A 56,544-nucleotide genomic window follows, 5' to 3' on the forward strand; every position below is an offset into this window, starting at 1 on the left:
ACAGTCGATGCCCTGTGGAAGGCCGTCGGATCAATCTGCGAACTCTACCATCCAGACGAATGCTGGAACTACCTCAAGGCAGCAGGATACGTTGCAGATTAAACGCACGACGCTCTAGCTCAGCAGGAACATCGCCGAGACGAGGATCATCACCGCCGTTGCTGCCCAGCCGCCGAGCTTGAGCAGCGGGGGCAGGGTGAGCCGGCCCATGACCTTTGGATTGCTTGCCGCGAGCATGGTCATGATCATCAGAGGCGGGGCCAGCAGCCCGTTGATCACTGCGGTCCAGTAGAGCGCCTGCATCGGATCGATGCCGATGAGGTTGAGCGCGACGCCGCCGAGCACCGCCACCACGATTGCGGCGTAGAACGCCTTGGCCTCGTGCGGCTTGCGGTCGAGCCCCTCGGTCCAGCCGAAGGTTTCGGACAGCGCATAAGCGGCTGATCCCGCAAGCACCGGCACGGCGAGCAGGCCGATCCCGATGATGCCCACCGCGAAGAGCAGGAAGCTGAGATCGCCCGCGATGGGCCGCAAGGCGCTCGCCGCCGCATCGGCGGACGCGACTTCGTTGATCCCGTGGGCATGGAGCGTGGCCGCTGTGGCGATCACGATGAACAGCGCAGTCACGCTCGTGACCCCCATGCCCAGAACCGTATCGGTGCGCATCCGGGCGAGGCCCGGACCGGCAGCGCGCGGGAACACGCCGAGCGGATGCTTGTGCAGCCGGTGCTGCTCCTCCACTTCCTGCCCGGCCTGCCAGAAGAACAGGTAGGGGCTGATCGTGGTGCCAAGCGCGGCGATCACGGCCATCGATGTCTGCCGGTCGAAGCTGAGCTGGGGCACCAGCACACCGCGCAGCACTTCGCTGGGCGAGAGCTGCGCGACGAACGGGACGAGGATATAGGCCAGCAGCGAGAGCGCCGACCATTTGAGGATGCGGGTGTAGCGCGCGTAGCTGACAAAGACCTCGAGCAGCACCGATATGCCGCCGAACAGCGCGACATAGAGCATCGTCGGCCCCGGCAGCAGCAGGTTCAGCGCTGCCGCCATCGCGCCAAGATCGGAGCCGAGGTTGATCGTGTTCGCCACCAGCAGCAGGACCACGGCAAACCACAGCACCGGCCGGGGATAGTGCCTCTTGAGGTTGTGCGCGATGCCATGTCCGGTCACCGCGCCGATGCGCGCGCAGATCAGCTGCGTCGCCACGAGCAGCGGATAGCTGAACACCATGATCCACGCGAGGCTGAAGCCGAACTGCGCGCCGACCTGGCTGTAGGTCCCGATCCCGCTCGGATCATCGTCTGCCGCGCCGGTGATCAGCCCGGGGCCGAGCACCTCGCCCCAGCTGCGCGCATCAGCTTCGGTGTGGCGTTCTTCGACCCGGGCGTCCTCGATGCTCATGGGTTCAGCGCATTGATGGCGGCATGAACGCGCGCCTCGATATCCTCACGCGGGAGGCCCGGCGGGATTTCCGCGCCGAAGCGGTAGCGGATCGTGCCTGAGCGCTTCCACAGGCGCTGGTAGAGCGGCCCGCTATCGACGGCCACCGGCACGACCGGCAGGCCCAGCATCTTGTAGAGCCCGGCAAAGCCGGCCTGGATCGCCGGACGGGTGCCATGGGCCACGCGGGTCCCTTCGGGAAAGATGATCAGCGGCCGCCCGTCCGCCGTCCAGCGCCGCGCTTCGGCAAGCATCGCCCTGAGCGCGCTGGCGCCGCGCGCGCGGTCCACCGCGATCAGCCCGTAGCGCGCGCCGATCGCGCCCCATAGCGGGATGCGCAGCAACTGCTCTTTCGCAAAGACCACGGGGAGGGGGTACATGTGGGGCAGTTCGATCGCCTCGAAAAAGGATTCGTGCTTGATCGCGTAGAGCACGCCCGAACGCGGCGTGAAGCCTTCGGATTCCACGGTGATGCCCAGCAGCAGGCGAACGCAGGTCCGGTGCCAAGTCGACCAAACCCGCACCACGTCCTTGTAGCGATCGCGGCCCAGCGGCAGGACGGCCAGCGCCACGAATACGAGCAGCACGGTGCCGCCATAGAACGCAGCGTAGAACGCGAGGCTGCGCAGAATGTCGCGCAGGCTTGGGGCAGCCTTGCCGTGGTGCGCCATGCGCTGCCCTACCACCCCGCCAGCCAGGCCAGCACGCGGGCAATAAGCTTGTTGTATTCGATGAACAGCGTTTTCATGCTTGGCCGCGAAGGCACGGCATCGGGCAGGATTTCCACGCCGCGCGGTGCCGCCATGGCAAGATCGAACTCGGCGCGACGCATGTGCCAGTCGGTCGTGACGAGGCGCACCGAGGTGATGTGTTCCGCCGCGATCCACCGGGCGGCCTCCAGCGCGTTGGAGCGGGTGTCAACGGATTCGAAGCCCAGCGTGACGCAGCAGGCCAGCAATTGCGGCGAAACCTCGTATTCTGCGGCAAATTCACCGGGCTTCACCTCGCTGGCGACGCCGGCGATGAGCGCCTTGCGCGCCTTGCCGGCACGCAGCACGTCGATCGCGCGCGGGATGCGTCCGCCCGCGCCGGTCAGCGCGATCACGCCGTCGGTCTTCTGCCCGCCTGCCGGGCGCGGCAGGGCGAGGGCAAACCACAGGAAGCCGAGCACCCATGCCAGCAGCATGGTTGCGCCGATGCGGCGAATAAGGCCGGGCGGCTTGCGCACGCGCGCCATGTCAGAGCATCCGCCTCAAGGCTGCGAGGACCGTCATGCGTGCGGTAAGCACCGCCAGCGCGATCCCCGCAAGCGGAATCGCTGCGATCACGATCCAGTCCTGCCAGTGCAGCACCGCGCCCGCGACCATGCCCGAGCCGAGCCCCGCGAACTGGCGTGACAGCGTGACGATGGTGACGACGCCGAACAGGAGGCCGACAAGCCCGCCCGCCGCCGCATCGAAGGCCATCGAGCGCTGGAACACGCGCGCGATCTGCTTGTCGGTGCCGCCCAGCATGTGGACGATCTCGATCGTTTCGCGGTGGTTGCCCAGCGCATTGCGCGAGGCGAGCAGTACGGCTGCGATGGTAGCAAGGGCCAGCAGCGCGATGAGGCCGCCCGCCAGCCACTGCAAGGTGCCGATGGCGGCAAACACCGGCGCCAGCCAGCCAGCCTGGGCATCGACCCGCGCCGATGGGGCGACCGGCACGGCCAGCGCGCGCAAGTGCGCCACCCGGTCCGCCGTTGCCGGCCCCTTGAGCCTCACATCGATCAGCGCCGGGATCGGCAAGGCCTCGACATCGTCGCCCGGCCGCGTGCCGAGCCACGGCTCGACCAGCGTGTTGAGGTCTTCCTGCGCGACTTGCTGCACGTTCGCGACTTCGGGCGCCTGCTTGAGGGCAGCCACCACGGCCGCGGCCTGGCGCAGCCGCTCGGCAGGGGCAGCGGTGACGATCTGCACCGTCACCCCGCCTTCGAGATCGGCACTGGCGGTCTGCGCAGCATTGCGCAGGGCAAGGCCGCTGGCAGCAGCGATGACAGTCATCGCGATCATGATCGCGATGACCCACGGCATCGGGCCGGAAAGTTGCGCCTCGGGCAGCAGGCGCGGATCGCTCGCCGCACCGTTGCCGCGCCACTGCCGCATAAGGGACGAAAGCAGGCCCATGCCCTTCAGCTCAAAGCGGGGCGGGCGCGCTGGCGCCGGTCGGGGTCTGGCGGCGCGGGGGATAGCGCAAGGCGCCGGTGGGATCGCTGAGGCGCCCCTTGTCGAGCCGCATGATCAGCGATTCCGGCACCTTGCGAATGAGGTGGACATCGTGGGTGGCGACCACCACCGTCGTGCCCAACCGGTTGAGGCTTTCGAACAGGCGCAGGAGCTTCAGCGCCATATCGGGATCGACGTTGCCGGTCGGTTCGTCGGCCACGAGCATGTCGGGCCGCGCGATCACCGCCCGCGCGATGGCGACACGCTGCTGCTCCCCGCCTGAAAGCGTGGCGGGCCGGACATGCTGCCGGTCTCCCAGCCCCACCCAATCGAGCATTTCGCCGACCGGGCGCACAATATCCCTCTCGCTCACCCCCGCAACCCTGAGCGGCAGCGCCACATTATCGAAGGCGGAGAGATGATCGACCAGCCGGAAATCCTGGAACACCACGCCGATGCGGCGGCGGAAGCCGGGCAGGCGTTCACGCGGCAGGGTGATCGCATCGGTGCCGAACAGCCGGATCAGCCCGCGCGAGGGGCGCTGCGCCAGATAGAGCAGCTTGAGCAGGCTGGTTTTCCCCGCGCCGCTCGCGCCGGTGAGGAAGTAGAAGCACCCCGGGTAAAGCGTGAACGAGACGTCGGCCAGGATTTCCTTGTCTGTTCCGTAGCGCAGCCCGACGTTGTCGAACTGGACGATTTCGGCGTCAGGCTGGCTCATGTCAGGCGATGCGGTCCCGGAGGGTGGTTGGCGCGCACGGGGCCGAGCGCGCTGCTTGCGGCGGCTATACGGCGCAATCGATGTGGAAAAAAGGGCAGGTGAGCACTTCTCCCCGCTTGCACCTATTGTTTCCCCTTATCCGCCCTGCTTAACCCGCCCTATGATTATTGCGTGCCCCGCCTGCTCGACGCGCTACGTCGTCCCCGACAGCGCGATCGGTGTGGAAGGGCGAACCGTGCGCTGCGCCAAGTGCCGGCACAGCTGGTTCCAGCACGGTCCCGATCTCCCGCCAAGGGAAGAGGCGGCCCCTTCACCGGTTTCGGCATCAGCGGTTGCGGCTGCGCCGACGGTTGCTTCGGAACCGGATGCTGAGACCGCGCCTGCTTCGCCGGAGCAGGTGCCGGAAACGGGGACCGAACAGGGGATCGAGCCGGTGCCGGAGCCGCCGGTCGTGCCGCGGCCGGTCATCCGCCCCGCCGCGCGTTCGGCAGACGAGAGCTTCGAGGACACCGCCTCGAGCTTCGATCACCAGCCGCCGTTTCGCCCGCGCCGCAACATGGCCAAGCTCTGGACCATCGCCGGAATCGGCTTTGCCGTACTGGTTGCGCTGCTGGTGGTGCTGGCCACGTGGCTCGGCCTGCCGCGCTGGCTGCCGACGGCCCATGCCACGTTCGGCGCAGGCAACCCGGATCTCGTGCTGGCGTTTCCCTCCGAACGGCAGGACCGGCGTACCTTGCCCAACGGCACCGAGTATTTCGGCGCGAGCGGGACAGTCACCAATGTCAGCAAGCAACCACAGGAAGTGCCGCCGATCCTGATCGTGCTGCGCGATGCCAAGGACAAGGTGGTCTACACTTGGGATGTCACCCCCCCGCGCGAGATGCTGAAGCCTGGCGAGAGCGTGACGATCAACGAAGCAGTGACCGACGTTCCCAAAAACGCAAAGGTCGCGGAGATCGGCTGGAAGCCGGAGTAAAAAAACGCCGCTAGGTTGTTGCGCGGCGCGGGGGGCTTTGCTAGGGGCGCCCCTCTACCCCGGCGGGGCCGCCTTTTTGCAAGGCAAAGCCCCGTTTCGATGTGCGGTCGTGGCGGAACTGGTAGACGCGCAACGTTGAGGTCGTTGTGGGCGAAAGCCCGTGGAAGTTCGAGTCTTCTCGACCGCACCAATCACCCAGCAGATCAAGCCGAGATCACCCCTTTGGGGGCACGAACGATGCGTTTTCACGCGCCGGCGGCGAGGAACAGGGCGAGGGCGGAGACCTCAGCGGCGGCGCCGGTTTGTCCTGATCCGCCGCTCCACAGCCCGTCGACCGGCTGGCTGCCTTCGCCGCTGAGTGCCCAGACCGCATCGCCGTTGCGCGTGAGCCATTCGCTGAGCTCGGTGCGATCAGGGCCATCGGGCATGGCTGCGACGAGATGGCCGAGATGGAAAACGAAGACGCCCTTGAACATTGGCCCGTCGGCACCGAGCCCGTCTGACGGCTCGGTGAGCAGGCCCTGCGGCGTGACCAGCGTGCGGGTGGCGGCAAGTGCGGTGCGCACCGCGATGGCGCGGTACTGCGGATCGCCGGTGATGGCGGTAAGATCGTTCAGCCCGCCGAGCAGTACACCCTGGTTGTAGGTGTAGCGCGGGGCGCCGTTGTTGCGGCACAGCGGATCGAGCCCGTCGTTGACCAGCCCGTCCGGCCCGATCATGCCCGAGGCGGCAAACCAGTCCCAGATGTGCAAGCTCCAATCGCGATAGGCCTGCTGGCCGGTGGCGCGGTAGAGGCGGGTTGCGGCGGTGAGCAGCAGTTCGTTGGTAATCGCGTTCTTGTAGCCGTGCCTGGGATCCCACCAGATCCCGCCGCCGCAGTGATCGTCCCAGTGGTCGGAGACGAGGCGGGTGAAGTTGGTGGCCGCCCACGCGAGCAGTTCGGGATCGTGGTCACTCTCCCAGGCATCGACGCTGGCGATCACGGCCCAGAGATCATCATCATTGAGATAGCGCCCGGCGCGGTTGCGCACGGCGGCGGCGATCTTTGCGGCCAAGCGCGTGTCTCCGGTGCGGCGCTGATAGTCGAGCAGGATCTGCGCGATCGGGAAGCGCTGCCAGTTCTCGCTCGCCTTCCAGCCATCGGCAGTGCCCCAGGTCTGCTCGAGCAGGGTGGCAGCGGCGGCGGCGCGCGATGACCAGGCGGGGGCCTGCGCACGGGCGGGTAGGCCCACGGAAAGGAGCAGCAGCGCGGCAATCGAGCCGAACGCGATCCGCATTCAGGCGGCCTCCCGCCTGCGCAGCAGTAGCGAGGCTGCGACCAGCACCGTCATCAGGCCGGCGAAGATCGCCGCGAGTTCGCGGTTATTCCACGCCATGGTCATGAGCGCGAGGCTGGCCATGCCGAGCGCGAAAGCGGGCGCGAAGGGATAGAGCGGCGCGCGGAAGGGGCGCACGAGATCGGGCTCGCTGCGACGCAGGCGGAACAGCGCGGCCATCGAGACGATGTACATGAGGAGCGCGCCGAACGCTGACAGCGTCACCACGCTGGCTGTCAGCGACTGGCCGGCGATGCTGATGAAAGCGTCGCTGTATATCGCGGCCACGCCGACCACGCCGCCCGCCAGCGTCGCCAGATGGGGCGTGCGGAAACGGGGATGCAGCCGCGCGAACAGGCCCGGCAGATAGCCCTCCCGCCCCAGCGCGAAGATCTGGCGGGCATAGCCCATGATGATCCCGTGGAACGAGGCGACGAGGCCGAACAGCCCGAGCCACACCAGCATGTGCAGCCACCCCGAAGAAGCGCCGACCGCGCGCTTCATCGCTTGCGGCAGCGGATCGTTGAGGCTTGAAAGCTCGGCCCAGCTGCCCGAACCGCCGGCGAACAGCATGACCCCGAAGGCGAGCGCTGTCAGCGTGAGAATGCCTGAGACATAAGCGGTGGGGATCGTCCGGCGCGGTTCCTTCGCCTCTTCCGCGGCCATGGCGACGCCTTCGATGGCAAGGAAGAACCAGATCGCGAAGGGCAGCGCCGCGACGATCCCGCCGACCGCCGCCATGCTGAAATGGTCCTGCCCGGCCCAGCCGCCGGCGAGGAAGTTCGACCAGCGGAAGGCGGGGAGGACGACGGCCATGAACACCAGGAGCTCCCCCACCGCGAGAAGCGTGACGACCACTTCGAAGCTGGCGGCGATCTGCACGCCGACAATGTTGAGCGCGATGAACAGGGCATAGGCGCCGAGCGCCGCGTGTTTGGGCTCAAGCCCCGGAAACTGCACGTGGAGATAGGCGCCGATGGCGAGGCTGATAGCGGGCGGCGCGAAAAGGAACTCGATCAGCGTGGCAAAGCCTGCCACCGCGCCGCCCACTGGCCCGAAGGCACGCAGGCCGTAGGCAAAGGGGCCGCCCGCGTGCGGGATCGCGGTCGTCAGCTCGGTGAATGAGAAGATGAAGGCGATGTACATTGCCGCCACGGCGGTGGTGGTGACAAGGAAGCCCAAGGTGCCCGCGCTTGCCCAGCCGTAGCTCCAGCCAAAGTATTCGCCAGAGATGACGAGCCCCACGGCAATCGCCCAGAGCTGGAACGGGCCGAGGCTCTTTTGCAGCTGGGGCTTGGTCATGTGCGGCTGGGGTCCTCGGCAGGCAGAGTGGGGGTCTGGTCGTCCTTCAGCGCGACACCGGAAAGTTCGCGCCGCAGCGCTTCCCGAAGCAGCCAGCCAAGCGTGCGGGCGGCGTCCTCGGGCGAGAGGCCGCCTGCGCCGTGAATGTTGGAGATGCAGTTGCGCTCGGCATCGGTACGGCCGATGCGCGGGGCGAAGGTCATGTAGATGCCGAGGCTGTCATGCACGCTGAGGCCGGGCCGCTCGCCAATGATCGTGACGCAGACGCGCGCGCCGAGTGCTTCGCCGATGGGATCGCCGAGCGCCACTCGCGCTTGCCGGGCGATCACGATGGGGCCGATGGTGAGGTCGCCAAGTTCGGCGGTGCAGGCCTGCACCAGCTCTGCAGCGCCTGCTTGCACGCCGGTTGCGGAGAGTCCGTCCGCGATGACGAAGACGACGTCGCAGTGCCCGGCAGCCTTGGCGAGCAGGGCGGCGGACCGGGCCGAAAGGCGGCGGCCGAGGTCTGGGCGCCTGAGATAGGCCGCGCGGTCAGGGGCATCGCTTTCGGCGTGGAGGACCGGCAGCGGCGCCAGCGCGGCCTCGAGCGCTGCGGTATCGAGCGCCGCATGCACCGCATCGCGTGCGCGGGCGTGGGCGAGCTGGAAATCGAGCACTTCCGCGAGCGGCAAGGCATGCCCGACGCGGCCGAGCGCGATGCGGGCGGGTGTTGTCCGCCGCAGCCTTGCCCAGAGTTCGCCGGTTGCGACCTCGCTCAAGAAATGGTCTCCGCCAAGCGGCGCACGAGGGGCGAGGCGCCGTCTGCCAGCGCGCGCAAGCTGCCATCGGGTGCGGCGATCCCGGCCTCGGCCAGCCACACCTCGAACTCTGGCGCTGCACGCAGGCCCATCACGCTGCGCAAGTAGAGCGCGTCGTGGTTGGAAAGGCTCTGGTAGGAGAGCATCACGTCGTCGCTGCCGGGCACGCAGATCAGGAAGCTGCACCCCGCCACGGTCAGCAGGGTCATCAGGCTGTCCATGTCGTCCTGATCGGCTTCGGCATGATTGGTGTAGCAGACGTCGCAGCCCATCGGCAGGCCGAGCAGCTTGCCGCAGAAATGGTCCTCGAGGCCGGCGCGGATGATCTGCTTGCCGTCGTAGAGGTATTCCGGCCCGATGAAGCCGACGACAGTGTTGACGAGCAGCGGATCGAACGCGCGGGCGACCGCATAGGCGCGCGCCTCCATCGTCTGCTGGTCGACGCCGTGATGCGCATTGGCGGAGAGGGCGGAGCCTTGGCCGGTCTCGAAGTACATCACGTTCTGGCCGACTGTCCCGCGCCCCAGTCCCAGTGCGGCGGCGTGGGCATCGCGCAGCACGGCAAGGTCGATGCCGAAGCCCGCATTCGCAGCCTCGCTCCCCGCGACCGACTGGAACACGAGATCGACCGGCGCGCCGCGCTCCATGATCGTCAGCGCGTTGGTCACATGGGTGAGCACGCAGGTCTGCGTCGGGATGGCATAGGCCTCTCGCAGTTCGTCGAGCATGCGGATGAGGGTGGTGGCGGCGGGCACGGAGTCGGTCGCGGGGTTCACGCCGATCACCGCATCGCCCACGCCGTGGAGCAAGCCATCGAGCACGGCGGCGGCAATGCCGCGCGGATCGTCCGCCGGGTGGTTGGGCTGGAGGCGGGTGGAGAGGCGGCCGGGAAGGCCGATGGTGCTGCGAAAGGCGGTCACCACACGGATCTTCTTCGCGACCGCGATCAGGTCCTGATTGCGCATCAGCTTGGAAACCGCTGCGGCCATTTCCGGCGTCACGCCGCGCGCGACGGCGGCGAGCGCGGCTTCGTCTGCCGCTTCACTCAGCAGCCAATCGCGAAAGCCGCCAACGGTGAGGTGGGCGATGGGCGCGAAGGCGGCGGCATCATGGCTGTCGATGATCAGCCGTGTGACCTCGTCGCTTTCGTAGGGGACAAGGGCCTCATTGAGGAACGTGGCGAGCGGGAGATCGGCGAGAACCCACCGCGCGGCCACCCGCCGTGTTGCGCTCGCGGCGGCGATGCCGGCGAGCTCGTCGCCCGACCGCGCCGGGCTTGCGGCGGCCAGCACGGCCTTCAGGTCCGCGAAGCTGTGTCGTTCGCCGCCAAGATCACTGGTAAACGGCAAGATCGCGAACCCTCCATGCCCCGGAGCGATGGTAAGCCGCGATCTTGCTGCATTGCAACGAGAGTTTGGGGCAAATCCCCGCTTCGGCCTTACTCGGGAATGCGCCAGCGGATCACGCCGGAATAGCGCCCGGCGACGAGATCGCCGTGTTCGTCGCGCGCCGGGGTGAAGCGGGCGCGCTGGGTGAGCCTTGCGCAGGTGGCAGCGTCGAGATCGGCAGAACCGCTCGATTGTGCGATCCGGCAATCGCGCACGCGCCCATCGGGGCTGATGGCCAGTTCGAAGCGCGTGGCGCCCTGATCGCCGCGCCGCAGGGCCGCAGCGGGGTAGTCCGCGTCCGAGACCCACTTGCCCGGCACACCAAGCGGCTGCGCAGCGCGCGCGGTGAAGCTGGGGCTGGGCGAGGGCCGGGGAAGCGGCGGCAGCGGCGGAAGCAGGGTTTCGTTGCCGTAGTCCGAGCCGCCCGTGGGTAGCGGGCCAAGTTCGATGGTCGTGTCCGGACCAGGCAGCGGTAGCGGCGTCGGGAGCGGGGCCGGCCGGGTCAGGGTCTTCTGCGCGGGCGTCTTGGGCTGGACCGTTGGCTCCGGGCGGGGCGGCGGCGGGGGTGGCATGTAGTTCCAGGACGGGAGCCAGTTCTTCTCGCGGATCGTGATGATCCCGCCAGCAAAGCCGGTGAGCAGCGCCACGGCCATTACGCCGTGCACGGCGCCAACTGCGCCTAGCGCCACGATCCGGCGCCGGTTGGTCTGAGCGGTAGTACCATAAGCCATCGCATGCTCTCCTCGGCTGTGCCGGACAGCCCGGGTTGCGGAGGGAGAGCAACGGGAACGAAACGAACAATCCCGATGCAAGCAACACGGGCCGTACGACGTTTGTATGGTATATCATTACCACGACAGGGAAGGTCTTGCGAGAAGAATCTCAACCGCATTGGTGGAGTTTTAAGTTGCCCCCTGCAACCGATCGAGGGCAACCGATCGAGGGCAACCGATCGGTTTCAGCTGCCGCCGTTGACGTAGTCCCACACCTTCGAGATCACCACCGAGCCTTCGCCCACGGCCGAGGCCACGCGCTTGACCGAACCCGAGCGGACATCGCCGACGGCGAAGATGCCGGGGTGCGAGGTGGCATAAGGCGAAGTGGCGCCGATCGCCGCCCCGGTCTTCACGAAGCCCTTGTCGTCCAGCTCGACAAGGCCGGAGAGCCATTCGGTGTTGGGCGCCGCGCCGACCATGATGAACAGCGCGCGCGTGGGGATATCGTGCGTCTCCCCTGTTTTCGCATCGCGCAGGGTCACGCCTTCGAGATGCGCGCCGCCGTGAAGCGCGATGACTTCGGAATTGTAATCGATCTGGATGGCAGGATCGGCCTCCAGCCGCTCGGACAGATAGCTCGACATCGACAGCGCGAGCGAGGGCCCGCGCACCACGACATGCGCGCAGCGCGCGGAGCGGCTGAGGTACATCGCCGCCTGCCCGGCCGAATTGCCGCCGCCAATGATGACAGCCTGCGTCCCCTTGCAATAGCGCGCCTCGATCTCGGTCGCGGCGTAGTAGATGCCCGCACCTTCGAATTCGGCAAGGCGCGGGATCGGCAGGCGGCGATACTGCACCCCGGTTGCCACGATCACCGCCTTGGCGCGCACCCGCTGCCCATTGTCGAAGGTGGCGCAGAACATGCCGTCGTCGAGCTCTTCAAGCGCCGTGACCCGGCGCGGCAGGGCAAAGCGTGTGCCGAACTTCATCGCCTGGACTTCGCCGCGCCAGACGAGGTCGCCGCCGGAAATGCCGGTGGGGAAGCCCATGTAGTTCTCGATCCGGCTGGAGGTGCCCGCCTGTCCGCCGATGGCAAGGTCCTCGATCACCAGCGCACAGAGCCCTTCGGCCCCGGCATAGACGCCTGCCGCGACGCCTGCCGGCCCGCCGCCGACGATGATCACGTCGAAGGCTTCGTCGTATTGCAGCTCGCGGTTGATGCCGAGGAGGTGCGCGATCTTGTCCGGGGTCGGGTCGGTCACCACGGTGTCGCGTCCGAAGATCACTGCCGGGGCCGAAGCGGTGAGCGAACAGGCCTGCGCGGCGGCAAGCGCTTCCTCGCTGCCGAGCTTCAGCGAGCGATAGGGGATGCGGTTGCGGCTGGCGAACTGGGCCACGCGGCGGACGGCGGCATCTTCGTCTTCGCCGATCAGCTGCAGCGAGCTGTCGCGCTCGTCAAGCTGGCGGCGGCGCCGCGCGGCGAGCACGGTGATCACGATATCCGACATTTCCGGGATCTGCGCCATGAGCGCCAGCATCGCCTCGCGCGGGACTTCGATCACCCGCGTATCCTGTGCTGCGCGCATGGCCATCGAGACGGTGCCGCCGCTGAGAAAGGAAATCTCGCCCATGAACTGCGTGGGGCCGAGCGTAGAGGGCAGGTGCCGCTCGTCGGTGATGGGATTGACGACCTCGATCTCGCCCTCCTCGACATAGGTGAAGGTGTCGGCGGGGTCTCCGGGCCGGGCCATGATGGTGCCGGCGGGGTAGGTCTTGATCGTGCCGGCGGCGCGCAGCGCCTCGACGTGGCTGGCATGAAGCGGGGTGCGCTGCATCGCGCGAAGATCGGCGCCAATCGATTCCATCTGGGTCGGTTCCTGCAGAGCGCCGGGCGGCGGTGGACACGCGGAGTCGCGTGGCACCAGCATACCGCAACGCCGCACTGCCGCGCTACAGCCGGTTGGCTGCAGGCGGCATTGCAGTGGCGGCCGATCAATGTGCTCCGCGCTGATCCACTTCGGCAGCCATGAAGGCGCGGATTTCGCCGGCGATCACATCGGCCTTCGTTTCAAGCGCGAAGTGGCCGGCATCGATCAGCCGCAGCTTCGCCTTGGGCAGATCGGTGGCAAAGGCCTCGGCCCCGGCGACGGTGAAGATCGGATCGTTCTTTCCCCAGACGACCAGCGTCGGGAACTGATGCTTGCGGAACGCTTCGTGGAACGCGGGATAGAGCGCGACGTTGGTCTGGTAGTTGGCGAACAGCGCCATTTGGACTTCGCGGTTGCCCGGCCGATCGAGGATCGCCTGGTCGTTCTCGATCGCATCGGGGTTGACGCGGTCGGCTTGCACCCCTGCGCTGTACTGGAAAGTCGTCAGCTTGCGGGTGAGGAAGGCGGCAGCCCCCTCGCGCGTTTCGGCGGTGTCGTTGGCCCAGAGCGCCTTGATCGGACCCCATGCGGGCGAGAGGCCGACGTCATAGGCATTGCCGTTCTGCACGATGAGCGCCGTGACCCGCTCCGGCTGGCGCAGCGCAAAGCGCAGCCCGACCGGCGCGCCATAGTCCTGGATATAGACCGCAAACTTCGTGACGCCGACAGCGCGGGTGAAATGGTCGACCGTCTCGTAAAGATGATCGAACGTATAGGCATAGTCGGCCGGGGCAGGCTGGGAGGAGTGACCAAAGCCCGGGTAATCGGGCGCGACGACATGATACCGGTCGGCGAGCAGCGGAATGAGATCGCGGAACATGTGGCTCGACGAGGGGAAGCCGTGGAGCAGCAGGATCGTCGGTTTGCGGGGATCACCGGCCTCGCGGTAGAAAATGTCGAGCCCGTCGACCTTGGCCGTCCGGTAGAACACCGGCTGCGCGGGAATGACATGGCTACCGGCGGGAGCCGGAGCAGCCGTGCGGGCCAGCGCCGGGAACGAGGCGACGACATTGACGGCGAGGACCGACGCAGAAACGGCGACAGTCAGGAGACGGGCTTTGATGGACATGAGGGCGGTCCTTGAAAAAACAGGGGTGGCGGGCGCCTGCCGGGAGGGGGGAAGCGAGGCGCCCGCCGGGGACGTCAGGCCGCGACGCGGGCGCTGACGACCGGGAAGTCGATTTCGGTCTGGAAGGCCGAATTGACGTAGTTGGTCCAGGTGTTGAGCGCGACGTGCTGGACAATCTCGAGCAGCTGCGCGTCGGTGTACCCGGCGGCGCGAACCGCTTCGACGTCAGCAGCGCCGACATGGCCGCGGGTCTTCACCAGCTGCACCGCGAAGCGCACCGCGGCATCGGCCTTGGGGTCGTTCGAGGCGCCGTTGCGGTTGGCGGTGATCTCGGCGTCATCGAGCCTGGAGAGGTTCTTGCCGAGGTAGGTGTGCGCCGAGAGGCAGTAGTCGCAGCCGTTGAGCTCGGCGACGGCCAGCGCGATCCGCTCGCGGGTCTGGGCGGGCACCTTGCCCTTGGCCAGCGCGCCGTTCATCGCGAGGTAGCCTTCGAGCGCGGCCGGGCTGGTGGAAACGAGGCGGTGGAGATTGGGCACGGTGCCGAGCGCCTTGTTCACCGCTTCGAGCAGCGGCTGCGCAGCTTCGGGGGCATCGGCGACAGTGGCGGGGGTGGGGATGCGTGACATTGGAGGGGGGACCTTTCGTTGGGGGCTGGCCGGGATCGGCCGGTGACCCCCAAGTAGGCCCTTCCGCTGGATGGCAGTATCCGCTACCCTGGCAATCCTCCCTTCCGAAAAACGGAAAGAACCCGATGGACCGTTTCGAGGCCATGCGCACCCTGCTCGCCGCAGTTGACGGCGGCAGCCTGTCAGCCGCCTCGCGCGCCTTGAACACGCCGCTGCCAACCGTCAGCCGCCGCGTCTCCGATCTCGAGGCGCATCTGGGTGCGCAGCTCCTCGTACGCACCAGCCGCAAGCTGATCCTGACCGAGGCGGGCGAGGCCTTTGTCGGTGCGGCACGGCGCTTGCTCGACGACCTCAGCGATGCCGAACGCGCCGCAAGCGGGGAGTATCGCGCGCCGCGCGGCGAACTTCTGGTCACGGCGCCGATCATGTTCGGCAAGCTCCACGTGGCGCCGGTCGTCCATGCATTCCTTGCGGCCTATCCCGATGTGACGGTGCGGCTCGTGCTTTCGGATTCGAACATCGATCTGGTCGAAGCCCACGTCGATGTGGCGGTGCGCGTGGGCCAGCTGCCGGACAGCGATCTGGTCGCGCGCAGGCTGGGCGATATTCGCTGGGTGCTGGTCGCCAGCCCTGAATACCTGGCCCGCTGCGGTGAGCCCGCGGAGCCCGAAGACCTCGCCAGCCACGATTGCATCGCGTTCGAGGGCCTCCAGACCCGCCGGGTATGGCGGATCGGTGCGGGAGCGGCCGCGCGCTCGGTCACGATCAGCCCGCGATATTCGGTCAGCACCGCCGATGCGGTGGTCGAGGCCGCCACCGCCGGGCTCGGGATCGCGCGGGTCATGTCGTATCAGGTGGCGAACTGCGTCGGGGCGGGTCGGCTCGTTCCGGTGCTGACGGATCAGGGCTCCGAGCCGGTGCCGGTGCATCTCGTCCATCGCCGACAGCGCAGCCAGCCCTTGAAGCTGCGTGCGTTCCTCGATTTCGTCGCGCCGCGGCTCAAGCTGGCCATTGACACCTGTGCCAATCGCTTCGCGTCGAGCCCATGCGATGGAGCGTGAGGCGCTCGATGCGCTGCTCCAGCGGATCCGCGCCTGCAGCGTCTGCGCGCCGCATCTGCCGCTGGGGCCCCGGCCGATCGTGCAGGCGGCACCCGGCGCCGCCATCCTGATCATCGGGCAGGCACCCGGCACCGCGGTCCATGCCTCGGGCATTCCCTGGGACGATCCCAGCGGAGACCGCCTGCGCGAATGGACAGGGCTCGACCGCGCGACGTTCTATGATCCGGGCAAGATCGCGCAGATGCCGATGGGCTTCTGCTATCCCGGCAAGGTTCCGGCCAAGGGCTCCGGCAGCGGCGGCGATGCTCCGCCCCGCCGCGAATGTGCGCCGTTGTGGCACGAACCGCTCAGGGCGCAGCTTGTCGCAGTACGGCTGACATTGCTGGTCGGCCAATATGCGCAGGCGACTTATGCGCCGGGGCGCAAGACAACCCTGACCGAGCGCGTCCGCGCAGCGGGAGCGAACCCGGCCGAACCGTTCGCCCTGCCCCATCCCAGTTGGCGCAGCACCATGTGGATGCGCCGCAATCCATGGTTCGAGGCAGACGTGCTACCGCTGCTTCGCGTGCGTGTGCGCGAGGCCCTGCGCGATTAGCCTACGGCGGCGATCATGCGCTCGCCAAGCCACCGTCCGAGCAGCGTGCCGGCGGTGGTGACCGCCGCTTCTTCGCCGAGCGAGGCCGCCAGCCGTTCGCACACCGCAGCAAAGCCTTGCCCGGCGGCCGACCACGCGAGCACATCGCGTTCGTGCGCCTCGGCACGGCGGAACACCGGCTCAAGGCCTTGCCGCCAGACCAGCAGCGCTGTGCCGCGCTCGGCCATTTCGGGGCCCGGCGGGGTTTCGCCGGTCGCGAGCGCCTGCCAGATCGCATCGGCGTTGGTGGCGATCGGCAGCACAAGCAGCGAAGGCACCGCGCGGATCACGGCGGTTTCCCAGTCGGCCACAGCCAGCGCTTCGGGGGCAAGCGGCTCGGCATCCGGGCTGACGAAGACCTGGCCGACGGTCCAGTCGATCAGCGCGATCTCGGCAACTTCGGGATCATCGGGCCAGAGCGTCGCGATGAAATCGGTGAAGTCCTCGCCATAGGCATCAAGCGTCCAGCTCGAGGGCGGGCGCGCATCGATATAGCGCGCCGCGGCCGCCTCGAACGCTTCGTCACCCAGCCACAGCACAAGGCGCTGGAAGGTCTCGGCGAGGCTGGAGACCAGCGCGGTGCGGTAGTTGTTCTGATAGACCAAAGTGCCCGGCCCGCCGCCGAGCGCGGCGGCGGCGCTGTCCTCGCCGGTTACCAGCCAGTCGCGGAAATCGCGTTGCAGGTTAAGGAGGCTCATGCCGCGATCCTTTCATCGGCGGCGATACCGCGCGCGATGTCCAGTTCGGCGCAGAGCTCCTCAAGCTCGGGGATATTGTCGTCGCGCTCGATCATCGTCGGCACAGGGCCGGCCAGCGCCACTGCGGCGCGATAGAGCGCCCAGACTTCCTCCGGCACCGGCTGGTCGTGCGTGTCGATCAGGAGGTGCTCGCCTTGAACATGCCCAGCGAGATGGATCTGCCCGACCGCGTGCATCGGAATACCGGCAAGATAATCGGCGGCGGCAAAGCCGTGGTTCACCGCGCTGACATGGATGTTGTTGACATCGAGCAGCAAGCCGCAGCCGGTGCGCTTCGTCATCTCCGCGAGGAATTGCCATTCGGTCATCGCACCGGGAAAGGCGATGTAACTCGAGGGATTTTCGAGCAGCATGCGGCGGCCCAGCGCCTCTTGCGCGCGGTCGATATTGCGGCAGACCACATCCAGCGCTTCCTCGGTATAGGGCAGCGGCAACAGGTCGTGCGAATTGAAGCCGTCTATCCGGGTCCAGCACAAGTGGTCCGAGACCACTGCGGGCTCCATCATGTCGACAAGGCGGCGAAGCTCCTTGAGGTAATCGTCCCTGAGGCCATCGGCCGAGCCGATCGAAAGCGAGACGCCGTGGAGCGCGAGGGGATAGTTGCGGCGCGCCTTCATCAGCGTATCGAGCGGCTTGCCGCCCGGGATCATGAAGTTTTCCGAGATCACCTCGATGAAATCGACGGGCGCGGTGCCCTCGATATAGGACCGGTAGTGCGGCCGGCGCATGCCGAGGCCAAAGCCGGTGAGGTGTTCGCTCATCAGGTTTCCCGCGAAAGAAGGCCGGGGCTCCCGGGGGCGCCGGGGAGGGGGAACGGCGCCGCTGGGCAGTAGGGACAGGAAGCCCCGGTCAGGTCAGGCCATAATCGGCTGGGAGGGTTGCCAGCCGATCCGGCAGTGTTTCAGGCGAGGTTTACTTGGGTTCGGTCAGGCTGCCGCCCTGCGCGGCGCAGGCGGCCTTGGTCAGCGCCTTGAAGCCCTGGCCCTTGCATTCGTTCTGGCCCTTGCAGCTGTGGGTGCCGGCGGCGCAGTCCGAGGTGCCCTTGCAGGTGTTCACGCCGTAGCAGTGGACAACTTCGGCGGACTTCGCCTTGGCGATCGCCGGGGCGGGGGCGACTGCCATGGCGGCAGCGATGAGGGCGGCGTTGGCAGCGATGGCGAGGCCGGTCTTGAGGGTGCTCATGGGTTTTCTCCGAATGGTGCGCCGGGATGGCATGGCTCTATTCGGATGCACCCACAGGCCGGTTACAGCCCACACACCCTTTTTTGCGCTGACCAAGGATCGCGCTTAGGCCCGATTGCGCATCAGCCATTCGCGAAACACGGTGAGGCCCTCCGGCAGATTGCTGCGACCGAAGCCGATGCGGAAATGGTCCTGCGGCACCGGGCCAAGCTCGGAATGATAGATGCTCGAGGGGAGCAGCAGCACCCCGGTTTCCTCGACCAGCCGCTCGGTGAAGCGCTCGACGCCGTCCTCGCCCTTGTAGCGGATGAAGGCGACGCAGCTGCCATCGGGGCGGCGCCAGTCGAACAGGTGCGGGAAATCGGCGAAGAAGCTGTCGAGCAGACCGAGGTTGCGGTGCGCCAGATCGCGGTTGCGCCCGACGATCGCCTCGCGCGCCTTGAGCGCGATTTCGGCGAACAGTTCGGACGGCGCCGAATTGCAGATCGAAAGGTAGTGCTTGTAGCGCTCGCAAGTCTGCAGGAACGCGCGGTCCTGGCAGGCGAGCCAGCCGATGCGCAGGCCGGGCAAGCCATAGCTCTTCGACATGACATTGAGCGACACGCCGCGTTCGTAGACATCGGCCACCTGCGGCACGCGCGCATCGCTGCGGTGCTCGATCAGGCGGTAGACTTCATCGCTGAACAGCCAGATCCCGCGTTCGCGGCAGAGCTCGATCAGCCCGGCGAAGGTTTCCTGCGAGGGGATCGCGCCGGTGGGGTTGTTGGGGAAGTTGATCGAGATGAGCTTCGTGTTGGGCCGCAGCGCCGCGCGCACGGCATCGAGATCGAGCGCCCAGTTCGCGTTCTCGTCGAGCGCAACCCCGGTGACCGCGCAGATCGAGAGCGGGATCGTCTCGGCCGACTGATAATTGGGTGTGATCACGATGCAGTGGTCCGCAGGCGTGAGCAGGACCTGCATGGCGACATAGATGCCCTCTTGCGCGCCCGCGAAGCACAGGAGCTGGTCCTCGTGGATCGTCTCGTATGTCTTGGCGATTTCGTGCAGCAGCGGCTCCGCGCCGAAGGTCTTTGTATAGCCGAGGTGAAGGTTGTCGAACCGTTCGCGATCAGCCGGCGAGGCATGGGCGAGCAATTGCGAAACCGTCATGCTCTGCGCGTCGGATGCGGTCAGATGATACTTCGCGGCGAATTCCCACTTCGAGAAGTATACCTCCAGCGCAAAGTTCCGCACGGGCCGATTGTCCTTTCAACACGGTGATTTGTTCGGCGCCTCCCTAGGATCTGTAGCCCGCGGGGTCCAGCCGCGCGGAAAAAATGCTGCGCCCCTGTAACCGCGATTGTGCAGGCGGCGAACTGTTCAACGTGGCCGGCGCGAACACTTCCGGACACGGGCCAAAGGCGGCAAACCGCGCGCCCGGCCTCTGATGATCCTCGTTTCCAACCCTGTGATTCAACCGCTTTTGAAGGAATTCGTCATGAAGATTGCTGCAACCGCTTTCGCTGCCTCGATCGCTCTCGGCCTTGCTGCCGGTGCCGCACACGCCGCCGATGCCAAGCCCGCCATGGAAAAGTGCTACGGCGTCGCCAAGGCCGGCAAGAACGAGTGCGCCGCAGGCGCGGGCACCAGCTGCGCCGGTACCTCGAAGGTCGATTATCAGGGCAACGCCTGGACGCTGGTCAAGGCCGGCACCTGCACCTCGATCAAGACGCCCAAGGGCAACGGCTCGCTCACGCCCAAGGCGCACTGAGCACGGCGGGGCGCTTCGGCTGACCGGGGCGCCCACCGGCTTTTTCAAGGTATCCGCCCATGACCGCTCTCGTATCCGTCTATAACCGGCTGGCCGAGCTGACCGGGCGACTGCTGCCCGAATCCCTGCTGCTGCTGGCGGCGCGGCTTGGCATCGCAGCGGTGTTCTTCCAGTCAGGGCGAACCAAGGTCGAAGGGTTGCTGACGATCACCGACAGCACCTACTACCTGTTCGAAACCGACTACAAACTGCCGTTCGTGCCCCCGCATCTGGCCGCCCACATGGCGACCTATTCGGAGCACCTCTTTCCGATCCTGCTGTTCCTCGGCCTCGGCACGCGCTTCGGCGCGCTGGGCCTCCTCGGCATGACCACCGTGATCGAGGTCTTCGTCTATCCCGATGCCTGGCCGACGCACCTGAGCTGGGCGGCACTTCTCCTGCCGCTCATCGCCAAGGGCGGTGGAGCACTCTCGCTCGACCGTCTGCTGCGCCGGGGCTGAAACCCGCGCCGCCTGCTCCGCGCAGCGACCGGTCTGTATTCCTAGCGGCATGCGGGCCGGTCTTGCGGGGCGCTGGCAAAGATGCAACGGAATCGGGTGTCGGCTGCCGTATCGTGCGGCATGCCGCTCCCGGCCGTCTTTTTCCCTGGCGCGGCGGTGCAGAGAAGGACCTGTCATGCCCCCCGATCGAGACGATCCCGGCATCGATCAGACGATCGCGGCGCTGGTTGGCGATCTGTCGCCGGTGGTGCCGGTGCGCGTGTGGCGCGGCGTTGCAGCAGGGCTTCTCCTGACCGGGCTGGCTGTGCTGGCCGTGTGGCTGATCCTGGGTCTGCGCGCCGACGTACTTGCCCTTCATCCGGCGCCCGTAATGATCGCACGGGGCGCGATCCTGCTTGCGGGCGGGCTTGCCATGCTGGTCGCGGCCTTGCGCGCCGGTGTTCCGGGCCGCGCCGATGGCGGCGCGGCGCTTGTCGGCACCCTGCTCCTTGGCCTGCTGCCGATCGGCCTGATGGGCCTGCTGATGAGCAGTATCATGGCCGGCAAGCGCATGCCGTTCGAAGAAGCCACGCCCTTTGACATCGCCCGCTGCTTTGCCGTCGCGCTGGCGACGGCGCTGCTGGTGGGGGCCGGCCTCGTGATGTGGCTGCGCCGCGCGGCGCCCACCGATCTCGCCCGTTCGGGCTGGCTGACCGGCTGGGCAGCCGCCGCGCTCGGCACGTTCGCCTATAGCCTGTTCTGTCCCTCGGGCACGATGGCCTTTGCGGCCGTCGTCTATCCTGCGGCGATGCTGCTTGCAGCCACGGTCATCCGCCTCGCGGTGCCGCCACTGCTGCGCTGGTAGGGTTCAGGCTTCGCGCAGCGCGGCAAGCACCTCGGCCGGTTCCGCGCGTTCGCGAAAATCGACGTTGGTATAGGCGAACCGCACGCGCCCGGCGGGATCGATGGCAAATGTCGCGGGAACCGGCAGGAAGCCGCTCGGCGAGCCATAGAGCTCATGCATGTTGATGCCGGCCTTGCTGTAGAAATCGAGCAGCGGATCACCGGCAAAGAACGTGAGACCCAGCGAGAGCGCAACGCCGTGGTCGACATCGCAGAGCACTTCCGCAACTTCCGCATGGGGTGACGCTGCGAGCAGGGCGCCCAGCGCGCGCGCACCGCCGCCGGTCTCGCCCGTGATCTCGACAAAGCGCACCCCGGCGTTGGCCAGATCGGGCAGCATCGCCGCCCAGGCCGAAACCTCGTGCACGCAATAAGGGCACCAGCGGCCCCGGCTGAAATTGACGATCACCGGCCCGGCATCGAGCAGATCACCCAGCCGGCAATAGCTGCCGGATGCGGTCGGCAAGGAGAAATCCGGAAACATCTCCCCCACCTTGGGCGCGGCCGCACCCACGCCGGCTTCGCGCAGCGCGATCACGATCTCGTCAAAGAACGGACCAAGGTCAGGGTTGCGGCGCCGGATCTGCGCAAGCTGCGGCGCCAGCGATGCGGAAGGAGGGGAAGGAAGGTCCATTACGGTCTCATAGGAGTGATTGCCGCGCAGAGGAAACGCCCTCCGGTGCATCGAGTCCATGCGCAGTCCCTATGGTTCCGGCATCAGATCGGTGCCATTGGCAAGGGCCCAGTCCTGCGCGCGGGCGACGCGCAAAAAGGCCTCGGCGGCAACCGAGCGGCGTCTCCCCGCGACCGAGGCAAGCACGAAACGCGCCTCGACCGGTCCGAACGGCAACTCGGTTGCGGCAAGCGGCGGCGCGGCAAGGCTGCGCGGGGTCCAGCCGCAGCCGAGCCCGGCCTGCACCATCTGGCGCAGCTGCACGGCCCCCTGGGCCTGGTGCCGCACTTCGATCGCGGCACCGGCCTGCGTCGCGATCCGCGCAAGCGCGGCACAGCCATCGCCGGCAAGATCGATCCAGGCTTCGTCTTCGAGCACAGCCGGCGCGGTGGGCGGGGCGGTGGCAAAGGGGTGGTCCGCCCGCGTGACGATGCACCAGGCGTCCGCGAACAGCGGCCAGCAATCGAGCCGCTCGGGTGCTTCGTCCGGCATTTCGACGATGATAAGGTCGAGCGAACCGGACATGGCCAGTTCGACGAGTTCGCGCGAGGAGCCGCTGGCCAGCGCCAGTTCGAGCCCGGCAAGGCTTCTGCCGAGCTCTCCCAGCACACGTTCCAGCGTCGCATGCTCAACCGTCCGCGCGACGCCGAGTGCGAGCGGGGCGATTTCCGCCCGGCCCATGCCGCGCGCCATCTGCTTGGCAGTCTGTGCAGCCTCGAAGCTGCGTTCGAGATGCGGCAGCATCGCCTTGCCGAGTTCGGTGAGGTGGGTGCGCGCGCGCTCGCGGCGAAACAGCGGCGCGCCGAATTCGTCTTCCAGCTTCTGGATCGCCTTGGTCAGCGAAGGCTGCGAGACGTTGCATTCGATGGCGGCGCGCGTGAAGTTCAGCAGGCGTGCTGCGGCCAGGAAGTACCGGACCTGATGCATTTCCATGGCTGCGCTGCCCTGTGCCTGCAATCACCGAGCGCTACCGGCATGGCCGGCACCGCTCGAACACCGCAAAAGTCAAAGATGTCGGCTGTTCGACCTGACAACAATGAGCGTCAACGATGCCTGTCGCAAGCGTTGTAACCAACATATGATCTATCCACGAACTGCATGGAACAGGGCAAAAACAGACCGGAATGGTGCTTTGTCCGCATCGACCAATCGTGCAGGAGTGCAAGGTGAACGATCTTACCGGCTGGATGCGCACATTCATCACCGTGGCGGATGCGGCCAGCTTCAGCCGCGCCGCCGCGCGTCTCGAACTGCCGCAGTCGACGGTATCGCGCCAGGTCGGTGCGCTGGAGCGGCATCTCGGTGCGGCCCTGCTCAAGCGCACCACGCGCTCGATCGCGCTGACCAGCGAGGGGCAGGCCTACTACGAGGCCGCGCTGCGGGCGCTCGCCGCGATCGACGAGGCCGAGGCTGCCGTCGGCGTCCACGGCGCGCTTGGCGGGCAAGTGCGCATGACCGCCCCGCTTACGCTCGCCCAGTCGCGCGTGATCGCCATGCTCGCGCAGTTCCAGCGCCTGCAGCCGCGCATCGAAGTGGATCTCAGGGTCTCCGACCACGCGCTCAACCTTGTGTCCGACAATCTCGATTTCGCAATCCGGGTGGGGGTGATCGGGGACAGCCGCTCGATTGTGCGCCGTATCGGGACCTGCCGGCGCGTGATGGTCGCCTCGCCGGCCTATCTCGAGGAGTATGGCCTGCCGCACCGGCCCGCTGATCTCGCCGCGCACAATTGCCTCAGCTACGCGCTGCTCGCTTCGGGCAACAAATGGGCGCTCGGCAAGGAGCCGCCAGTCGAAGTGAGCGGGAGCTTCCGCGCCGACAGCCCGGATGCGCTGCGGGCGGCGGCGCTGGCGGGCATCGGCATCGCGGTCAACGCGCGGTGGCTGTTCGAGGACGATCTGGCGAGCGGCCGGCTGGTGGAATTGCTCCCCGATCATCCCCCGGCGGACATGCCGATCCACCTCGTCATGCCGGCCGGGCGCTACGTCGCGGCGCGCGTGCGCGCGCTGGCCGACCACATCATCGGAGCCTTTGCCGCCGATCCGCTGTTGCGCTCGGCCTGAGTTGTAACGATCCCGCCGCGCGCCGCGAACCTTGCGGGCAGGCAATGCGGGAGCGACAGGATGGTTGGCGAAACAGGCGACACGGCCGCTGCGGCGCAAGGCAAGCGCCCGCACGTGATCATTGTGGGCGGCGGCTTCGGCGGTCTGGCAGCGGCCAAGGCACTTGCCGGTGCGCCGGTCGACGTGACGCTGATCGACAAGCGCAACCACCACCTGTTTCAGCCGCTGCTCTATCAGGTGGCCACTGCCGGCCTCTCGCCAGCGGACATTGCCGGCTCGATCCGCGCGATCCTGGCGCGGCAGAAGAATGTGCGCGTGCTGCTCGACCGGGTCTACGGCGTCGACCGGGAGCGCCGCCGGGTGATCCTCGGCGATGGCGAACCCCTGGCCTATGACTGGCTGATCATCGCTACGGGGGCGACGCACAGCTATTTCGGCCGCGAAGATTGGGCGCCCTATGCGCCCGGCGTGAAGACCATCGACGATGCCACCGCGATTCGCCGCCGCGTTCTCCTCGCGCTCGAGCGCGCCGAGACCGAGACCGACGAAGACAAGCGCAAGGCGCTGCTCACCTTCGTGGTGATCGGCGGCGGGCCGACCGGCGTAGAGATGGCAGGCGCGATTGCCGAACTCGCCCGCCAGTCCGTTAGCATGGATTTCCGCCATATCACCCCGCATTGCTCGCGGATTTTCCTGCTCCAGAAGGGCGACCGCCTGCTGCCCGCGTTTCCGCCTGCGCTATCGGCCAAGGCGCGCAAGGGGATCGAGGAACTCGGCGTCGAGGTCCGGCTCGAGGCGCACGTCACCGAAATCGATGCGGACGGGGTGATCGTCGATGGCGAGCGGATCTCGGCAGCCACGACGATCTGGGCGTCGGGCGTGATGGCGAGCCGCGCGGCGGAATGGCTCGGCTGCAATGGCGACCGGGCGGGCCGCGTTCCGGTGGGGGCGGACTTCCATCCGGCCGGTGATCCAGCCGTGTTCGTGATCGGTGATACCGCCGCCTGCACCGATGCGGCCGGGCGCGCCCTGCCCGGAGTCGCCCCGGTGGCCAAGCAGCAGGGCCAGCATGCTGCCCGTGCCATCCGCGATGCGCTGGGCGGCCGGACCACGCCGCCTTTCCGCTACCGTGACTATGGCAACATGGCGACGATCGGGCGCAGCCGGGCCATCGCCGATTTCGGCCGTCTGCGCGTGACGGGCCTTGCCGCCTGGCTGCTGTGGTGCGTGGCCCATATCTGGTTCCTGACCGGGCACCGCAACCGGATTTCAGTCGGAATCAGCTGGTTGTGGAGCTACCTCACCTATCAGCGGGGCGCGCGTCTGATCACCGGCGATGTGGCGCCAGACCTGCCCGCGACATGGGAACTGGCCCCCGCACTGGGACGAAATCGGGCGGGGCATCTTGAAGTTATCCCTGCAGAATAATGACTTAACCCCACTCATTCCCGGCATGCATTGATAATATAACCGCTTGATGCGTGTTCGCCTCGGCGCGGCTCGGGCACTGTCAGTGCATCGAGAGGTTTTGGAGGAAAGCATGGCAAGCCAACTGGAGACCGCCCGGCACGCCGCACATGGCCCGCGCAAGAGCGCCGGCTTCGACTGGGAGGGGGCCATGGCCGCGAGCCTCGCCGGTGATGCCGCGGCGTACCGCCGCCTGCTGGAAGAGGCCGGCCGCTGGCTCCGCCGCTACTTTGCCCGCCGCCTTTCCCCCGAAATGATCGACGATGCGGTGCAGGAAGCGCTCACCGCGCTTCACCTCAAGCGCGCAACGTTCGAGCCGGGGCGTCCGTTCCTGCCCTGGCTTGCCGCGATTGCCCGCTTCAAGGGTGTGGATTGCCTGCGCAGCGCCGGGCGCAACCGCGCCGAGGAACTCGACGAGGGCCTGCATGGTGTGCCCAGCCACGAAAGCGCTTCGCTCAGCGGGATCGTGATGGCCGGGCTGTTCGACCGCCTGCGCCGCCCGCAGGCCGATGCGATCCGGCTGGTCAAGCTGCAGGGCTTCTCGGTGCGCGAGGCTGCGGCGATGACCGGGCAGTCCGAAGCGCTGGTCAAGGTCAACATCCACCGTGGGCTTGCCGCGCTCAAGTCTTTCTTCGGCGAGGGCGATTTCGCCTTGTGAAGGCGGAGCGGGCCGGTGCCGCAGCGAATGGCGCTCCTCCGCGTTACGCAAAAAAGAAGGGACGGATTGCTCCGTCCCTTCCTCGGCCGAGGGCCCTGTGGCTCCGGTCGTTAGCTGGTCTGGCAGTGTTTACAGCAGCCTCCAGGTGATCGGCACGGTCACCGAGGTGGCGCCGCCCGGCGGGGGGGGCACCGAGCCGGTGCGGCTCGGCAGCGCGAGCGCTTCGCGGTCGAGCGATGTCGAGCCCGAGGGCGAGATGAGCTCCGCGCGCTCTACCGCGCCCGAGGCGGCGACATAGATTTTCACCTTGGCCGTGCCTTCCTCGCCGCGCGCTTGCGCGGCCTTGGGATAGGTCTGCTTGGCGGCGATGGTGCGGGTGACCTGACGGACCCAGTCGGCTGACTGGGCATGGGCCGTGCCGACCATGCAGGTGGCGGCGATCAGCCCGAAGGCCAGGGTCTTGGCGGTCTTGAGCATCGTAGGTCCTTCCGGTTGGCGTCGAAACTGATGGTCCGCCAGCCAGATCAAGCTGGACGGACCAACGTGGCGTGGGGTGCCTCCATCTGACGCAAGGGCCGTTAGCTTCGCCCCAAGCCGCGCTACGAGCGGCACCGGATGGGGCGTTCATGCCATTTCGGACCCCGAAGCGCGGCCAGGCTTGCTTCGCCGCGCGCCTTGAAGGTTAATGCGGGGCTATGATGCACCGTCGATTCGTCCTTGCCGCGCTCCCGCTCGCTTCGCTGCTGGTTGCCGCGGCACCGCGAAAGCGCGTGGCGCCCCCTCCCGCGCCGCCTCCGCTCCCGCAGGTGACGGCTGTCGAGCGGGTTGCGCTGGTCACCGAAGCGGGCACGATCGAACTTGAGCTCGATGGCGCGCATGCGCCGATCAGCACTGCCAATTTTCTGCGCTATGTCGATGCCAGGCGGTTTGACGGAATCACGTTTTACCGCGCGATGCATCTGGCCTGGGGCGATCAGCCCAATGGTCTGCTGCAGGGCGGCCTGCGCGATCCGCGCCGCCTGTTCCCGCCGATCGCGCACGAGCCGACGAGCCAGACCGGGCTGAGCCATGTGGCGGGCGCGATCTCGATGGCGCGCAATGCGCCGGGCACGGCAACGGCCGATTTCTCGATCATGCTCTCGGACCTCACCAGCCTCGATGCCAACCCGGCCTCGAGCGATCCCGAGGCGCAGGCGGGCTATGCCGTCTTCGGCAAGGTGACCGCAGGCATGGATGTGGTGCGCAAGATCTGGGATTCGCCGATTTCGCAGACGCTGGGCGAGGGATCGATGCGCGGGCAGATGCTGGAAGCACCGGTGAAGATCCTCACCGCCAGGCGCCTGCCACCACCTACTCCCATCGAGCAGGTTGAGCGGGTGCCAGCTGCAAAGCCGACTGCCCGATGACGCCGTGGTCTACTGCGGACAGGCGACCGGCTCGCCCGCGCCGCGCTGGAACAGCACAAGCCGCAGGTTGAACGAATCTCCGCCTGCCGTCTGGTTGGGCCCGGCGACGAGTTCCAGCGCCTCTCCCGGTGCGAGATCGGCGCTGAGCGGCGGCAGCTGCAGTTGCCCCGTCAGCACGCCGCGCCAGAGAACCTTGCCGGCGGCGGTGATGGTGAGATCCACGCCGTCGCCCACGGCGCCCTTGGCGAAGCAGCCGCCCACATCGACCGATTCCGGAACGGGCGCGACATGGCGCCAGACCGCGCGCAATGGTGAGGCGGCGGTGCCGCCGGGCGCGGCGGAGGTCGTGTTGATCCGCAGCGGGCGGTACCAGCGATCGCCGAAGTAGCTGGTGAACTGGTCATCGAACAGCGGCAGGCGGTAGTTCGTATCGGCCTTGAGCCGCACGGCATAGCGCCACTGCGGCGTGCCCCAGCCCATCAGCGTATCGGCGATCCAGGTCGAGCTGCCAAAGCGGATCGCGGTGGTGCCGGTGATCACCACCGGGCTCTCGCCGACGCCGGCCAAGGGCACGGGCGCGCCGCTCGCATCGCTCACCGTGCCGCCTTCGACCATGAGCGAACGCGGCGCGCCCCAGACCACCGTAGTGTCGGTTCCGAAGCGGTAGGCAAACAGCAGCGGATCGCCGAGATCGAGCCGCTGCGGGCGGCCGCGGGCGAGGAGCTGCTGCATCATCCGGAACGCGGCGGCCTGCGGCTTGGGCGCGGTGCCGGCAAAGAGCCCCATGTTCGGGAACCAGCGCTGGTCGATCAGCGCGTACCAGCTGGCCTGTGCGGCCCCGGCTGCGGCGAGCATGGTCGTCTGCTTGATCAGTTCGCCTGCCGCGCCGGGCAGGTCGCGCGTATCGACGCTGAATTCGCTGGCCCAGATCGGCACGCGCCGCCCGGCGGCATCCATGGCGCTGTTCAGCTGCGCCAGCTCCACATCGAGCCCTTCGCCGCGCAGCCGGTAGGGATGCACCGCGATGCCATCCACCTCGGCGAGTATTCCGGCGGCGAACAGAGTGCGCAGGAAGCCGGTTCCGATCATGTTGGTCGATCCGCCGAGGATCGCGACGCGCCCGCCGATCCGCGCGCGCACCGCCTTGAGCGTGGCGACATAGGCGGCGGCGCGATTGACGCCGGCGGGATAGACCAGCGTGCCGGATCCGTTGAGCTCGTTGCCGACCTCGATCGCGGCGAGACAGGGGCCGAACCGATCGGCGAGCGCGGCAAGGTAGCTGGCGAAGGCGGCGTTGCCTGCTGCGCTCGAGACCCACCCCCCGCCATCGTAGAGCGGATTGGCAGGGACCGCTGTCAGCAGCAGGCGCTGCCCTGCCGCGCAGGCCGAGGCCAGCGCCTGCGCCCCCGGCGAGCCAAGATCGTAGCTGCCGCGCACCTTTTCTGTCGCGGCCCAGGGGAGCGAATCGCGCAGCATCGGCGCGCCGACCTGCTGCGCCAGTGCGAGCGAGGAGGCGGGCCAGCCCTGACTGAAATGAGTCTGCACGCCCAGCACCATCGGCGGCAGGGCAGACGGGTCGAATGCGCTGCGTTCGAGCGGGCCGGCTGCCTGAGCCGTGCCGATGGGCGAGGTCACTTCTGCGGTGTGCCGCAAATGCGCGGGCCCGCAGGCAGCGAGCAGGGCAACCAGCACCGCGATGCGCAGGGGCGGGCGCACCTGGCTGGCAAGACGGCGGACGGGATCGATCAAGGCACGGCGGACCATGGCACGCTCTCCAGCGAGGGGACGCGTCAAGGATGTGCCGGGTGCGCCTTAATGGGCTCCCAGCGGATTCGCTTAAGCGGCCATTTTTCTGTGTTGCGCTAGTCTCGCCAAACGCTCGGGGTTCTCCCTTAGGGAATTACCCACGCACAGTGCGGATGGCCATCTCGATCACATCGCCAATCCGGGCAAGATCGGCCTCGTCGATGCAATAGGGCGGCATGATATAGATCGTGTTGCCGAGCGGTCGCAGCAGCACGTCGGCCTCGCGGAACAGCGCGAGCAGGCGCGGGGCGAGCGAGGACATGTAGCCGCCGTCGGGCACCTCGAGATCGAGCGCGGCGATTGTCCCGCAGCGGCGCACGGAGGCGACTCCGGGCAGCATGGCGAGCCGATCCAGCAAGGCCTGCTGGCGTGCGCCGAGGTCGGCGAGGCGGTCCATGACGGGCTCGGATTGCCAGATCGCGATGTTGGCCGCCGCCGCCGCGCAGGCGATGGGGTTCGCGGTGTAGCTCGACGAGTGAAAGAACATCTTGGCGCGGTCGGTCGACCAGTGCGCCATGAAGATCTCTTCGCGCGCCATTGTCACCGCGAGCGGCATCGAGCCGCCGGTGAGGCCCTTGGCGATGCACAGGATGTCCGGCACGACGCCCGCCTGCTCGCAGGCAAGCAGAGTGCCGGTGCGGCCCCAGCCGGTCATCACCTCGTCAGCGATGAACAGCACCTCGTGGCGCCGGCAGATTTCGGCCATCGCGGCGAGCAGTGCCGGCGGGTACATCAGCATGCCGCCGGCGCCCAGCACCAGCGGTTCGACGATGAACGCGGCAGGGGCTTCGCGGCAGGCCGCTTCCAGCGCGTCCAGCGTGTTGGCGCCATCGCCCACCGGAAAGGGGATGGTGCCGACATCGAACAGCAGCGGCGCGTAGGGCGCGTTGAACACGCCGCGCGCGCCAACCGACATCGCGCCGATCGTATCACCGTGGTAGCTGTGTTCGAGCACGAGGATGCGCCCGCGCGGCCGATCGGTGTGGGCCCAGTATCCCAGCGCCATCTTCAGCGCGACTTCGACCGAGGTCGAGCCGCTGTCGGAGAAGAACACCCGGGTCAATTCCGGGGGCATCATCGCGCGGAGGCCGGCGGCGACGCGCTCGGCGGGCGTGTGGGTCCAGCCGGCGAAGATAAGCTGATCGAGCGCGCCGGCCTGCGCGCGGATCGCCTCGACGATGCGCGGGTGGCAATGGCCGTGCGTTGTCACCCACCATGAGGAGATCGCATCGATCACCCGCCGTCCGTCGGCGGTGTAGAGCGCGGCGCCTTCCGCATGGGTCACCAACGGGACCGGCTCGCCCAGCCCGTGCTGGGTGAACGGATGCCAGACTGCCGAGCCGCTCACGTGAAGTCGTCGATCAGAAAGGCCTGCGCAAAGGCCTCGGCCAGCGTCTCCGGCGCGAGCGCAGGGAGCAGAGGCAGGCGCCCAAGTCGCCGCACCTGGCCCATCTCGCAGATCGTTGCCTCGTTGTCCTCGTTCGCCTCGCCCACGAAGGCGACGCCGTGGATCGGCACGCGCCGCGCACGCAGTGCCTCGATGGTCAGCAGGCTGTGGTTGATCGTGCCGAGCGACGTGCGCGCGACAATGATCGTGAGAAGCCCCCACCGTGCAAACACATCGGCATAAGTCACTTCGCGCGTCAGCGGCACCAGTGCGCCGCCTGCGCCTTCGACCACAAGCGGCCGCGCTTCGGGCAGCATGAGCCAATCGGGGTCGATCGCCACGCCGTCGAGCTCCGCTGCGCGGTGCGGTGAAAGCGGCTCGTTCAGGCGATAGGCTTCGGGGAGGATCTTCTCGGCGGGCAATCCGGCGAGCATGGCCACGCTGTCCTTGTCCGCGCCATCTTCAAGGCCGGATTGCACCGGCTTCCAGTAATGCGCGCCCAGCGCGCCGGTGAGGGCAGCGGAAAAGACGGTCTTGCCAATCCCGGTATCGGTTCCGGTTACAACAAACGCACTCATGCCAGAGCCTTTGCCAAGGCCCCGGCCAGTGCGTCAATATCTTCAGGCATAACGTTTTGTGTCAGGGAGATACGCAGCCGGCTCGTACCCGCCGGTACGGTCGGCGGGCGGATGCCGCGAACGTCGAAGCCCGCCTGCTGCAAGTGCGCCGCAACCGCCATGGTGCGCGCTTCATCACCAAGGACCAGCGGCATGATCTGGGTGCCCGTCACCGCAGCGCCATAAGGCGCGAGCGCCGCCTCGGCATGGGCCACGCGCGCCATCAGCCCGGTCCGCCGCTCGGGTTCATCCGCCAGCATGCGCAAGGCCTCGCGCACGGCCGCCGCCATCAGGGGCGAGGGCGCGGTGGAAAAGATGAACGGGCGTGCGCGGTTGATGAGGAAATCGCGCATCACCGCCGGTCCGCAAACCAGCGCGCCCTCGCATCCCAATGCCTTGCCGCAGGTGCGCAGCACCACCGTATCGGCCCGCCCGTCGAGCGCGGCGGCAAGGCCGCGCCCATCGGGGCCGAACACGCCGGTCGCATGCGCCTCGTCGATCAGCATGATCGCCTCGTGCTGTTCGGCCAGCTCTGCAAGATCGGCAAGCGGCGCGCGGTCGCCGTCCATCGAATAGAGGCTTTCAAACGCGAGCCAGACGCGGCCCTTGCCGCCGGCCCTGCGCCATGCCGCGATGGCATCAGCAAAGCTGCCCGCATCGTTGTGCCCGGCGCAGGCCTTGACAGCCCGGGTCAGGGCAAGGCCTTCGTGCATCGAGGCATGAATGAGGGCATCGTACACGATGAGGTCGCCGCGCTGCGGCAGGCTCGCCAGCAGGGCAACATTGGCGGCATAGCCTGACGAGAGATAGAGCGCGCTTTCCGCGCCGAAGAACTGCGCCGCTTCGGCTTCGAGCGCCTCGTGCTCGGGATCATTGCCCCGCAGCAGGCGCGATCCGCCCGAACCGATCGGCACGCCCCGCGCGATGGCCTCTTCCACCGCCCGTGCGAGGCGCGGTGCGCGCGCCATGCCGAGGTAGTCGTTGGAGGAAAAGTCCCGCCCCTCGCGTGCGATCAGCTGGCGCCCGCGTCCGCGCGCGACAAGCGCTTCGAGGTCGGCGCGCTGCGCCTCCCACGCATCAATGGCCGCAATCATCGCCGCCTGTGCCTAGCGCCCGCAGGCGGCTGCCTTGTCCGCGCGCATCGGTTCTTCGCCTTCCATCGGCTTCAGGCCCAGCCGGGCAAACAGCGCTGCATCGGCATCGTCGCCGGCGTTGGCGGCGGTCAGCAGCCGATCGCCGGTGAAGATCGAGTTCGCGCCCGCCACGAAGCACAGCGCCTGCGTGGCTTCGGACATCGATTCGCGCCCCGCCGATAGCCGCACCATCGAGCGCGGCATGGTGATCCGCGCGGCGGCGACGGTGCGCACGAACTCGATGTCGTCGATCTTCGCGAGCGGCGTATCGGCCAGCATGTCGCCCAGAACGGTTCCCTTGATCGGCACGAGAGCGTTCACCGGTACGCTTTCGGGATGGCGCTCCAGCGTTGCCAGCGCATGGATGAAACCGACGCGGTCGCTGCGCGTTTCGCCCATGCCGACAATGCCGCCAGAGCAGACATTGATCCCCGCCTTGCGGACCTCGGCGAGGGTATCGATCCGCTCGTCGAACGTGCGCGTGGTGATGATCTCGCCGTAGCGCTCGGGCGAGGTGTCGATGTTGTGGTTGTAGTAATGGAGCCCGGCCTCGGCGAGCTGAGCCGCCTGACGTTCGCTGAGCATGCCCAGCGTCATGCATGTTTCCATGCCCATCTCGCGCACGCCCTTCACCATCGCGATGATCGCGGGCATGTCGCGGTCCTTGGGGTTGCGCCAGGCGGCGCCCATGCAGAAGCGCTTCGATCCGGCATCGCGCGCCTGCGCGGCGGATTGCAGCACCGCCTGCACGTCCATCAGTTTGGTTGCTTCCACGCCGCTGTCGGCCTTGACCGATTGCGCGCAGTAGCCGCAGTCCTCGGGGCAGCCGCCGGTCTTGATCGAAAGCAGTGTGCAGAGCTGCACTTCATCCGGCCGGTGATGGCGGCGGTGCACTTCGGCGGCGCGGAACAGCAGTTCGGTGAACGGCAGGTCGAACAACGCGGCGATCTCTGCCCGGGTCCAGTCAGTGCGCGTGCCGTCCCCCGTGGTAACGGTCTCGGCACCGGACACGCGGGCAGGGAAGGTCGCGGTTTGGGTCATGGGGCACTCCGTGGTCTTTGGCAAAAAGCTTAACTAACGAGATAGGAGCCTCTAGCCGAGATGGGCAGCCGTGCCTTCCCGAAAAAGTGCCTGGTCGTTTCACGAACGGAAAAGGCACCGGGCCTTCCGCTTCACAACTGTTGCGAAACAGCAACAACTGACGCGATTCCTGGCGATGAAAAGTGTCACCAGGGGCAGCCCGGCTGCCGCATTCTGCAAAGCTCGCGACCCGGCTTCGAGCGGGACAAGGGCCTAGGCGCGGCGCGTTTGCTCCGTCTTGGGGCCGCCCTGCCTTGCATTGGCCCCCTCGGGCGCTAGGTAGTGCGCCGGTTAGACTTGTGTCACATGCCGGATGGCTGTGGTGCAGATCGAACAACGGGGGCGCGATTGGCGCCATGCTTGAGTCGATGCGGCTAAGTCCGTATTGGCAATGATTGCAGATGTGGGCACAGCCGCGACGGCCGAACGCCTGAATGGTTCCGGGGTCAGCGCAAGTGGTCGCGTCCTCGATCACTAAGCTTATGAGGCGGATTGGTTTGGTATGAATTCTTTCGGCAAAATCGGTATTGTTGGACTTGGTTACGTCGGTCTGCCCCTCGCTGTCTCGTTTGCCCGCAAGCATGAAGTGGTCGGCTTCGATGTGAGCGAGACCCGCGTCGCCACGCTGCGCGAAGGCCATGACTACACCAACGAGATCTCGTCCGAGGAATTGAAGGCGTCCCGTCTCCTCATCACCGGATCGGTCGAGGATCTGCGCGGTTGCGGCATCCTCATCGTGACCGTGCCGACTCCGGTGGACGACAGCTGCCGCCCCGATTTCTCCAACCTGACCGATGCCTGCGCCGCGATCGGCAAGATCATCGCACCCGGCACGATCATCGTCTTCGAAAGCACGGTCTATCCCGGTGCGACCGAGGAAGTCTGCGCGCCGGTGCTTGAGGCGGCTTCCGGGCTCAAGAGCGGCGAGGGCTTCAAGCTCGGGTACAGCCCCGAACGCATCAACCCGGGCGACAAGGCGCATCCGCTGGAGGCCATCGTCAAGGTGGTGGCCGGGCAGGACGACGAAACGCTCGATACCCTCGCCGATCTCTATGGCTCGATCATCCATGCGGGCATCCACCGCGCCTCGTCGATCCGCGTCGCCGAAGCTGCAAAGGTCATCGAGAACACCCAGCGCGATATCAACATTGCGCTGATGAACGAGATCTCGAAGATTTGCGATCTCGTCGGCATCCGCACCAGCGAAGTGCTGGCGGCGGCCGGGACCAAGTGGAACTTCCTGAAGTTCTACCCCGGGCTGGTCGGCGGGCACTGCATCGGCGTTGACCCCTACTACCTCACCGCCAAGGCGGAGCAGATGGGCTATCACCCCGAGGTCATCCTCTCCGGCCGCCGCATCAACGACAGCATGGGCAGCTACATCGCGCAGCGCGCGGTCAAGCTGCTGGCCATTGCCGGGCATCCGCTCAAGGATGCGCGGGTCGGCATTCTCGGTCTGACCTTCAAGGAAAACGTGCCCGATATCCGCAATTCCAAGGTGGAGGATATCTACCGCGAACTGTGCGAATTCGGCATCGTCCCGATTGTCCACGATCCCATGGCGAACGATGAGGCGACCCGCCGCGAGTTCGGCATCGAGCTTTCGCCGATCGAGGCTTTCACCGGGATCGACGTGCTGATCTATGCGGTCTCGCATGAGCACTACGCGGCGATGGGCATCGAGGCGATTCAGGGCATGATCGCGCCCGCAGGCATCCTGATCGACGTGAAATCGTCCATCGCGCCCGAAGGCCTGCGCGAGGACATCCGGTACTGGAGCCTCTGATGCGGCCGGCACGCCGTGCAGTGCGCGGCAGCCGGATGGCAATCGAGGTGCAGCGCGAGGGCCGCGCGTCTTGAGCCGGCTGTCGATCACTCCCATCGGCACATGCCGGATCAACACGCCGCTCCGCCGCGGGCAGGCGCGCTACCCGGTCGAGATCAGAAGCGAGCGCATCTACGGCTTCACTCATACCAGCGCCGAAGCTCTCCAGCAGCTCGCGTATCTGGAAGGCGAACGGCAGTTCGATGCGGCGGTGCTGCCAATCCTGTTCCGCCCGCAAAGCGATGGCCGGCAGGACCAGCCGGTTGCCCCGCGCCCCGATCTCTATGTGGTCGAGATCAGCTCGGCCAAGAGCTACCGGGTCGGCGACGTTGCGGTCCAGTCGAACTATCTTTCACGCTACTTCGCCGATTTCTTCGCCTCGGCGCCGCGCTCGAAGCGCTTTTGGGCCCTCGCGGCGGCGACCTCTGCTTCTGCGCGCGCGGAGCTTGACGCGTTCCTTGCCGCCGATCCGGTCTACCGGACCTATGGCAGCAGCGACCGCGAGCTCCTCCGGTCGATTTCGATGCGCACCCAGGGGTTCGATGATATCGCGGCCGACATGGCCGAGCTTGCCGAGCGCATGGGCAAGGACCGGGTCGTCTTCGTGACCCACGTGAATGCGCACGGCGCGGACGGCACGTTCATCCCCGCGCGTGACCGGATCATCCGCTGGATCCGCAAGGCCGCTGCCGAGATCGGCGTGCCCTGCTTCGATCCCAGCGCGCTGATGCATGCATTCGGGCAGGAACGCGCGATGGAGCGCGATGGCCTCGATACGATGCACTACACCAACGCGTTTTCGGACCGCTGGTATGCGCAGTTCCACGGCGAGTTCATCCTGCCCCGGCTCGCCGAGGTACAGGGCGGCGATCAGGCCGGCGATCTTCCCGATCCTTCGCTGCTGGCCTCGAGCATTGCCGCGACGATGGAGTTCGACGACTACTTCGTCGGCTCGCGGCAGCTGTTCGCGGCCCTTGCCAATGATCCCGCCAATCCGGCACTGCGGCTGCTGGGCGGCGAGGTCTATGCGCGGATCGGCGATTATCCGAACACGGTCGCCATGCTCACGCCGCTGCTCGAAAGTCCGGAGATGACCACGGCGGGCCTGCTCGCGCTAATGCGGGCGCAATTCGAGATCGGCCACTGCGCGGAGGCCATCGCGCTGGCCGACCGGCTGCTGGGCGACGAGTACGAATCGATCGAGATCTACGAAGTGGCAAACCTCGCAGCCGAGCGGTTGGGGCTCATGGCCGATGCCGTGCGCTATGCCATGCTCGCGTTCCGGCTCGATCCCACGCAGCACCGGTTCGCCTTCCGGGTGCTCGATGCCTATCGCGCGGCGGGCGAGAGCCAGAAGCTCGAGGCCTGGCGGACAGAAGTGCTGGACCGGCTGAACACCAGTCCGGACGCGGTCCTCGCGCGGGCGCTGGCGGAATGGGCGATCGGCCATGGCGATGAGCCGGCCTTCCGGGCCACTGCGATGATCGTCGCGCGATCGGGTATCGAGAAGGTCGAGCCGGTGATCGAGGAGGCCGTCGCGCGCGACCTGCTCGGCGCTGCGGCCGAGGTCATGACCATGGTCGCCTCGATGCCGGAGATTACCGGGCGCACACTGCGCAAGTTCCGCCAGATCGCCGAAAGCTGGTCCGCGCAGAGCCAGACCTGGTTCGAGGAAGGCCGGACCGCCGATGCCTATGCCTTGGCCGAGGTCTGCCGGATCGTGCTGCCCGGCAATGCAACGGCACGCCGCGTTGAACGGCAAGTGCTGCAGGACTTGCGCCTGCGGATCCGCGACGCGCTGACCCGCGGCGAGCATGGCGAGGTTATCGCAATGGGCGAAGGCGCCGGGCGCATGGTCTATCGCCAGCCCGAGATCGTCACCGCATTTGCCAAGGCGCTGCTCGCCGCCGGACGCGCCGAGGAGGCATTGGCCGTGGTGCGCGAGGCTTGCGAAACTCTGCCCGACAGCGTCGATGTCCAGGCTCTGCACGCTCAGATCGCCACGTTGCAGGGCGATCTGCTGACACCGCTGCGGCTCTATGGCCGGCTGCGCGCGTCGAGCGATCCGCTGGTCGAGCGCTACCGCCCGCGCATGGCGAAGTTCCTCGACAAGGCCGGGCGCACCGGACCGCGCCTGTTCCGCACGCTTGTGGCGCAGGCCCAGTACGAACAGGCGCTCGAACTGGCGGCGCTTGTCAGTACCCACACCGATGGCGGCGAGCAGGTTGCAGCTGATCTGCAGAAGCTTCGGCGGGTCCTGCGCAGTGCCTTCCGCCAGCTTGATGAAGAGGAAGGCAGCGGCGAGGAGGCCCTGCGCATTCTCCGGCTCATGCTGGTGATCGACGGCGAGGACGCCTGGGCGCTGCGCCTTGCGGCGATCCAGGCCATGCGCTTGCAGCAATTCGAGGCGGCGCTGGCCTACTGGCGCAAGTTTGACGCGATTTCGCCGGGACAGGACAGCACGGCGCGCAACATCAACCGGTGCGAGATCCTCGTCCGCCGCATGACCGCCGCGCGCAGGGCTGAGGCCAAGGCCGGCTGATTGCCGGGGCGAGACCGGTCCGGCTTACGCGGCAGGCGGAAGAGCCGGGCAGGGCTGGCAGGCTTGGCCGGGCGGCACTTGTGTGCAATAGGCCGCGCCTGATGACCACTCCAACCGCTACGGCTGAAGAAGGCACGTCCCCGTTCAAGGCCGGTCTGGCCGCCTTGCGCCAGGGCGAATGGGACGAAGGCCGCGCGCTGATCGAAGCCGGCCGCGCAACCGGCGCAGAACCCGATGGCGAGGTCCGCCTGCTGCTGGCGATTGCGGATATCCGCACTGGCCGGGCCGATGTCGATGTGCTGGCCGATCATGCGATCACCGCAGGCGCACTCGGCGATCTGCGGCGACTGCTGGTCAATCCGCTTGTCAGCGAAGGCGCCCCGGCGCGGGCCGTGCGGGTCCTCGATGCGATGATTGCGGCTTGCCCGCCGGGGCTCAGGGACTTGCGCCAGCGCGCCGGGCTCCATGCGCGCCTGCGCGATTGGGACGCCGCGATTGCCGATGCCGATGCTATCGCCGGGCTCGACGCGAGCGACACCTTCACGCAGGCGATGCGGCTGCAGTATCGCCTGCAGGCGGGCCGCATCGCCGAGGCTGCGGCGATCGTCGATACGATCGGCGTCATGCCGGCGGACGAGCGCGTGGCCACGTTCATGCTGCTCGTGCTGCTGCGCGAGGGGCGGCTCGAGCAGGCGGCCGATCGCGCGCAGCAGGTCGAGATCGAGACGGTGACCGATCCGGCGCTTGCCGGTGCGATTGTCCAGGCACTGTTCCGCGCGAAACGGCACGATGCGGCGATCGCGGCGGGCGAGCATCTGGTCGGGCTCGGGCTCGAAAGCATGATGCTCCGTTCGCATCTGGCGCAGGCGTGGATCGCGGGCGGGCCGCTGCAGAACCGCTCCGCCAAGGCGATCGAACACCTCGAAGCCGGCGTCGCGCTCGCGCCCGATGATCTGCGCATGGTCTCGCTGCTCGGCTCGCTGCTGCTGCGCGCCGGCAAGACCGAGGCCGCGCTGCCGCACTTGCGCAAATGCGTCGAAAAGCAGCCGCAGATGGGCCAGATTCGGGCGCTCTATGCCCGCGCGCTCAAGCAGACCGGCCGGCATGAGGAAGCGGCGAACGAGTTCGTCGAGATGCTCTCCAGCGTGCCCGACGAAGGCACGCGCTGGCGGCGCTACGCTGCGGGCGCCCTGGCGCAGGCCGGACGGCGCGAGGAGGCGGCCGACCTGTTCGATGCCTGGGTCGCGACCCGGCGCGAAGGATTGCCCGACAGCTTCGGCGATGGGCTCGAGGCGCTGTGGGACAAGCTCGATACGGTGAAAATCCCGCAGGAACGGCTCGATTGGGCCTGGTCGCTACGCGATCCGGACTGCACGCTGGACCGCGCGGAATGGGATCGCCGCGCCAAGTGGGGGCATCTGGCCGATCACTTCCTGCTCGACTGGCTCGAATGCCGCGACGCGCAGGTCGAAGAGGCCATGTACCACTTTGCCGACGAGCTCGATTTCCTCGAGCGATTCACCGCCGAAGCGCGTGCGCGGGCGCCGGGCAAGGGGGTGGTCTATGCCTCGGCTCATATCGGCGCGATGTACTTCGGGCCGCTGGCGCTCGAACTGATCGGCGAACGGTCGCGCTGGGTCGCCTCGACGCCCAGCGTGGCGCGCACGTCCTATTCGGAAACGCTGATTTCCACGAGCGACCAGACCGAGACGCAAGTCGTGCGCGCGTTCATGCAGGCGCTCAAGCAGGATTGCATCGTGGTGATCGTCGCCGATGGTGCGATCAACCTTGCCGCGCCGCGGGTCGAGTTCGAGGGTCAGGACGTGACCTATTCGCAGTTCGCGGCGCGCACGGCCTATCGCATGGGCTCGCCCTCGGCGTTCGTCTCACCGGTCTGGCGGCCGGACAACCACCTCGGCTTCGTGCTCGAGCACCTGCCGATGCCCGAAGAGGGCGAGACTGCGGATGACTATGCGCAGCGCTGGCAGGACGCCTATTTCGGCCACTTGCGCCGCTTCCTGGCGGGCAAGCCCGAAAATCTGCGCCTTGCCGGCGGGATCTGGCGCAATATCCGCTGACCTGTTCGCCTTTAGTGGCGATCGAGATCGAGCCGCAGCAGGATGCGCGCCGAAGTGGGCGGCACCAGGACTTCGGCGCTCACCGGTTGCTCATCAAGCGCCGCCCACTGCCCATCGGCCAGCCGGTAGCGCATGGTCGCCGTGGAGGACGGGTTGACCAGCACGAGCCCGCGGCGGAACGGACGGACCCAGCCGCCGCCCGGCACTTCCTCGGCCGGACCGGCCGGCGCGCCGACGCGCGGGTTGAGATTGGGCGGGTAGCGCAGTTCGGGGATGCGCACCCCGTTCTTGACCGCGCCGAGATAGCTCTGCGGCCCGCGCGCCAGCAGGAAATTGCCGACGATCCACTGCGCTTCGTCATCGCCGATATCATCCGGGAACGCGCAGGTCTTTTCGAGCGCGACCCAGGCCATGCGCTGCGCCGCCCAGCGAGCGGCCTCGAACTTGGCACGCCACACATCGTCGCTCACCCGCTGGGTGCAGCCGCGGCTGGTGCCCGCTTCCTCCAGCCAGATATCGCCGAGCGCGATCAGCCTGCGGGTCTTGGCGGCGTCTTCCGGCACGACCGAGGCGTTGAGCGCAAGGAGGCCGCCGCGCGCGTGGATCGCGTCCGCCAGCCACTTGACCCAGTCCATCACCGCCTGCTCGTAGACCGGGTCCTTGCCTTCGCCGGAGAACAGCTGGACCCACTGGCCATTGCGGTACACGCCGCAGCGGCGGCCGCCGTTGCGCAGGCTCACATTATCGAGCGCGATGACCTTGTGGCCAGATCGCAGGGCCGGGGCGATGTACCGTTCAAGGATATAGTCCCGCACTGCCGGGTTGGTCGTGTCAATCGGTGCATAGGCGCCCCAGGCATAGGTGAACAGCGGCGCCGGCGTGGTCCGGTCGCACTTATAGACGATCCGGTCCGGGGCGTTACCGGCATACCAGTCCGCCGTGTGGCTGCGATCCAGATCGCGGTCCATCGGGTAGTAATAGCTGCCGATGGCGCGCCCGTGCGGCGCTGATCCGCCCCACACGAAGCCGACCTCGCTCGCGGTCCGCGAAGTGTCCACGCGCCGGTTGTCGGTCATCTGCGCAAAGGTGATGCGGTCCTCGGGCAACATGGGAAAGCCGCGCGTGCCGCCCTGCCAGCCGGGGTTTGCGTCGCCCGCCTCGCGGCGCTCGGGGTTAGCGGCCCGGGTATCGCCGGAGCCATCGCCAAGGGTATCGGCAGAGGTATCGGCAGGGCCATCTGCACGGCCATCGTCAGAAGCATCGTCAGGTGCATCGACAGGCGGCGCAGCCCTCTGCGCCGCGATCCCGTGCGCCGCGGTCCCGTGCGCCTCGCTGCGCGTGTCGGCTAGTGCGCCGCAACCGCCGGTCGCCAGCACCAGGGCCGCCACGGCGCCGAACAGGCGCACCGTCCCGCGAGGACCGACATAGGCAGCAAGGGAGAACGGGGATGGCATGGGCTTGGGCTTTCTCCAGATCGGCAATGTCACCATTGCGGAGCGCGCGGGGCACTCCAAGTCGTTTCTGGTCCCGCTCGCCACACTTTGCATCGTCATGATGAACGCGCGCTGACCACCACCCGCCAGCCCCAACCGGGCAGACTGCTCCGAATCCAAGCCGAATTGTGGTGGACGCCTTGCTGCAATTGCGGCAGAGACCCGCCGCCGCTTACAGGGACGGTGTTGTTCAAATGGTTATCCAAACGCCGCGGATTCCGGACAGAGTCCGCTGGCTGAATGCCCGCGGTGAACGTGATTTCGCGGGACAGCATGAGCTTGGCGAGATTGTTCTCGCGCGCAACCCGCAGGATGTATTCGTGCGCCGCCGCATGGCCCGGCTGTGCGAGGTCGAGCGACGCCTGGACGAGGCCGAGGCGCATTGGACGGCTCTTCGCGATGACGAGCCGGCTGACTTCGAGGCTGCCTTTCATCTTGCGCGCGCGGCCGTGGCGCGGGGTGCCGATCCGCTGGCCGCCGCCGCCGCTGCGGCGCCGGCTGGCAATGCGTGCTTCCACGGCGCGCTGGTCGATGCGCTCGCCGAGCCAGCGCCGGTGCTCGAAGGCGATTTCAAGCATGTCGCGATCTGCGGCGCCTCCTATTGCGGCAGTACGCTGGTGGACCGCCTGCTCGGCGGATTGCCGGGCGTGCGCAGCATCGGCGAATCCCACTGGCTGACCAAGGTCCGCCGCGAAAGCGGGTATGGCGATGCCGATTGGTCCGCACCGCTGGCCGAGGCCCGGTTCGTGCCGTGCACCGTGTGCGGCGGGCGCTGCACGGTGCTGGAGCCGGCGCTCCGCCGTTCGCTCGCGGCGGATGCGTGCGACTGGTACCGCAAGATTGCCGCGCGGCTCGATACGCGCATTCTCGTCTCGGCGGACAAGAACCTGCGCAAGCTGGTTGATCACGATCCGCGGCTCGAAATGTCGGCGCTGGTCATTTTCAAGTCGCCCGAGCAGGCCTGGCGTTCGCAGCTCGACAAGCTGGCGGCGGACCGCGAGCCCGAGTTCTATACTGACGCCTGCCGCCGCTATCTGGCGACCTGGCTGGGCAGCTACCGGCCGTTCCTCGATCACTTCCGGCCGCAAGGCGAGGTCGTGTTCCTCAATTTCGATGCCTTCACCCAGCATCCTGCGCCGCTGCTGCGCGCGCTTTGCGCGAAGCTCGAGCTGCCGTTTGCGGAAAGCGTGCTGTCGACGACCGTCCCCGGCCATGCCATCGGGGGCAATGGCCGCTCGATGCGCCGCTTGCGCGATCAGGGCTATGCGGTCGAGATCCTGCCGCTGCCCGATCCGGCCATCGCGCCGGAGCAGGCCGCCATCATTGCGGCGGATCCGCTGGTCCAGGCGACCTGGCAGGAGATGATGGCGCGGCATGATGAACTTGCCGCGCAAGCCCTTGTCTGAACCCTGTAGCTCTGAACCCTGCCGCTCTGAACCCCGCAGCCAGCCTGCCTTGCCATTCCCCTTTATCGCCATGAGGTCCGCAGCATGATCCGCAACCGTGTCGAGCCCAAGCCGCTGCCCAAGGTGCGCCCTGTCCATCTTCAGGGCATTTTCGGCGAGTTCGAGGATGTCGTGAACGCGGAAATCCAGCGGCTCGAAACCGCGACCGATCCCTTCAGCCACGAAAAGCAGCGCTTGTTCCGCCATCTGCTGGGGATGGTCGATACCGAGAAGTTCGGGGCGATGCAGGAAGCGCAGCTGGCGGAAGGCAAGCTCAATCTGGCAACCGACATCGTCAAGTACATCGATCCGGTCGGCTGGTTCGAAAGCAAGCTGCGCGCCGCGCTCCTGATCGGGCTCGACAAACGCGCGCCGCTCGACATTCTCGACCTTGGCACCGGGCCCTGCCACTTCCCGGTCGTCGCCGAGTTCTACGGCCACCGCGTGCTCGGCACCGATCTGCCCTATCGCACCACCGGCAAGCTCGAGCGCGGGCACATCTATGATGCGCTGGCGGAAATCTACGGCGTGCGCCGCATTCCGCTCAAGATTCTGCCCTTCACGCCGCTGCCGCCGCTCGAACAGCGCTACGGGATGGTGACCGCGCTGCTTGCGGCGTTCAATCTCGATGCGGAAAAGAAGCCCTGGTCGATCGAGGCCTGGCGCTTCTTCCTCGATGATCTTCACCGCAATGTCCTTGCCGAAGGCGGCGAGCTGTTCATGAGCCTGGCCGACGAGAAGCTGACCGACGAGGTGTGGGCCTGGCTAAAGACGCATGCCGTCTTCGCCAATGACGTGTCGAAGCAGATCCGTTTCACCGATCTCTCTGCATTCAGTGGATAAGGCCTCGTTTCAGCTGAAACGGCCGGGTCAGGGAGCGGTGATTGCCGTTGCCTGCCTTCCGGCGGTTAGCTAGAGCTTCGGGGCATGGACGGCGGGGCTTGCAAGGACATGGGTTTGACTGGTTCAGTGCGTCACGGCCGAGCGGCATCCTCTTCCCGATCCGGTTTGCGCATCGCCGCAGCCCTGCTGCCGGTGCTGGCTCTGGGGGCCTGCGCTCTCCCGCGCAGCGGCCCTTCCGCGCGCGATTTCACCCGCGCCGGAGCCGATGGCTCGATCCAGCTGGTCGAAGCGACGATGGCCGATGCGGTCGAGGCGCGCCAGCCGCGCCCGCTCGGCTTTGATGCCGCTTGGCGCGAAGCCGCCGCATCGACCTTCTCCGAGATCGGAATTGGCGACCAGCTGACGGTGACGCTCTTCGAGCGCGACGGGCTCAATGTCTTTGCCGCCGGGCCTGATGGCTATTCCCGGTTCGAGGGGGTTGTCGTCGATGCCGCCGGCACGATCCAGCTGCCCTATATCGGCCGCGTCCACGTCGCGGGTCTGAGCCCGATCGAGGCGCGCGGCGCGATCCTGCGACCGCTGCGGCGCCTTGCGCTGAGTTCGGACGTGACCGTGACCGTGACCGACCGGCGCAGCGAGAGCGTGACGGTGCAGGGCGATGTGTCGAAGCCCGGCCTCGTTTCGCTGGCCCCGCAGACGAGCCGCCTTTCGGCGATCCTCGGGCTGGCCGCGCCGACCACCGCCAATCTCGAGCTTGCCACCGTCACCGTCCGCCGCGACGGGCGCAATGCCACCGTGCGCTTGTCCGATCTCTATGACGAGCCGCAGGAGGATATCGCGCTCAAGGGCGGTGACGTCGTCATCGTCCGTGCAGCGCCCGGTACGGTCAACGTGCTTGGCGCGGCGGGTATCCAGGGGCGCGTGCGGATTACCCGGCGCAACTACAGCGTGGTCGATGCGGTGGGCGATGCGCGCGGTCTCAACGATTCGCTCGCCAGCCCCTCGTCAGTCTATCTGATGAAGCTCAGCTCGGGCGCGGAGGCGGTCGCCGCCAACCCGCGCGTCTATCATTTCGATTTCCGCAGCCCGGCGCAGATTGCCGTGGCGGCCGCCTTTGCCGTGCAGGACGGCGATGCCATCCTGATTTCCAACGCGCCCTTCGCCCAGTCGCACAAGGTGCTTTCAACGTTCAGCGGCGTCCTCACCACGGCGCGGTCGGCCACCGCGCTGGCGCCCTGAGAGCGATAGGTGGCGGGCAACGAGGATCGGATCGCCAAGTGGCGTGAGCGCCGCGAGGCCGAGCGCGCCGCACGCGAGGCGCATGGCGATCTGCCGACCGAACTGGCGCTGGTCGCCTCGCGCGCCGAAGCGCTCGCGACCGGCGACAGCGAGGATCCCGAGCCGATCTTCGCGCTGGTCATCGACGTGCTGCGCCGGCTGCCGAGCGGATCGATCGCAGAGCGCCGGGCGCTGTTTGATGCCGTGGCGCGCGGCGTGGAGCGCGGGATCGACAAGGCGGACCCCCATTCGGACTACGCCGAGCTGCGCCGCCGCCAGCTGCGCACCATCATCCGTCTGGTCGAGGCCGACGCCCGCGCCGGGCTTGCGATTGCCGAGCTCGGCTACCGGCCGGCAAGCTTCGAGGATGCGCTGGAGCCGTTGCTCAAGGGCTACCTGCGCCGCCGCAAGATCAGCGAGGAGACAGCCGCGAGCCAGGCACGGCGGCAGGCGATCCTTGCCGGCGAGGCCTACACGATCGCGGTTCCCGCCGAGGAAGAGGCGGACCTCGACTTCCTGCGCGAGCGTATCGCGCTGCTCGACGCCACGCGCGGGCCGCGCTCCGGCCGGCATGACCGGCCCGATCTGCGCGCGGTGCTGGCGCTGCTCAATTACCAGTTCGTCCTGCTCAAGTCGGAGAGCCGGCTGGCGCTGGCGTGGACGCTGGTCGGCCCCGCGGTGCTGATGGGCCTGCTTTCGACCGCCTATCTGCTGACCGGCATCCATTCGATCCTCAACATGGACGTGCCGACCTTTGCGATGATCGGCGCGACGTCGTGGTTCATGCTGCGCAACGTCATCTTTCGCACCACCGCCTCGTTCTTTTCGCAGCGAACGATGCTGACATTCCGCGCCTTCAATCCGGCGCTGATCGGGATCACGCAGGGCATGATCTACATGCTGTCCTATGTGCCGGTCTATCTCGTGCTCATCATCGTTGGCCATATTGCGGGCCTGTTCACCCTGCCGGACAACATTCCCGGCGTGGTCTTCTGGATCGGCTGCATTGGCCTGACCGGGCTGGCGATCGGCACGATCTTCGGCTCGATCTCCGTCGTCTGGCCCTATTTCCCGCGCTTCGCGCCGGTGATCGAGCGCGCCTTGCAGATCGTCTCGAGCGTCATTCTTGTCACCGAGCAGCTGCCGATGGATTACCGGCCGTACCTGCTCTGGTCGCCGCTTGCGCATGCCATGCAGCTGCTGCGCTCGGCCTATTTCGAGGGCTACAAGTCGGAGGATGCCGTTCCCCAATACTTCTTCATCGGGTTCGGTCTGCTGGTGATTGCCGCCGTCATCGCCCAAAGGTCGGTGCGTCCACGCGCCGTGCCGCTCTAGGATCGGCCGGTCATGATCGATCTTCTTGCGGTATCGGCCGAGGCCGAAGTGTTCGGGCGGACGGTGTCCCTGTTCGAGGAAGCCGATTTTCACCTGCCGCCGGGCCGCTATGCCCTGCTTTCGCGCACGCCCGAGTATCACAAGTCGATTGTCGACGTGCTGGCCGGCCTGCGCAAGCCAAGCCGGGGGCGCGTGGCGATCACCGGAGCGATTTCGTGGCCGATCGGGCGCTCGACCCTTGTGCGCGGCAAGTCCACCGGGCTCGATCTCGTCAATCTGGTGGCCGATCTCTACGATCTCGATCGCGGCTACGCGGGCGATCTTGTGACGATGATGGTCTCGCGCCCGGACTACATGGCGGAGCCGCTCGAGCGGTGGCCGCCGCCGGCGCGGCAGGAGTTCACCTTCGCGCTCGGGCTCATTCCCGAGTTTGACATCTACGTGATCGACGCGCCGATCCCCTACGAGGAATCGCGCTTCACCCGGCTGTGGCAGGCCTTGTTCGAGGAACGATTGGTGGGCAAGACGCTCATCCTGTCTTCGCTTCGGCAGAAACAGATGCTGGACTATTGCGCAAAGGGGCTGATCTATGAGCGTGCCACGCTCAGCATCGACCATGATCTTGAACAGTGCATCGAGCGGTTTCCTGCCCGTCCGGCGCGCGAAATGCTTGCGGTGACAAGCGGTGTCGGAGGCTACGATGACAGCGAAGTCCTTTTCTGAGGACGTGGAAGAGTCCGGCTCGGACACGGGCGCGGATGGGGCGGGCGGTTCGCGCGCGCTGGCCATCGCGCGCGGGATGCGCGAGCGGACGCTGCGCGATCGCCGGCGCCGCCAGTGGCTCTCGGTCCTGATCGTCGCGGCCTCGGTGCTGGGCGCCCTCGGCTGGGGCGTGCTGGTGGTCCAGCCGCGGTATGCGGCCGAAACGCGCTTCTCGGTGCGGGGCAGCAGTGCGCCGGCGCAGAGCGCGGCCGGCGGCTTCGGCAGCGTGCTGGGCAGCGGAGCTGGCGCTTCGGCCGGGATCGGCTTTGTCGATGGCTATGCGGTCAACGACTTCCTCAAGTCGCGCGATTGCATGCAGCAGCTGGCAAAGCGCGTCGATCTGGCGCGCCTGCTTGATGTGCCGGCCTCGCGGGGAACCGAGGCGCTCTACCGTGCCTATCGCGACACGGTGGTGCCCAAGTTCTTCATGGTCGAGCAGGAGAACATGCTTGAGGTCGACGGGTTCGATCCGGCCCGTTCGAACCGCATCGCCAAGGAACTCCTGCTCATCGCCCAGACCTTCGTGGAGCGGATGGACGCGCAGGGTGTGCAGAACGCGCTCGACGTGAATGCGGCGCAGTTGCGCGCCGCGGAAGAACAGGCTGTCACCGCGGCCAATGCCGTTGCGGCCTGGCGCGCGACCAACCGCAATGTCGATCCCGAGGCGGAAAGCACCCTGATCATGACCATGATCGGCCAGATCGAGCAGGAGCTCAACGCGGCGCGGATCAACTATGAAAAGGTGCGCGCGTTCGGCAATCCCGATCATCCGATGTTGCGCCCGGCGCAGATGCAGGTCGATGCGCTAGAGCGGCAACTGGCGCAGACCCGCGCGCGGCTTGCCGGCAACAGCGGCTCGGCGGCAGCGCAGCTCAGGGCCTATAGCCAGCTGAAGAACGCGCAGACCTTCGCCGACAACAATCTGGCCTCGGCCCGCGATGCCTATCAGCAGGCCTATCGCGACGTGACGCGCTTGCGCCGGTATCTGACCGTCATTTCGCAGCCGGTCGCACAGGATGTGCCGAGCAGTCCCAATCTGCCGCTGCTTGCGCTGGAAGGGTTGCTGGGGGGAATCGTTCTGGCGTTCCTGGTTTCACTGGTGCTCAGCCTGCGGCGCCCGGAACCGACCTGAAGGGGGCTGTTATTGGGCCAGTTTGCGGGCCAGTCGCTGGTGACTTGTCACAATTTGGCAGGAAAGCGGCTATATCCGGCCGCCACCGGCCGTCGCCTGGGGCAACCGCCTGTCGTGAACGGCGGTCAACTCGGCGCAAGTGGCAAGCGCTTCGGGATGGTCGGTCGTACGCGCCAAACGCTGTGTGCAGTACGGAAAGGTGAGGGGGGCATCGTTTCTATCGTGGCAAAGGACAGTCCACTTACGCCGAGACCTAACCATTTTGGACGCATTTCGTTCACAAGGCGCTTGCCCTGATTGACGATCTCACGCTGAGGTTGCAAACGGAAGTTTAGACCGGATTATTCCCATCTGTAGTTGGGGTTTTGCGGATAACGCCATGAGGGCACAGGGGCCGGTGAAGCCTATCAACGGGACCACAACGTTTGCGTAAAATATCGATTTCGCCAATCGGTACGTGCCGTATCAATACTCCGCTCAAGCGGGGTATGGCGCGGTACCCGGTGCAGCTTGATCTGCGCCGGATCTACGGCTTTGTGCACACGAGCGATGAGGCGGTGCAGCAGCTTCGTTATCGTAGCGGCGAGATATCCTTTTCTGACGATGTCTTGCCGGTGCTGTTCCGCCCGGGTCTGGAATGCGGCGCCGAGCCTGTGCCTGATCGGGCAGCAGACCTCACGATCGTCGAGATCAGTTCGGCGAAGTCCTACACGATTGGCGATGTCGCGGTTCAGGGAAACTACCTGAGCCGCTATTTTGCCGATTTCTTTGCCTCGGCGCCGCGCGCGCGCGTCTACTGGAATCTGGCGGCTCAGGGCGATGCCGCGGCGATGAAGGCCTTCCTTGCGGATGATCCGGCCTTTCGTATCTATTCGGAATCGGATCGCAGCCTGCTCGAACGCATCCGCGTGCGTCAGCAGACATTTGATGACGTGCGTGCCGATATGGCAACAGTCACCGAAATGCTCGGCAAGGACCGCGTGCTCTTCGTGACTCACGTCAATGCGTTGACGGCGGATGGCAGCCTCATCGCCTCGCGTGACAAGGTGATCCACTGGATCAAGCGGGCCGCCAGCGAACTCGGCGCGGATTGCTTCGATCCGACCGGGCTCATGAACGCCTTCGGGCAGGCTCGTGCGCTCGAACGCGATGGCATGGACCTGACGCATTTCACCAATGCATTCTGCGACCGCTGGTATGCCGCCGTGCAGCGCGACTATGTCCTCAAGAGCGTTGCCGATAGCGAGATCGACGAAGCGACCGCCGCGCAGATCGATGCGGCAATCCTTGCTGAAAGCATCGCCACCGCGATCGCCCACGACGATTTCTTCGATGGCACGCACCAGCTGTTCGCCGCGATCAAGGCGCATCCCGAGAACGTCTCGCTGCACCTGCTGCACGGGCAGGTGCTGGCCCGGATCGGGGATTTCGAGGGGGCATGCCGCGTGCTCGCGCCCCATGTCGCCGCGGCCGAGATGACGGCCGAACTGCGACAGGCGCTGATGCGGGCCCAGCTCGAAACCGGTGACGCCGAGAGCGCGCTGGCGCTGGCCTGCCAGTTGCTGACCGACGAGTACGAAACGGTCGAGATTTACGAGATCGCGGGCAAGGCGGCCGATCAGCTCGGGCTGGCGGACGATGCGCTGCGCTATCGCAAGCTGGCCTTCCGGCTCGATCCCTCGAACCATGCTGCGGCCATATCGGTGCTGGAACGCTATCTGGCCGCCGGAAAGGGCGAGGCTCATGCCATCTGGCTGCGCGAGGTTCTCGAATTGCTCGATGCTCGCGGCACCGCTGCCGCAGCGCGGGCGCTGGTCGAATGGGCCATCACCCGGCATGAGCCGGACGTGCTTGGCCGTGCGATGATCCTGCTTGCACGGCACGACATGATCCAGATTCCCGCGCTGGTTGATGAAGCCGTGCGGGCGGGCATGGAAGACGTGCTCCTCGCGATCGCGGCCACGATCATGGCCATGCCGAACCTGACCGACAAGGCGCAGCGCGCGCTGCAGAAAGTTGCGGCCGGATGGGCGAAGGAAGCCGAAGCGCTGCAGGCAGCGGGCCGGCACGCCGAGGCGTTCGCTTATGCCAAAGCGCTGCTTGCCGTGCTGCCCGGCAATGGACCGGCGCGGCGCATATGCCGCGCAATGGCGGTCGATCTGCTGGCGAAGGTGCGCGCCGCGCCGGGCGATGCGGCTGTCGCTGCGTTGTGCGAGGAGGCGGGCGACCTCGTCTACGAACTCGCCGCTGCCGCGCAGGCCTATGCCCGCGCCCTCGTCAATCTTGATCGGCTGGCCGAGGCGCAGGCCGTCTCTGCCCGGATCCTCGCCGAGGACCCCGATGCGATCGATGCCAGGGCCGCGCTTGCCCATATCGCCGGACTGCGCGGCGATTTCCTGACCGCCTTGCGGCTCTACACCAGCCTGGCCGAAGACCCGCACGAGATTGCCGAGCGCCACCGTGTGCGGATCGATCGCTTCCTCGCGAGCGCGGGTTCGCGCGGGGTGCGGCAGCTGCGCGTGCTGCTGGCCGAAGGCCGCAACGATGAGGCGATTGCCATCTGGGACCTGCTGCGCCGCCGGCTGGAGCTTGCAGAGGCGATGGCGACGGAGGCCATGCGCATGCGCAGCATCCTGCGCAGCCAGCTGCGACAGCTTGACGATGACGAGGGCCAGCGCGGCGCGGTCAACGGGCCGCTCGAGATCCTCGATCACATGCTTATGCTGGCTCCCGATGATACCACCGTTCTGCGGCGCGCTGCGCTCGAGGCGATGCGGCAGCAGCAGTTCGAAAAGGCGGCTGCCTACTGGCGCCGGCTTGATTCCGTCACACCCGGTCTCCACGAGGTTTCGGTGTTTCTCGAGCGTTGCTCGGCCCGCGCACGTCGTCAGGCCCGCCATCAGGCGGCGTCACCTGCCGGCCCGTTGCTGGCGGCATGAGCGGGCGGCGGCAGATTATCATGAGGGGGACGGATATGGCCTACAGGGGCACGAGCGCGGACCTGGACGATTCCGGGGCACCCGCAGCCGGCGCGGCCTTTCCGGCGATCAACGTCGGCACGGTTTCCACCAGCCTTGCCCCGCCCGTGGCACCCTCCGCGCAGCCGAGTGCACCCGTGGCAGACCCGGTGGCAAATCCTGCAGGGGCCGCTGTTGACGGGCAGGAAGCGCCGAAAGGTCCGTCGCCCGAAGTCGAAGCCCGGATGAAGGCGGCGTTCGCACACCTCGAGCGGCGCGAGTTTCCCCCTGTCGCCGAACTGCTCGATGTCAGCGCGCTCGATCCCGAGACGCCGCTCAACACCAAGATCGAATGGGCCGAACTGCTCGCGCGGGCAAACCATGTCGAGCAGTCCGATGCGTTGTTCGAGACGCTGCTGGCGGACTATCCCAAGTCGCGCCGGCTGCGCTTCATGTATGCCCGCCGGCTTTATCCGCGCGGGTTCCTTGCCCGGGCGGTGCAGCTTCTGCGCGGTGCGGCGGCCTTCCCCGAGGGCAGCGCGCAGCGGGCCTATGCCGATCGCCTCTATGGCATGCTGGACCGGTTCGAGGCCCGGGAGGAGCGCGCCATCGCGCCCGACGAGGACTGCCGCATCCTTGCGATGAAGTACGCGATCCTCGCCTACCGCGACCGGCAGGTGCAGCCGGTGCAGGCCGGGCGGGTCGGGCGGGTTTCGCTGGTGACCGGCGGCCTTGGCCCCGGCGGTGCGGAACGCCAGCTTTCGCGCACCGCGATCGAGCTCGAGAGAGCGCGGCGGGCAGTGGGCGGGGTCGGCGGCATTGCGATCGAACGTCCGGTGGAAGTGCTGGTCCGCTCGCACAGCGCGCGGGGGCAGCGCGACTTCTTCCTGTCCGAGTTGCAGGCGGGCGAGGTTGACGTCCGGCAGATCGACGAGATGCCGGTGGCGAGCACGGAAACGCTGGGCCTCAGCGATCCCGATCTGGCCGCGCTGATCGATTATCTGCCGATCAAGGTCAATTTCGGTGTGCGCCGCCTTGTCGAGCACTACCGCGAAACGCAGCCCGAAGTCGTCTCGCTGTGGCAAGACGGTGCCTGCCTGTTTGGCGGGCTTGCCGCGATCATGGCCGGGGTCCCGCAGGTGCAGATGGTGATCCGCGGCTTGCCGCCGATCATCCGCCGCCACATGCTGATCCCCGAATACGAGATCATGTACCGGGCCATCGCGCAGATCCCGGGGGTCGCGTTCATCAGCAATTCCAAGGGTGCGGCCAAGGCTTATGCCGAATGGCTCGATATCCCGGTCGAGCGGTTCAAGATCGTCTACAACGGCGTGCCGAAGATGACCTGCAACGCCACGCCCGAGGCGGATACGATGTGGGAGGACTTCCTCGCGCGCACGCCGGGCGGCGATCATGTGGTCGGCGGGGTATTCCGTTTCGATACGGACAAGCGCCCGACCTGGTGGATCCGCTTTGCCTATCACTACGCGCGTCGCCATCCCGATGCGCGGTTTCTGCTGGTGGGCGATGGCCGCCTGTTCGGCGAATGCGTCCAGATGGCGAAGGACCTCAAGATCGAGGACCGCATCCTCTTCGTCGGGCGGTCGACCAATGTCGGCTACTGGATGAAGAAGATGGACGTGCTTGTCCTCATGTCGAGCTTCGAGGGCCTGCCCAACGTGCTGATCGAAGCGCAATATCTGGGCGTGCCGGTGGTTTCGACCCCGGCTGGCGGCGCTTCGGAATGCTTCATCGAGGGCGTGACCGGCCATATTCTCGGCTCGGCGGATCGCACCGACTTCGATGAGGCCTGCGTCAAGACGAACGCCCTCCTCGGCCGCGCGCAGCGGGAGGAGATCTTCGGCCCGGCCACCAGCGATTTTCTGGAGCCCAACTTCTCGGTCAGCCGGATGCTGGAGAATTTCCTCCGCGCGACTTGCAGCCCGAACTGAGCCGAAGTAGGTCCGGCGCCGAAACGGCTGTCGGCATGTGCCGAGGCTTACCGCGCCGGAGAATCAGATGGCCATCCTCGTAACCGGCAATGCCGGCTTCATCGGCTTCCACACTGCCAAGACCCTGCTGGAGCGCGGGGACGATGTCGTCGGGCTCGATGTCGTCAACGATTACTATGATCCCGCGATCAAGGAAGCGCGCCTCGCCATTCTGGAGGAGACCGCGCGGCGGACCAATGCGAAGTACACCTTCGTGCGCGCCAATCTCGCAGACCGCGCCGCAGTCGAACGCACGTTTGGCGAGAACGACATCCGCCGCGTGATCAATCTCGCCGCGCAGGCAGGGGTGCGCTACTCGATCGAGAACCCGCACGCCTACGTCGAGAGCAACATCATCGGGTTCACCAACATTCTCGAAGCCTGCCGCCACGGCGGGGTCGAGCACCTGGTCTATGCCTCGACCAGCAGCGTCTATGGTGCCAACCAGGCGATGCCCTTCAGCGAACATGTCGGGGTCGATCACCCGCTGCAGTTCTACGCCGCGACGAAGAAGGCGAACGAGCTGATGGCGCACAGCTACAGCCATCTCTACCGCCTGCCGACGACCGGCCTGCGCTTCTTCACGGTCTATGGCCCGTGGGGCCGTCCGGACATGGCGCTGTTCCTGTTCGCCAAGAACATCATCGCGGGCAAGCCGATCGATGTGTTCAACTATGGCAACCACACGCGCGATTTCACCTTCGTCAGCGACATCGTCGAGGGGGTGATCCGCGCCTGCGACCATCCGGCGCAGCCGAACCCGGATTGGGACGCCCACCGCCCCGATCCCGCGACGAGCAACGCGCCCTACCGGATCTACAACATCGGCAACAACAGCCCGGTGAAGCTCACCGAATACATCGAGGCGCTGGAAGAAGCGCTGGGCAAGAAGGCGGAGCGCAATCTCCTGCCGCTGCAGGCAGGCGACGTGCCGGATACCTTCGCCGATGTTTCCGATCTTGAGCGCGAGTTGGGCTACAAGCCCGCAACCACAGTGAAGCAGGGGGTCGCTGCCTTCGTGGAGTGGTACCTCGATTACATGGCCAAGCCCGCCGGAACCACGGCTCGCTGATCGCTGATCGCGGCCACCCATGCGCATCCTGCTGTTGACCCGGTCCTATCCGGCACCGGGCGATCTTTACCAATATCCCTTCGTCCATCGGCGCGTGCTGGCCTACCGGGCACTGGGCCATGACGTCGCCGTGTTCCGTTTCGATCCGGACCGACCTGCCGGCGCGCACCTCTTCGACGGCGTGGTGTGCGAAACCGGCGGTCTGGAGGAGGTCCGGGCGGCACTGGCGCGCGGCAGGCCCGATGTGGTCGCGGTGCACGGGCTCAGCGAGGCGATCTGGCCGGCCTGCACGCTGGTCGATCCGGCTATCCCGGTCTGCGCCTGGCTCCACGGCTCCGAGATCCCCGGCTTCCTGCGCGAGAAAGTCGTGCTGATCGAGGATCCGATCCGGCGCGCCCATCAGGAACGGCTGCTGGAGGGTCGGATCGCCTTCTGGCACGAGGTCCTCTCGCGCTGGCCGGACAACCTGCACATCGCCTTCGTCTCGGCGGATTCGCGCGAATTGATGCGCAGCGATCTGGGGGCACTGGTGCAGGATGCGCGCACAACCGTGTTGCACAACCCGATCGACACCGATCTCTTCCCCTATCGGGCCAAGCAGCCGGCTGACCGGTTCGCGGTGCTGTCGATCCGGCCCTATGACAGCCGCTCCTATGCCAATGATCTTGCGGTGGAGGCGATCCTCGCGCTGCGCGCGAGGCCATGGTTCGGCCAGATGCGTTTCACGCTGATCGGCGATGGTCCGCTCTTTGCCGAAACGCTCGCCCCGCTGGCCGGAATCGCCGAAATCACGATTCGCCGCGGTTTCCTGACGCAGGAGGCCATCGCTGCCGAGCATGGCGGCCACGGACTGTTTCTGGTCCCGACCCGGCTCGATACCCAGGGTGTCTCGCGCGATGAGGCGATGGCGTCGGGGCTCGTTCCGGTGACGAATGCGGTCCATGCCGTGCCAGAATTCGTCGATGCCGAGTGTGCGGGGCTGGCCGGGCCTGACGACGCGGAAGGGCTCGCTGCGGGAATCGCGGAAATGGTCGAAAGCCCGGCGCTGTTCCTCGCCCGGTCGGCAGTGGCAGCGGCGCGGGTGCGCGCGCAATCGGGCCACGAACGGATCATCCCCCGCGAACTGGCGTGGATGGCGGAGTGCGCGGCCTCATGACAGATGCACGGCTTGTGCCCGATCTGCCGCGCCCGGAGTTCCTGATGGCCTCGATGGGCCGCTCGGGCAGCACGATGATCGCGAACTGGCTGACCGATCCACCCGAGCGCGTCGTGCTGATCGAGCCGTCGCTGTTCTCGCTCCGCAATCCCGATATGGTCCGCGTGCAGTTGCCCGAGTTCAGCGAGCCTGCAGGCGACGCCGAATGGACGTATCCGGATGCAGACTGGCAGGCGCGCTTTCGGCGCCTGTTTGCACCACGCCTGGCCGGGCGGCGCTGGGCGCTCAAGGAAGTGCTGGTCGCCGAAAGCGAGCGGATCATGGCGACCTTCGCCCCGCCGCGCGTGGTCGTGACGGTGCGCGATATTGGCGCGATTGCCGCCAGCTTCCTTGAAAAGCACCGCCGGCAGAACAACCGGCACCGCTTCGACGCGGGCTGGGTCGGCACCTATTGCCGGCGCGAAAGCGCGGCCATGGTCGCGCTGTGCGACGCCATGCAGCGCGAGGGCCTGCCGCATCACGTGGTCCGCTACGAGGATTTCGTGGCATCGGAAGATGTCCGGCAGCAGTTGGCCGCTTTCGTCGGGTGGCCCGGGGGCGGACTTGCCCAGCGCCACTTCGGCAAACTTGGCCGCGCGTTCGAGGCCGAACGTCACGCCAGCGGCGTCAGCGCGCGCACGCCTTCGCTGCCCGAGCGGGCGCTGGAGCCCGAAGAACTGGCGCTGCTGCCCGGGATCGTCGCGGATTGCGCAGCCTATCAGGCCCGGTTCGGCTTCGGCCCGGTTTCGCAGCACGCCGCGACCTGATAGACTGCCCCTCTTAGCGAGGCATCCGGTCCATGCAGCTGCGCCACTTGCGCTACTTCGTCACGCTCGCGCGCGAGCAGCACTTCGCCAAGGCAGCCGCGACCTGCGGGATTTCGCAGCCCACGCTCTCGGCAGGGCTCGCCGCGCTGGAGGCCGAGTTCGGCCGGCGTCTGGTCGAGCGCGACCGCCGCTTTGTCGGCCTCACCCCACACGGCCAGGCCATGCTGCCGTGGGCGGAGCAGATCCTCGGCGCGGTGAGCGGCATGGCGAGCGCGGTGGCGGCGACCGCCGC

General features: G+C 67.1%; 52 protein-coding genes, 1 tRNA gene and 1 pseudogene (1 of these 54 only partly in view). 27 read left to right on the forward strand and 27 right to left on the reverse strand.

Annotated features, from left to right (window positions below):
- Positions 1-102: pseudogene (locus Q0082_RS17160) on the forward strand (IS630 family transposase); the annotation flags it as partial.
- A 12-nt stretch (positions 103-114) separates the two neighbouring features.
- Here Q0082_RS17160 and Q0082_RS17165 read toward each other — a convergent pair.
- The 5 genes from Q0082_RS17165 to ftsE are packed head-to-tail and all read right to left on the reverse strand — an operon-like array spanning position 115 to position 4,362.
- Complete coding sequence (locus Q0082_RS17165) at positions 115-1,401, reverse strand: divalent metal cation transporter (protein WP_298194829.1); 1,287 nt, start codon at positions 1,399-1,401, stop codon at positions 115-117.
- Entirely contained in the window at positions 1,398-2,111 is a 714-nt protein-coding gene (locus Q0082_RS17170) for a lysophospholipid acyltransferase family protein (RefSeq protein ID WP_298194830.1), read from the reverse strand. Before Q0082_RS17170 ends, Q0082_RS17165 begins: the two co-directional genes overlap by 4 nt.
- A gap of 8 nt (positions 2,112-2,119) precedes the next feature.
- The gene (locus Q0082_RS17175) at positions 2,120-2,677 is read right to left on the reverse strand and encodes a YdcF family protein (RefSeq protein WP_298194831.1); all 558 of its coding nucleotides are present in this window, start codon (positions 2,675-2,677) and stop codon (positions 2,120-2,122) included.
- 1 nt (position 2,678) lies between these two features.
- Complete coding sequence (locus Q0082_RS17180; RefSeq protein WP_298194832.1) at positions 2,679-3,584, reverse strand: cell division protein; 906 nt, start codon at positions 3,582-3,584, stop codon at positions 2,679-2,681.
- Between the two features lie 31 nt (positions 3,585-3,615).
- A complete protein-coding gene (gene ftsE / locus Q0082_RS17185; RefSeq protein ID WP_298194833.1) occupies positions 3,616-4,362 on the reverse strand; it encodes a cell division ATP-binding protein FtsE in 747 nt (248 codons plus the stop codon).
- 160 nt (positions 4,363-4,522) lie between these two features.
- Here ftsE and Q0082_RS17190 point away from each other — a divergent pair, with 160 nt between their 5' ends.
- Together Q0082_RS17190 and Q0082_RS17195 are read left to right on the forward strand one after the other, a co-directional pair.
- On the forward strand, positions 4,523-5,338 hold the full coding sequence (locus Q0082_RS17190) for an MJ0042-type zinc finger domain-containing protein (protein WP_298194834.1): 816 nt from the start codon (positions 4,523-4,525) through the stop codon (positions 5,336-5,338).
- 103 nt (positions 5,339-5,441) lie between these two features.
- Positions 5,442-5,528 (forward strand) — tRNA-Leu (locus Q0082_RS17195).
- 55 nt (positions 5,529-5,583) lie between these two features.
- On the opposite strand, the gene Q0082_RS17200 is transcribed toward Q0082_RS17195, so the two are convergent.
- The 8 genes from Q0082_RS17200 to Q0082_RS17235 form a co-directional block, all read right to left on the reverse strand.
- The gene (locus tag Q0082_RS17200) at positions 5,584-6,615 is read right to left on the reverse strand and encodes a glycoside hydrolase family 76 protein (RefSeq protein WP_298194835.1); all 1,032 of its coding nucleotides are present in this window, start codon (positions 6,613-6,615) and stop codon (positions 5,584-5,586) included.
- A complete protein-coding gene (gene eat, locus Q0082_RS17205) occupies positions 6,616-7,956 on the reverse strand; it encodes an ethanolamine permease (protein WP_298194836.1) in 1,341 nt (446 codons plus the stop codon). It lies immediately after the preceding gene.
- Entirely contained in the window at positions 7,953-8,714 is a 762-nt protein-coding gene (gene eutC, locus Q0082_RS17210; protein ID WP_298194837.1) for an ethanolamine ammonia-lyase subunit EutC, read from the reverse strand. The genes eat and eutC overlap by 4 nt, the downstream gene beginning before the upstream one ends.
- Positions 8,711-10,102: an ethanolamine ammonia-lyase subunit EutB gene (locus tag Q0082_RS17215; RefSeq protein ID WP_298194838.1), complete on the reverse strand. Its 1,392-nt coding sequence runs from the start codon at positions 10,100-10,102 to the stop codon at positions 8,711-8,713. The genes eutC and Q0082_RS17215 overlap by 4 nt, the downstream gene beginning before the upstream one ends.
- Positions 10,103-10,191: 89 nt before the next feature.
- A complete protein-coding gene (locus tag Q0082_RS17220) occupies positions 10,192-10,872 on the reverse strand; it encodes an energy transducer TonB (RefSeq protein ID WP_298194839.1) in 681 nt (226 codons plus the stop codon).
- A gap of 227 nt (positions 10,873-11,099) precedes the next feature.
- Positions 11,100-12,722: an FAD-dependent oxidoreductase gene (locus Q0082_RS17225; RefSeq protein WP_298194840.1), complete on the reverse strand. Its 1,623-nt coding sequence runs from the start codon at positions 12,720-12,722 to the stop codon at positions 11,100-11,102.
- Between the two features lie 127 nt (positions 12,723-12,849).
- Positions 12,850-13,854 (reverse strand): alpha/beta fold hydrolase, encoded by a 1,005-nt coding sequence (locus Q0082_RS17230; protein WP_298194841.1) that lies wholly within the window; start codon positions 13,852-13,854, stop codon positions 12,850-12,852.
- A gap of 74 nt (positions 13,855-13,928) precedes the next feature.
- Positions 13,929-14,480, reverse strand: coding sequence for a peroxidase-related enzyme (locus Q0082_RS17235; RefSeq protein WP_298194842.1), 552 nt, complete (start codon positions 14,478-14,480; stop codon positions 13,929-13,931).
- Positions 14,481-14,605: 125 nt separating this feature from the next.
- Between Q0082_RS17235 and Q0082_RS17240 the strand changes: the two genes are divergently transcribed.
- Both Q0082_RS17240 and Q0082_RS17245 read left to right on the forward strand, forming a co-directional pair.
- Entirely contained in the window at positions 14,606-15,541 is a 936-nt protein-coding gene (locus tag Q0082_RS17240; RefSeq protein ID WP_298194843.1) for a LysR family transcriptional regulator, read from the forward strand.
- Positions 15,531-16,136 (forward strand): uracil-DNA glycosylase family protein, encoded by a 606-nt coding sequence (locus Q0082_RS17245; protein ID WP_298194844.1) that lies wholly within the window; start codon positions 15,531-15,533, stop codon positions 16,134-16,136. The genes Q0082_RS17240 and Q0082_RS17245 overlap by 11 nt, the downstream gene beginning before the upstream one ends.
- Here Q0082_RS17245 and Q0082_RS17250 read toward each other — a convergent pair.
- The 4 genes from Q0082_RS17250 to Q0082_RS17265 form a co-directional block, all read right to left on the reverse strand.
- A complete protein-coding gene (locus tag Q0082_RS17250) occupies positions 16,133-16,873 on the reverse strand; it encodes a DNA-binding domain-containing protein (RefSeq protein WP_298194845.1) in 741 nt (246 codons plus the stop codon). The two genes, Q0082_RS17245 and Q0082_RS17250, sit on opposite strands and share 4 nt — an antisense overlap.
- Positions 16,870-17,694 (reverse strand): DUF692 domain-containing protein, encoded by an 825-nt coding sequence (locus tag Q0082_RS17255; RefSeq protein ID WP_298194846.1) that lies wholly within the window; start codon positions 17,692-17,694, stop codon positions 16,870-16,872. Before Q0082_RS17255 ends, Q0082_RS17250 begins: the two co-directional genes overlap by 4 nt.
- A 151-nt stretch (positions 17,695-17,845) precedes the next feature.
- On the reverse strand, positions 17,846-18,115 hold the full coding sequence (locus tag Q0082_RS17260; protein ID WP_298194847.1) for a hypothetical protein: 270 nt from the start codon (positions 18,113-18,115) through the stop codon (positions 17,846-17,848).
- Between the two features lie 105 nt (positions 18,116-18,220).
- Positions 18,221-19,348, reverse strand: coding sequence for an aminotransferase class I/II-fold pyridoxal phosphate-dependent enzyme (locus tag Q0082_RS17265; protein ID WP_298194848.1), 1,128 nt, complete (start codon positions 19,346-19,348; stop codon positions 18,221-18,223).
- Between the two features lie 244 nt (positions 19,349-19,592).
- Between Q0082_RS17265 and Q0082_RS17270 the strand changes: the two genes are divergently transcribed.
- The 3 genes from Q0082_RS17270 to Q0082_RS17280 all read left to right on the forward strand — a co-directional run bounded on the left by Q0082_RS17270 (position 19,593) and on the right by Q0082_RS17280 (position 21,209).
- Positions 19,593-19,865: a DUF2282 domain-containing protein gene (locus Q0082_RS17270; RefSeq protein ID WP_298194849.1), complete on the forward strand. Its 273-nt coding sequence runs from the start codon at positions 19,593-19,595 to the stop codon at positions 19,863-19,865.
- A gap of 59 nt (positions 19,866-19,924) precedes the next feature.
- Positions 19,925-20,365: a DoxX family protein gene (locus tag Q0082_RS17275; RefSeq protein WP_298194850.1), complete on the forward strand. Its 441-nt coding sequence runs from the start codon at positions 19,925-19,927 to the stop codon at positions 20,363-20,365.
- Between the two features lie 175 nt (positions 20,366-20,540).
- Positions 20,541-21,209 carry an NrsF family protein gene (locus Q0082_RS17280; RefSeq protein ID WP_298194851.1) on the forward strand — a complete coding sequence of 223 codons (669 nt, stop codon included), beginning with the start codon at positions 20,541-20,543 and terminating at the stop codon, positions 21,207-21,209.
- A gap of 3 nt (positions 21,210-21,212) precedes the next feature.
- On the opposite strand, the gene Q0082_RS17285 is transcribed toward Q0082_RS17280, so the two are convergent.
- A complete protein-coding gene (locus tag Q0082_RS17285; RefSeq protein ID WP_298194852.1) occupies positions 21,213-21,881 on the reverse strand; it encodes a redoxin domain-containing protein in 669 nt (222 codons plus the stop codon).
- A 69-nt stretch (positions 21,882-21,950) separates the two neighbouring features.
- Positions 21,951-22,853, reverse strand: a complete 903-nt coding sequence (locus tag Q0082_RS17290; RefSeq protein ID WP_298194853.1) for a LysR family transcriptional regulator — start codon at positions 22,851-22,853, stop codon at positions 21,951-21,953.
- A gap of 233 nt (positions 22,854-23,086) precedes the next feature.
- Here Q0082_RS17290 and Q0082_RS17295 point away from each other — a divergent pair, with 233 nt between their 5' ends.
- The 3 genes from Q0082_RS17295 to Q0082_RS17305 all read left to right on the forward strand — a co-directional run bounded on the left by Q0082_RS17295 (position 23,087) and on the right by Q0082_RS17305 (position 26,108).
- Positions 23,087-23,983, forward strand: a complete 897-nt coding sequence (locus Q0082_RS17295) for a LysR family transcriptional regulator (protein ID WP_298194854.1) — start codon at positions 23,087-23,089, stop codon at positions 23,981-23,983.
- A 60-nt stretch (positions 23,984-24,043) separates the two neighbouring features.
- On the forward strand, positions 24,044-25,411 hold the full coding sequence (locus Q0082_RS17300; RefSeq protein ID WP_298194855.1) for an NAD(P)/FAD-dependent oxidoreductase: 1,368 nt from the start codon (positions 24,044-24,046) through the stop codon (positions 25,409-25,411).
- Between the two features lie 112 nt (positions 25,412-25,523).
- Positions 25,524-26,108: a sigma-70 family RNA polymerase sigma factor gene (locus Q0082_RS17305; RefSeq protein WP_366522577.1), complete on the forward strand. Its 585-nt coding sequence runs from the start codon at positions 25,524-25,526 to the stop codon at positions 26,106-26,108.
- A gap of 129 nt (positions 26,109-26,237) precedes the next feature.
- Here Q0082_RS17305 and Q0082_RS17310 read toward each other — a convergent pair whose 3' ends face one another.
- A complete protein-coding gene (locus tag Q0082_RS17310; protein WP_298194856.1) occupies positions 26,238-26,585 on the reverse strand; it encodes an energy transducer TonB in 348 nt (115 codons plus the stop codon).
- Between the two features lie 218 nt (positions 26,586-26,803).
- Between Q0082_RS17310 and Q0082_RS17315 the strand changes: the two genes are divergently transcribed.
- Positions 26,804-27,514 carry a peptidylprolyl isomerase gene (locus Q0082_RS17315; protein ID WP_298194857.1) on the forward strand — a complete coding sequence of 237 codons (711 nt, stop codon included), beginning with the start codon at positions 26,804-26,806 and terminating at the stop codon, positions 27,512-27,514.
- A gap of 9 nt (positions 27,515-27,523) precedes the next feature.
- On the opposite strand, the gene Q0082_RS17320 is transcribed toward Q0082_RS17315, so the two are convergent.
- The 5 genes from Q0082_RS17320 to bioB form a co-directional block, all read right to left on the reverse strand.
- Positions 27,524-29,278 (reverse strand): hypothetical protein, encoded by a 1,755-nt coding sequence (locus Q0082_RS17320; RefSeq protein ID WP_298194858.1) that lies wholly within the window; start codon positions 29,276-29,278, stop codon positions 27,524-27,526.
- 136 nt (positions 29,279-29,414) lie between these two features.
- Positions 29,415-30,668: an adenosylmethionine--8-amino-7-oxononanoate transaminase gene (locus Q0082_RS17325; protein WP_298194859.1), complete on the reverse strand. Its 1,254-nt coding sequence runs from the start codon at positions 30,666-30,668 to the stop codon at positions 29,415-29,417.
- Entirely contained in the window at positions 30,665-31,285 is a 621-nt protein-coding gene (bioD, locus tag Q0082_RS17330) for a dethiobiotin synthase (protein WP_298194860.1), read from the reverse strand. Before bioD ends, Q0082_RS17325 begins: the two co-directional genes overlap by 4 nt.
- The gene (locus Q0082_RS17335) at positions 31,282-32,418 is read right to left on the reverse strand and encodes an 8-amino-7-oxononanoate synthase (RefSeq protein ID WP_298194861.1); all 1,137 of its coding nucleotides are present in this window, start codon (positions 32,416-32,418) and stop codon (positions 31,282-31,284) included. The genes bioD and Q0082_RS17335 overlap by 4 nt, the downstream gene beginning before the upstream one ends.
- A gap of 12 nt (positions 32,419-32,430) precedes the next feature.
- Positions 32,431-33,498 (reverse strand): biotin synthase BioB, encoded by a 1,068-nt coding sequence (gene bioB, locus Q0082_RS17340; protein WP_298194862.1) that lies wholly within the window; start codon positions 33,496-33,498, stop codon positions 32,431-32,433.
- A 541-nt stretch (positions 33,499-34,039) separates the two neighbouring features.
- On the opposite strand from bioB, the gene Q0082_RS17345 reads away from it, so the two are divergent.
- The 3 genes from Q0082_RS17345 (at position 34,040) to Q0082_RS17355 (ending at position 39,982) form a co-directional block, all read left to right on the forward strand.
- Entirely contained in the window at positions 34,040-35,323 is a 1,284-nt protein-coding gene (locus Q0082_RS17345) for a nucleotide sugar dehydrogenase (RefSeq protein WP_298194863.1), read from the forward strand.
- A gap of 70 nt (positions 35,324-35,393) precedes the next feature.
- Entirely contained in the window at positions 35,394-37,904 is a 2,511-nt protein-coding gene (locus Q0082_RS17350; RefSeq protein ID WP_298194864.1) for a tetratricopeptide repeat protein, read from the forward strand.
- Positions 37,905-38,005: 101 nt separating this feature from the next.
- Positions 38,006-39,982 carry a tetratricopeptide repeat protein gene (locus Q0082_RS17355; RefSeq protein ID WP_298194865.1) on the forward strand — a complete coding sequence of 659 codons (1,977 nt, stop codon included), beginning with the start codon at positions 38,006-38,008 and terminating at the stop codon, positions 39,980-39,982.
- Positions 39,983-39,993: 11 nt separating this feature from the next.
- Here the strand turns inward: Q0082_RS17355 and Q0082_RS17360 are convergent, their stop codons facing one another.
- Both Q0082_RS17360 and Q0082_RS17365 read right to left on the reverse strand, forming a co-directional pair.
- On the reverse strand, positions 39,994-41,436 hold the full coding sequence (locus tag Q0082_RS17360; protein WP_298194866.1) for a hypothetical protein: 1,443 nt from the start codon (positions 41,434-41,436) through the stop codon (positions 39,994-39,996).
- 95 nt (positions 41,437-41,531) lie between these two features.
- Positions 41,532-42,053, reverse strand: a complete 522-nt coding sequence (locus Q0082_RS17365; protein WP_298194867.1) for a hypothetical protein — start codon at positions 42,051-42,053, stop codon at positions 41,532-41,534.
- On the opposite strand from Q0082_RS17365, the gene Q0082_RS17370 reads away from it, so the two are divergent.
- The 12 genes from Q0082_RS17370 to Q0082_RS17425 form a co-directional block, all read left to right on the forward strand.
- Positions 42,030-42,881 carry a hypothetical protein gene (locus Q0082_RS17370; protein ID WP_298194868.1) on the forward strand — a complete coding sequence of 284 codons (852 nt, stop codon included), beginning with the start codon at positions 42,030-42,032 and terminating at the stop codon, positions 42,879-42,881. The two genes, Q0082_RS17365 and Q0082_RS17370, sit on opposite strands and share 24 nt — an antisense overlap.
- Before the next feature lie 84 nt (positions 42,882-42,965).
- Positions 42,966-43,763, forward strand: a complete 798-nt coding sequence (locus Q0082_RS17375; RefSeq protein WP_298194869.1) for a hypothetical protein — start codon at positions 42,966-42,968, stop codon at positions 43,761-43,763.
- 165 nt (positions 43,764-43,928) lie between these two features.
- Complete coding sequence (locus Q0082_RS17380) at positions 43,929-45,002, forward strand: polysaccharide biosynthesis/export family protein (RefSeq protein WP_298194870.1); 1,074 nt, start codon at positions 43,929-43,931, stop codon at positions 45,000-45,002.
- A gap of 9 nt (positions 45,003-45,011) precedes the next feature.
- Complete coding sequence (locus Q0082_RS17385) at positions 45,012-46,376, forward strand: hypothetical protein (protein ID WP_298194871.1); 1,365 nt, start codon at positions 45,012-45,014, stop codon at positions 46,374-46,376.
- Between the two features lie 12 nt (positions 46,377-46,388).
- Complete coding sequence (locus Q0082_RS17390; protein WP_298194872.1) at positions 46,389-47,099, forward strand: hypothetical protein; 711 nt, start codon at positions 46,389-46,391, stop codon at positions 47,097-47,099.
- Entirely contained in the window at positions 47,077-48,270 is a 1,194-nt protein-coding gene (locus Q0082_RS17395; RefSeq protein ID WP_298194873.1) for a hypothetical protein, read from the forward strand. The genes Q0082_RS17390 and Q0082_RS17395 overlap by 23 nt, the downstream gene beginning before the upstream one ends.
- A gap of 488 nt (positions 48,271-48,758) precedes the next feature.
- Entirely contained in the window at positions 48,759-51,209 is a 2,451-nt protein-coding gene (locus Q0082_RS17400; protein WP_298194874.1) for a hypothetical protein, read from the forward strand.
- Positions 51,210-51,244: 35 nt separating this feature from the next.
- The gene (locus Q0082_RS17405; protein ID WP_298194875.1) at positions 51,245-53,179 is read left to right on the forward strand and encodes a glycosyltransferase; all 1,935 of its coding nucleotides are present in this window, start codon (positions 51,245-51,247) and stop codon (positions 53,177-53,179) included.
- Between the two features lie 67 nt (positions 53,180-53,246).
- On the forward strand, positions 53,247-54,290 hold the full coding sequence (locus tag Q0082_RS17410) for an NAD-dependent epimerase (RefSeq protein ID WP_298194876.1): 1,044 nt from the start codon (positions 53,247-53,249) through the stop codon (positions 54,288-54,290).
- Positions 54,291-54,324: 34 nt separating this feature from the next.
- Positions 54,325-55,446: a glycosyltransferase family 4 protein gene (locus Q0082_RS17415; RefSeq protein ID WP_298194877.1), complete on the forward strand. Its 1,122-nt coding sequence runs from the start codon at positions 54,325-54,327 to the stop codon at positions 55,444-55,446.
- Positions 55,443-56,252 carry a sulfotransferase gene (locus Q0082_RS17420; RefSeq protein ID WP_298194878.1) on the forward strand — a complete coding sequence of 270 codons (810 nt, stop codon included), beginning with the start codon at positions 55,443-55,445 and terminating at the stop codon, positions 56,250-56,252. The genes Q0082_RS17415 and Q0082_RS17420 overlap by 4 nt, the downstream gene beginning before the upstream one ends.
- A gap of 32 nt (positions 56,253-56,284) precedes the next feature.
- Positions 56,285-56,544, forward strand: partial view of a LysR family transcriptional regulator gene (locus tag Q0082_RS17425; protein WP_298194879.1) — the start only. Its footprint extends 646 nt past the window's final position; 260 of the gene's 906 nt are visible here — the first part of the coding sequence; the start codon lies at positions 56,285-56,287; its stop codon lies beyond the right edge, outside the window.

The organism is Novosphingobium sp. (assembly GCF_027489515.1).
Lineage (GTDB): Bacteria > Pseudomonadota > Alphaproteobacteria > Sphingomonadales > Sphingomonadaceae > Novosphingobium.

What these genes read in the sequence shown, in the direction of transcription:
- Q0082_RS17200 (WP_298194835.1), bottom strand. Translation starts at nt 6,615, where the DNA reads ATGCGGATCGCGTTCGGCTCGATTGCCGCGCTGCTGCTCCTTTCCGTG.
- Q0082_RS17225 (WP_298194840.1), bottom strand. Translation starts at nt 12,722, where the DNA reads ATGGAATCGATTGGCGCCGATCTTCGCGCGATGCAGCGCACCCCGCTT.
- Q0082_RS17270 (WP_298194849.1), top strand. Translation starts at nt 19,593, where the DNA reads ATGAAGATTGCTGCAACCGCTTTCGCTGCCTCGATCGCTCTCGGCCTT.
- Q0082_RS17220 (WP_298194839.1), bottom strand. Translation starts at nt 10,872, where the DNA reads ATGGCTTATGGTACTACCGCTCAGACCAACCGGCGCCGGATCGTGGCG.
- Q0082_RS17275 (WP_298194850.1), top strand. Translation starts at nt 19,925, where the DNA reads ATGACCGCTCTCGTATCCGTCTATAACCGGCTGGCCGAGCTGACCGGG.
- Q0082_RS17365 (WP_298194867.1), bottom strand. Translation starts at nt 42,053, where the DNA reads ATGCTTGAAATCGCCTTCGAGCACCGGCGCTGGCTCGGCGAGCGCATC.
- Q0082_RS17230 (WP_298194841.1), bottom strand. Translation starts at nt 13,854, where the DNA reads ATGTCCATCAAAGCCCGTCTCCTGACTGTCGCCGTTTCTGCGTCGGTC.
- bioB (WP_298194862.1), bottom strand. Translation starts at nt 33,498, where the DNA reads ATGACCCAAACCGCGACCTTCCCTGCCCGCGTGTCCGGTGCCGAGACC.
- Q0082_RS17360 (WP_298194866.1), bottom strand. Translation starts at nt 41,436, where the DNA reads ATGCCATCCCCGTTCTCCCTTGCTGCCTATGTCGGTCCTCGCGGGACG.
- Q0082_RS17240 (WP_298194843.1), top strand. Translation starts at nt 14,606, where the DNA reads ATGGACCGTTTCGAGGCCATGCGCACCCTGCTCGCCGCAGTTGACGGC.
- Q0082_RS17355 (WP_298194865.1), top strand. Translation starts at nt 38,006, where the DNA reads ATGACCACTCCAACCGCTACGGCTGAAGAAGGCACGTCCCCGTTCAAG.
- Q0082_RS17235 (WP_298194842.1), bottom strand. Translation starts at nt 14,480, where the DNA reads ATGTCACGCATCCCCACCCCCGCCACTGTCGCCGATGCCCCCGAAGCT.
- Q0082_RS17305 (WP_366522577.1), top strand. Translation starts at nt 25,524, where the DNA reads ATGGCAAGCCAACTGGAGACCGCCCGGCACGCCGCACATGGCCCGCGC.
- Q0082_RS17170 (WP_298194830.1), bottom strand. Translation starts at nt 2,111, where the DNA reads ATGGCGCACCACGGCAAGGCTGCCCCAAGCCTGCGCGACATTCTGCGC.
- Q0082_RS17345 (WP_298194863.1), top strand. Translation starts at nt 34,040, where the DNA reads ATGAATTCTTTCGGCAAAATCGGTATTGTTGGACTTGGTTACGTCGGT.
- Q0082_RS17405 (WP_298194875.1), top strand. Translation starts at nt 51,245, where the DNA reads ATGGCCTACAGGGGCACGAGCGCGGACCTGGACGATTCCGGGGCACCC.
- Q0082_RS17320 (WP_298194858.1), bottom strand. Translation starts at nt 29,278, where the DNA reads ATGGTCCGCCGTGCCTTGATCGATCCCGTCCGCCGTCTTGCCAGCCAG.
- Q0082_RS17175 (WP_298194831.1), bottom strand. Translation starts at nt 2,677, where the DNA reads ATGGCGCGCGTGCGCAAGCCGCCCGGCCTTATTCGCCGCATCGGCGCA.
- Q0082_RS17300 (WP_298194855.1), top strand. Translation starts at nt 24,044, where the DNA reads ATGGTTGGCGAAACAGGCGACACGGCCGCTGCGGCGCAAGGCAAGCGC.
- eat (WP_298194836.1), bottom strand. Translation starts at nt 7,956, where the DNA reads ATGACCAAGCCCCAGCTGCAAAAGAGCCTCGGCCCGTTCCAGCTCTGG.
- Q0082_RS17165 (WP_298194829.1), bottom strand. Translation starts at nt 1,401, where the DNA reads ATGAGCATCGAGGACGCCCGGGTCGAAGAACGCCACACCGAAGCTGAT.
- Q0082_RS17395 (WP_298194873.1), top strand. Translation starts at nt 47,077, where the DNA reads ATGACAGCGAAGTCCTTTTCTGAGGACGTGGAAGAGTCCGGCTCGGAC.
- Q0082_RS17255 (WP_298194846.1), bottom strand. Translation starts at nt 17,694, where the DNA reads ATGAGCGAACACCTCACCGGCTTTGGCCTCGGCATGCGCCGGCCGCAC.
- Q0082_RS17250 (WP_298194845.1), bottom strand. Translation starts at nt 16,873, where the DNA reads ATGAGCCTCCTTAACCTGCAACGCGATTTCCGCGACTGGCTGGTAACC.
- Q0082_RS17390 (WP_298194872.1), top strand. Translation starts at nt 46,389, where the DNA reads ATGATCGATCTTCTTGCGGTATCGGCCGAGGCCGAAGTGTTCGGGCGG.
- Q0082_RS17180 (WP_298194832.1), bottom strand. Translation starts at nt 3,584, where the DNA reads ATGCGGCAGTGGCGCGGCAACGGTGCGGCGAGCGATCCGCGCCTGCTG.
- ftsE (WP_298194833.1), bottom strand. Translation starts at nt 4,362, where the DNA reads ATGAGCCAGCCTGACGCCGAAATCGTCCAGTTCGACAACGTCGGGCTG.
- Q0082_RS17420 (WP_298194878.1), top strand. Translation starts at nt 55,443, where the DNA reads ATGACAGATGCACGGCTTGTGCCCGATCTGCCGCGCCCGGAGTTCCTG.
- Q0082_RS17400 (WP_298194874.1), top strand. Translation starts at nt 48,759, where the DNA reads ATGGCGCGGTACCCGGTGCAGCTTGATCTGCGCCGGATCTACGGCTTT.
- Q0082_RS17285 (WP_298194852.1), bottom strand. Translation starts at nt 21,881, where the DNA reads ATGGACCTTCCTTCCCCTCCTTCCGCATCGCTGGCGCCGCAGCTTGCG.
- Q0082_RS17245 (WP_298194844.1), top strand. Translation starts at nt 15,531, where the DNA reads ATGGAGCGTGAGGCGCTCGATGCGCTGCTCCAGCGGATCCGCGCCTGC.
- Q0082_RS17290 (WP_298194853.1), bottom strand. Translation starts at nt 22,853, where the DNA reads ATGGAAATGCATCAGGTCCGGTACTTCCTGGCCGCAGCACGCCTGCTG.
- Q0082_RS17280 (WP_298194851.1), top strand. Translation starts at nt 20,541, where the DNA reads ATGCCCCCCGATCGAGACGATCCCGGCATCGATCAGACGATCGCGGCG.
- Q0082_RS17315 (WP_298194857.1), top strand. Translation starts at nt 26,804, where the DNA reads ATGATGCACCGTCGATTCGTCCTTGCCGCGCTCCCGCTCGCTTCGCTG.
- Q0082_RS17310 (WP_298194856.1), bottom strand. Translation starts at nt 26,585, where the DNA reads ATGCTCAAGACCGCCAAGACCCTGGCCTTCGGGCTGATCGCCGCCACC.
- bioD (WP_298194860.1), bottom strand. Translation starts at nt 31,285, where the DNA reads ATGAGTGCGTTTGTTGTAACCGGAACCGATACCGGGATTGGCAAGACC.
- Q0082_RS17410 (WP_298194876.1), top strand. Translation starts at nt 53,247, where the DNA reads ATGGCCATCCTCGTAACCGGCAATGCCGGCTTCATCGGCTTCCACACT.
- Q0082_RS17375 (WP_298194869.1), top strand. Translation starts at nt 42,966, where the DNA reads ATGATCCGCAACCGTGTCGAGCCCAAGCCGCTGCCCAAGGTGCGCCCT.
- Q0082_RS17260 (WP_298194847.1), bottom strand. Translation starts at nt 18,115, where the DNA reads ATGAGCACCCTCAAGACCGGCCTCGCCATCGCTGCCAACGCCGCCCTC.
- Q0082_RS17335 (WP_298194861.1), bottom strand. Translation starts at nt 32,418, where the DNA reads ATGATTGCGGCCATTGATGCGTGGGAGGCGCAGCGCGCCGACCTCGAA.
- Q0082_RS17190 (WP_298194834.1), top strand. Translation starts at nt 4,523, where the DNA reads ATGATTATTGCGTGCCCCGCCTGCTCGACGCGCTACGTCGTCCCCGAC.